The 55,954-nt window shown below is 71.5% G+C and carries 52 protein-coding genes and 4 tRNA genes (2 of these 56 only partly in view); 23 read left to right on the top strand and 33 right to left on the bottom strand.

Annotated features, from left to right (window positions below):
- Positions 1-752, top strand: the 3' portion of a protein-coding gene (locus ACFSL2_RS16055; RefSeq protein WP_377198792.1) for an aminotransferase class V-fold PLP-dependent enzyme. 667 nt of this gene lie to the left of the window's left edge; the window shows 752 of its 1,419 coding nt (coding positions 668-1,419); the start codon falls outside the window, past its left edge; the stop codon is at positions 750-752.
- 1 nt (position 753) lies between these two features.
- On the opposite strand, the gene ACFSL2_RS16050 is transcribed toward ACFSL2_RS16055, so the two are convergent.
- Positions 754-2,262 carry an amidase gene (locus tag ACFSL2_RS16050; RefSeq protein WP_377198791.1) on the bottom strand — a complete coding sequence of 503 codons (1,509 nt, stop codon included), beginning with the start codon at positions 2,260-2,262 and terminating at the stop codon, positions 754-756.
- Positions 2,263-2,569: 307 nt separating this feature from the next.
- On the opposite strand from ACFSL2_RS16050, the gene ACFSL2_RS16045 reads away from it, so the two are divergent.
- Positions 2,570-3,343: a mechanosensitive ion channel family protein gene (locus ACFSL2_RS16045; RefSeq protein WP_377198790.1), complete on the top strand. Its 774-nt coding sequence runs from the start codon at positions 2,570-2,572 to the stop codon at positions 3,341-3,343.
- A gap of 93 nt (positions 3,344-3,436) precedes the next feature.
- Here ACFSL2_RS16045 and ACFSL2_RS16040 read toward each other — a convergent pair whose 3' ends face one another.
- The 4 genes from ACFSL2_RS16040 to ACFSL2_RS16025 all read right to left on the bottom strand — a co-directional run bounded on the left by ACFSL2_RS16040 (position 3,437) and on the right by ACFSL2_RS16025 (position 6,085).
- The gene (locus tag ACFSL2_RS16040) at positions 3,437-4,336 is read right to left on the bottom strand and encodes an LLM class flavin-dependent oxidoreductase (protein WP_377198789.1); all 900 of its coding nucleotides are present in this window, start codon (positions 4,334-4,336) and stop codon (positions 3,437-3,439) included.
- A 27-nt stretch (positions 4,337-4,363) separates the two neighbouring features.
- Positions 4,364-5,365, bottom strand: coding sequence for a helix-turn-helix domain-containing protein (locus ACFSL2_RS16035; protein ID WP_377198788.1), 1,002 nt, complete (start codon positions 5,363-5,365; stop codon positions 4,364-4,366).
- A 121-nt stretch (positions 5,366-5,486) separates the two neighbouring features.
- Positions 5,487-5,810 carry a DUF6506 family protein gene (locus ACFSL2_RS16030; protein WP_377198787.1) on the bottom strand — a complete coding sequence of 108 codons (324 nt, stop codon included), beginning with the start codon at positions 5,808-5,810 and terminating at the stop codon, positions 5,487-5,489.
- The gene (locus ACFSL2_RS16025) at positions 5,807-6,085 is read right to left on the bottom strand and encodes a hypothetical protein (RefSeq protein ID WP_377198786.1); all 279 of its coding nucleotides are present in this window, start codon (positions 6,083-6,085) and stop codon (positions 5,807-5,809) included. Before ACFSL2_RS16025 ends, ACFSL2_RS16030 begins: the two co-directional genes overlap by 4 nt.
- Before the next feature lie 118 nt (positions 6,086-6,203).
- Here ACFSL2_RS16025 and ACFSL2_RS16020 point away from each other — a divergent pair, with 118 nt between their 5' ends.
- Positions 6,204-7,055, top strand: a complete 852-nt coding sequence (locus ACFSL2_RS16020; RefSeq protein WP_377198785.1) for an alpha/beta hydrolase family protein — start codon at positions 6,204-6,206, stop codon at positions 7,053-7,055.
- A gap of 83 nt (positions 7,056-7,138) precedes the next feature.
- Here the strand turns inward: ACFSL2_RS16020 and ACFSL2_RS16015 are convergent, their stop codons facing one another.
- The 3 genes from ACFSL2_RS16015 to ACFSL2_RS16005 are packed head-to-tail and all read right to left on the bottom strand — an operon-like array spanning position 7,139 to position 10,809.
- On the bottom strand, positions 7,139-8,107 hold the full coding sequence (locus ACFSL2_RS16015) for a MaoC/PaaZ C-terminal domain-containing protein (RefSeq protein WP_377198784.1): 969 nt from the start codon (positions 8,105-8,107) through the stop codon (positions 7,139-7,141).
- Positions 8,104-9,453: a 3-oxoacyl-ACP reductase gene (locus tag ACFSL2_RS16010; protein WP_377198783.1), complete on the bottom strand. Its 1,350-nt coding sequence runs from the start codon at positions 9,451-9,453 to the stop codon at positions 8,104-8,106. The genes ACFSL2_RS16015 and ACFSL2_RS16010 overlap by 4 nt, the downstream gene beginning before the upstream one ends.
- A gap of 33 nt (positions 9,454-9,486) precedes the next feature.
- Positions 9,487-10,809, bottom strand: coding sequence for an acetyl-CoA C-acetyltransferase (locus ACFSL2_RS16005; RefSeq protein ID WP_377198782.1), 1,323 nt, complete (start codon positions 10,807-10,809; stop codon positions 9,487-9,489).
- Between the two features lie 184 nt (positions 10,810-10,993).
- Here ACFSL2_RS16005 and ACFSL2_RS16000 point away from each other — a divergent pair, with 184 nt between their 5' ends.
- Positions 10,994-11,734: a TetR/AcrR family transcriptional regulator gene (locus tag ACFSL2_RS16000; protein ID WP_377198781.1), complete on the top strand. Its 741-nt coding sequence runs from the start codon at positions 10,994-10,996 to the stop codon at positions 11,732-11,734.
- 61 nt (positions 11,735-11,795) lie between these two features.
- The gene (locus ACFSL2_RS15995) at positions 11,796-13,910 is read left to right on the top strand and encodes an acyl-CoA dehydrogenase family protein (protein ID WP_377198780.1); all 2,115 of its coding nucleotides are present in this window, start codon (positions 11,796-11,798) and stop codon (positions 13,908-13,910) included.
- A gap of 9 nt (positions 13,911-13,919) precedes the next feature.
- Here ACFSL2_RS15995 and ACFSL2_RS15990 read toward each other — a convergent pair whose 3' ends face one another.
- Positions 13,920-14,219, bottom strand: a complete 300-nt coding sequence (locus ACFSL2_RS15990; RefSeq protein ID WP_377198779.1) for a hypothetical protein — start codon at positions 14,217-14,219, stop codon at positions 13,920-13,922.
- 283 nt (positions 14,220-14,502) lie between these two features.
- Positions 14,503-15,369, bottom strand: a complete 867-nt coding sequence (locus ACFSL2_RS15985) for a DUF2599 domain-containing protein (protein WP_377198778.1) — start codon at positions 15,367-15,369, stop codon at positions 14,503-14,505.
- Positions 15,370-15,446: 77 nt separating this feature from the next.
- On the opposite strand from ACFSL2_RS15985, the gene ACFSL2_RS15980 reads away from it, so the two are divergent.
- On the top strand, positions 15,447-16,103 hold the full coding sequence (locus tag ACFSL2_RS15980) for a hypothetical protein (RefSeq protein ID WP_377198777.1): 657 nt from the start codon (positions 15,447-15,449) through the stop codon (positions 16,101-16,103).
- Here the strand turns inward: ACFSL2_RS15980 and ACFSL2_RS15975 are convergent.
- The 3 genes from ACFSL2_RS15975 to ACFSL2_RS15965 form a co-directional block, all read right to left on the bottom strand.
- Positions 16,069-17,244: a chromosomal replication initiator protein DnaA gene (locus ACFSL2_RS15975; protein WP_377198776.1), complete on the bottom strand. Its 1,176-nt coding sequence runs from the start codon at positions 17,242-17,244 to the stop codon at positions 16,069-16,071. The genes ACFSL2_RS15980 and ACFSL2_RS15975 overlap by 35 nt on opposite strands.
- Positions 17,245-17,329: 85 nt before the next feature.
- Positions 17,330-17,980, bottom strand: a complete 651-nt coding sequence (locus tag ACFSL2_RS15970) for a response regulator (RefSeq protein WP_377198775.1) — start codon at positions 17,978-17,980, stop codon at positions 17,330-17,332.
- Positions 17,977-19,086: a sensor histidine kinase gene (locus ACFSL2_RS15965; protein ID WP_377198774.1), complete on the bottom strand. Its 1,110-nt coding sequence runs from the start codon at positions 19,084-19,086 to the stop codon at positions 17,977-17,979. Before ACFSL2_RS15965 ends, ACFSL2_RS15970 begins: the two co-directional genes overlap by 4 nt.
- Positions 19,087-19,302: 216 nt before the next feature.
- Between ACFSL2_RS15965 and ACFSL2_RS15960 the strand changes: the two genes are divergently transcribed.
- Together ACFSL2_RS15960 and ACFSL2_RS15955 are read left to right on the top strand one after the other, a co-directional pair.
- Complete coding sequence (locus ACFSL2_RS15960; RefSeq protein ID WP_377198773.1) at positions 19,303-19,842, top strand: hypothetical protein; 540 nt, start codon at positions 19,303-19,305, stop codon at positions 19,840-19,842.
- Positions 19,839-20,342: a GNAT family N-acetyltransferase gene (locus ACFSL2_RS15955; RefSeq protein ID WP_377198772.1), complete on the top strand. Its 504-nt coding sequence runs from the start codon at positions 19,839-19,841 to the stop codon at positions 20,340-20,342. Before ACFSL2_RS15960 ends, ACFSL2_RS15955 begins: the two co-directional genes overlap by 4 nt.
- Here ACFSL2_RS15955 and ACFSL2_RS15950 read toward each other — a convergent pair.
- Complete coding sequence (locus ACFSL2_RS15950) at positions 20,324-21,244, bottom strand: EamA family transporter (RefSeq protein WP_377198771.1); 921 nt, start codon at positions 21,242-21,244, stop codon at positions 20,324-20,326. The two genes, ACFSL2_RS15955 and ACFSL2_RS15950, sit on opposite strands and share 19 nt — an antisense overlap.
- A 161-nt stretch (positions 21,245-21,405) precedes the next feature.
- Here ACFSL2_RS15950 and purL point away from each other — a divergent pair, with 161 nt between their 5' ends.
- From purL to purM, 9 genes are all read left to right on the top strand, one after another.
- On the top strand, positions 21,406-23,745 hold the full coding sequence (gene purL, locus ACFSL2_RS15945) for a phosphoribosylformylglycinamidine synthase subunit PurL (RefSeq protein ID WP_377198770.1): 2,340 nt from the start codon (positions 21,406-21,408) through the stop codon (positions 23,743-23,745).
- A gap of 141 nt (positions 23,746-23,886) precedes the next feature.
- Positions 23,887-24,849 carry an endonuclease/exonuclease/phosphatase family protein gene (locus ACFSL2_RS15940; protein WP_377198769.1) on the top strand — a complete coding sequence of 321 codons (963 nt, stop codon included), beginning with the start codon at positions 23,887-23,889 and terminating at the stop codon, positions 24,847-24,849.
- 48 nt (positions 24,850-24,897) lie between these two features.
- Positions 24,898-27,177 carry an RNB domain-containing ribonuclease gene (locus ACFSL2_RS15935; protein WP_377198768.1) on the top strand — a complete coding sequence of 760 codons (2,280 nt, stop codon included), beginning with the start codon at positions 24,898-24,900 and terminating at the stop codon, positions 27,175-27,177.
- A 25-nt stretch (positions 27,178-27,202) separates the two neighbouring features.
- The gene (locus ACFSL2_RS15930; RefSeq protein WP_377198767.1) at positions 27,203-27,646 is read left to right on the top strand and encodes a hypothetical protein; all 444 of its coding nucleotides are present in this window, start codon (positions 27,203-27,205) and stop codon (positions 27,644-27,646) included.
- The gene (locus ACFSL2_RS15925; protein WP_377198766.1) at positions 27,646-28,041 is read left to right on the top strand and encodes a sterol carrier family protein; all 396 of its coding nucleotides are present in this window, start codon (positions 27,646-27,648) and stop codon (positions 28,039-28,041) included. Before ACFSL2_RS15930 ends, ACFSL2_RS15925 begins: the two co-directional genes overlap by 1 nt.
- A 393-nt stretch (positions 28,042-28,434) precedes the next feature.
- Positions 28,435-32,994 carry an ExeM/NucH family extracellular endonuclease gene (locus ACFSL2_RS15920; protein ID WP_377200836.1) on the top strand — a complete coding sequence of 1,520 codons (4,560 nt, stop codon included), beginning with the start codon at positions 28,435-28,437 and terminating at the stop codon, positions 32,992-32,994.
- Between the two features lie 120 nt (positions 32,995-33,114).
- Entirely contained in the window at positions 33,115-33,414 is a 300-nt protein-coding gene (locus tag ACFSL2_RS15915) for a hypothetical protein (protein ID WP_377198765.1), read from the top strand.
- 58 nt (positions 33,415-33,472) lie between these two features.
- Positions 33,473-35,020, top strand: a complete 1,548-nt coding sequence (gene purF, locus ACFSL2_RS15910; protein ID WP_377198764.1) for an amidophosphoribosyltransferase — start codon at positions 33,473-33,475, stop codon at positions 35,018-35,020.
- 43 nt (positions 35,021-35,063) lie between these two features.
- Positions 35,064-36,173 (top strand): phosphoribosylformylglycinamidine cyclo-ligase, encoded by a 1,110-nt coding sequence (gene purM / locus ACFSL2_RS15905; RefSeq protein WP_377198763.1) that lies wholly within the window; start codon positions 35,064-35,066, stop codon positions 36,171-36,173.
- A gap of 60 nt (positions 36,174-36,233) precedes the next feature.
- Here the strand turns inward: purM and ACFSL2_RS15900 are convergent, their stop codons facing one another.
- On the bottom strand, positions 36,234-36,446 hold the full coding sequence (locus ACFSL2_RS15900) for a DUF3073 domain-containing protein (RefSeq protein ID WP_377200835.1): 213 nt from the start codon (positions 36,444-36,446) through the stop codon (positions 36,234-36,236).
- Positions 36,447-37,040: 594 nt separating this feature from the next.
- Here ACFSL2_RS15900 and ACFSL2_RS15895 point away from each other — a divergent pair.
- Complete coding sequence (locus ACFSL2_RS15895) at positions 37,041-37,250, top strand: BldC family transcriptional regulator (protein ID WP_108495333.1); 210 nt, start codon at positions 37,041-37,043, stop codon at positions 37,248-37,250.
- 65 nt (positions 37,251-37,315) lie between these two features.
- Here the strand turns inward: ACFSL2_RS15895 and ACFSL2_RS15890 are convergent, their stop codons facing one another.
- The 6 genes from ACFSL2_RS15890 to ACFSL2_RS15865 form a co-directional block, all read right to left on the bottom strand.
- A complete protein-coding gene (locus ACFSL2_RS15890) occupies positions 37,316-37,639 on the bottom strand; it encodes a DUF3618 domain-containing protein (protein WP_377198762.1) in 324 nt (107 codons plus the stop codon).
- Entirely contained in the window at positions 37,636-38,088 is a 453-nt protein-coding gene (locus tag ACFSL2_RS15885; protein ID WP_377198761.1) for a phage holin family protein, read from the bottom strand. Before ACFSL2_RS15885 ends, ACFSL2_RS15890 begins: the two co-directional genes overlap by 4 nt.
- A gap of 286 nt (positions 38,089-38,374) precedes the next feature.
- Entirely contained in the window at positions 38,375-38,746 is a 372-nt protein-coding gene (locus ACFSL2_RS15880; RefSeq protein WP_377198760.1) for a hypothetical protein, read from the bottom strand.
- A gap of 117 nt (positions 38,747-38,863) precedes the next feature.
- A tRNA-Phe gene (locus ACFSL2_RS15875) sits at positions 38,864-38,936 on the bottom strand.
- A gap of 51 nt (positions 38,937-38,987) precedes the next feature.
- A tRNA-Asp gene (locus tag ACFSL2_RS15870) sits at positions 38,988-39,061 on the bottom strand.
- A gap of 144 nt (positions 39,062-39,205) precedes the next feature.
- A tRNA-Glu gene (locus tag ACFSL2_RS15865) sits at positions 39,206-39,278 on the bottom strand.
- A gap of 114 nt (positions 39,279-39,392) precedes the next feature.
- Here ACFSL2_RS15865 and ACFSL2_RS15860 point away from each other — a divergent pair.
- Complete coding sequence (locus ACFSL2_RS15860) at positions 39,393-39,737, top strand: metallopeptidase family protein (protein WP_377200834.1); 345 nt, start codon at positions 39,393-39,395, stop codon at positions 39,735-39,737.
- A 52-nt stretch (positions 39,738-39,789) separates the two neighbouring features.
- Here the strand turns inward: ACFSL2_RS15860 and ACFSL2_RS15855 are convergent, their stop codons facing one another.
- Positions 39,790-41,151: a M15 family metallopeptidase gene (locus ACFSL2_RS15855; RefSeq protein ID WP_377198759.1), complete on the bottom strand. Its 1,362-nt coding sequence runs from the start codon at positions 41,149-41,151 to the stop codon at positions 39,790-39,792.
- Positions 41,152-41,662: 511 nt separating this feature from the next.
- Between ACFSL2_RS15855 and ACFSL2_RS15850 the strand changes: the two genes are divergently transcribed.
- Positions 41,663-42,274 carry an antibiotic biosynthesis monooxygenase gene (locus tag ACFSL2_RS15850; protein ID WP_377198758.1) on the top strand — a complete coding sequence of 204 codons (612 nt, stop codon included), beginning with the start codon at positions 41,663-41,665 and terminating at the stop codon, positions 42,272-42,274.
- Positions 42,275-42,325: 51 nt separating this feature from the next.
- Here the strand turns inward: ACFSL2_RS15850 and ACFSL2_RS15845 are convergent, their stop codons facing one another.
- From ACFSL2_RS15845 to ACFSL2_RS15835, 3 genes are all read right to left on the bottom strand, one after another.
- Positions 42,326-43,180, bottom strand: coding sequence for a glycerophosphodiester phosphodiesterase (locus ACFSL2_RS15845; protein ID WP_377198757.1), 855 nt, complete (start codon positions 43,178-43,180; stop codon positions 42,326-42,328).
- Positions 43,181-43,516: 336 nt separating this feature from the next.
- The gene (locus ACFSL2_RS15840) at positions 43,517-44,965 is read right to left on the bottom strand and encodes an FAD-binding protein (RefSeq protein WP_377198756.1); all 1,449 of its coding nucleotides are present in this window, start codon (positions 44,963-44,965) and stop codon (positions 43,517-43,519) included.
- A gap of 199 nt (positions 44,966-45,164) precedes the next feature.
- Positions 45,165-45,237, bottom strand: a tRNA-Lys gene (locus ACFSL2_RS15835).
- Between the two features lie 222 nt (positions 45,238-45,459).
- Here ACFSL2_RS15835 and ACFSL2_RS15830 point away from each other — a divergent pair.
- Entirely contained in the window at positions 45,460-45,744 is a 285-nt protein-coding gene (locus tag ACFSL2_RS15830) for an iron-sulfur cluster biosynthesis family protein (RefSeq protein ID WP_129782914.1), read from the top strand.
- A 157-nt stretch (positions 45,745-45,901) separates the two neighbouring features.
- Here ACFSL2_RS15830 and ACFSL2_RS15825 read toward each other — a convergent pair whose 3' ends face one another.
- Entirely contained in the window at positions 45,902-46,669 is a 768-nt protein-coding gene (locus ACFSL2_RS15825; protein WP_377198755.1) for a M50 family metallopeptidase, read from the bottom strand.
- A 187-nt stretch (positions 46,670-46,856) separates the two neighbouring features.
- On the opposite strand from ACFSL2_RS15825, the gene ACFSL2_RS15820 reads away from it, so the two are divergent.
- Both ACFSL2_RS15820 and msrB read left to right on the top strand, forming a co-directional pair.
- Positions 46,857-48,359, top strand: coding sequence for a DEAD/DEAH box helicase (locus tag ACFSL2_RS15820; protein WP_377198754.1), 1,503 nt, complete (start codon positions 46,857-46,859; stop codon positions 48,357-48,359).
- 107 nt (positions 48,360-48,466) lie between these two features.
- Complete coding sequence (gene msrB, locus ACFSL2_RS15815; RefSeq protein WP_377198753.1) at positions 48,467-48,865, top strand: peptide-methionine (R)-S-oxide reductase MsrB; 399 nt, start codon at positions 48,467-48,469, stop codon at positions 48,863-48,865.
- A 16-nt stretch (positions 48,866-48,881) separates the two neighbouring features.
- Here the strand turns inward: msrB and ACFSL2_RS15810 are convergent, their stop codons facing one another.
- The 7 genes from ACFSL2_RS15810 to ACFSL2_RS15780 form a co-directional block, all read right to left on the bottom strand.
- Entirely contained in the window at positions 48,882-49,427 is a 546-nt protein-coding gene (locus ACFSL2_RS15810; protein ID WP_377198752.1) for a MarR family winged helix-turn-helix transcriptional regulator, read from the bottom strand.
- Between the two features lie 153 nt (positions 49,428-49,580).
- Positions 49,581-51,197, bottom strand: a complete 1,617-nt coding sequence (locus ACFSL2_RS15805) for a DHA2 family efflux MFS transporter permease subunit (RefSeq protein WP_377198751.1) — start codon at positions 51,195-51,197, stop codon at positions 49,581-49,583.
- Complete coding sequence (locus ACFSL2_RS15800) at positions 51,194-51,700, bottom strand: MarR family winged helix-turn-helix transcriptional regulator (RefSeq protein ID WP_377198750.1); 507 nt, start codon at positions 51,698-51,700, stop codon at positions 51,194-51,196. The genes ACFSL2_RS15805 and ACFSL2_RS15800 overlap by 4 nt, the downstream gene beginning before the upstream one ends.
- A 189-nt stretch (positions 51,701-51,889) precedes the next feature.
- The gene (locus ACFSL2_RS15795) at positions 51,890-53,332 is read right to left on the bottom strand and encodes a sugar porter family MFS transporter (protein WP_377198749.1); all 1,443 of its coding nucleotides are present in this window, start codon (positions 53,330-53,332) and stop codon (positions 51,890-51,892) included.
- Positions 53,333-53,431: 99 nt separating this feature from the next.
- Entirely contained in the window at positions 53,432-54,436 is a 1,005-nt protein-coding gene (locus tag ACFSL2_RS15790; protein ID WP_377198748.1) for an inorganic phosphate transporter, read from the bottom strand.
- A 1-nt stretch (position 54,437) separates the two neighbouring features.
- Complete coding sequence (locus tag ACFSL2_RS15785; RefSeq protein WP_377198747.1) at positions 54,438-55,055, bottom strand: DUF47 domain-containing protein; 618 nt, start codon at positions 55,053-55,055, stop codon at positions 54,438-54,440.
- A 338-nt stretch (positions 55,056-55,393) separates the two neighbouring features.
- A protein-coding gene (locus ACFSL2_RS15780) for a hypothetical protein (RefSeq protein ID WP_377200833.1) crosses the window boundary here: on the bottom strand, positions 55,394-55,954 show its 3' portion. The gene runs 39 nt beyond the window's last position; only the last 561 of its 600 coding nucleotides appear in the window; its start codon lies off the right edge, out of view; it ends in the stop codon at positions 55,394-55,396.

Here is a 55,954-nt window from a genome sequence, read left to right as displayed (position 1 = left end):
TCTCCCTGGAATCCACGGGCGTCGACTACCTCGCCTTCTCCGGGCACAAGACGTACGCGCCGTTCGGTGCGGGTGTGCTCGTGGGCCGCCGGGACTGGCTCGACACCGGCACGCCGTACCTCGCGGGTGGCGGCGCCGTGCGACGAGTGCGCGTCGCCGGCACCGACTGGCACGACGGTCCCGCCCGGCACGAGGCCGGTTCGCCCAACGTGATCGGCGCCGTGGCGCTCGCCGCGGCGTGCGAGGAGCTCGCGGCGCTCGCGCCGGAAGATGTCGTGGCGCACGAGAACGCGCTGCGCCACCGGCTCGTGTCCGGGCTCGAGGCGATCGACCGCGTCGAGGTGGTGCGCGTGTGGGCGGACGCCGTCGACCCCGTGGGCGTCGTGACCTTCACGGTGGCCGGCTACGACCCGGGCCTCGTCGCCGCGTACCTGTCCGCGGAGCACGGCATCGGCGTGCGCGACGGGCGCTTCTGCGCGCACCCGCTGCTCGGCCGCCTCGGGTTCGACGCCGGGGCGGTGCGCGCCTCGGTCGGTGTCGGCACCGCGGGCGAGGAGGTCGAACGGCTCGTCGCCGCCGTCGGCCGGCTGGTGGCGGAGGGCCCGCAGGCCGGCTACGACGTCGTCGACGGCCTGTGGGTGGTGACCGACGACCCCCGTCCGGTGCCCGAGGGCTCGGGCCTCGCGGGGCTCCTGGCCACCGCGGCCGCGGGCTTCCAGGACGAGTTCGGCTGCCTCCCCGACCCGGAGTAGGTCAGAGCGGGAATGCTGCCGGACGCGGCAGGGCCGCCTCCACCTGTGCCGCCAGCGCCAGCAGGGTGAGCTCGCCGCCCGGCCGGCCGATGATCTGGACCCCCATCGGCAGTCCTGCGGGCGCCTCGGCGGTCGGCGCGGTCCAGTGCGTCGGCACGGTGATCGCGGGCAGCCCCGCGACGTTGAGCATCGACGTGAACGGCGTGTACTGGCACTGCTGCTCGAAGTTCCGCTCGGGGTCCTGGGCGTCGTACCACCCGATGGGGCGCGGTGTGAGCGCGAGGGCGGGCGTCACCACCGCGTCGTACACGCTGATCTGCGCCACCAGCGAGCGCTCGTAGCCGTTGAGCGTGCGCACCGCCTCGGCGAGCTGCCGCGCCGGCACCTCGCGCCCCGACCGGATCAGCCACTGCGTCAGCGGCTCCAGCCGGCCGAGCGTCTCCGGGTCGTCGATCGGCACCGCCGACGCGCCGCCCATCCACAGGGTCCGGAACGCCGGTGCGTACTCGGGCGCCTCGGCCAGGACCATCTCGTCCAGCGTGTGCCCGAACCCCGTCAGGGCTCCCACGCCCGCGTCCAGGGCCGCCCTGGCCTCGGGTGACACGGTGATCGCATAGAACTCGTCCCACGCCGACGTGGTGGTCACGCCGATCCGTGCGGTTCCGGATTCCGGCCCGCTCCACCCGGTCCGCGGGTCAAGCAGCGTGGCGCGCTGCGCGGCCGCCAGATAGGCGCCCGCCTCGTACGACGGCGCACGCAGCGAGAACGGATGCGCGACGCCGCCCCCGGCGAGCCGCGGGAGCATCGCCTCGAGCAGCAGGGCGGTGTCCGCGACGGTGCGCGCGATCGGGCCGTTCACCACCAGCCCGCCCAGCGAGTCGACGCCGCTGCCCGCCGGCAGCAGGCCCCGCGTCGGCTTGAGGCCGACCACGCCGCACGCGGCGGCGGGGATGCGGACCGAGCCGCCGCCGTCGGAGCCGGGAGCGAACGGCAGCATGCCCGCCGCCACCGCCGCGGCCGCACCACCGCTGGATCCGCCCGCGCCGCGCGTCAGGTCCCACGGTGTGCGCGCCGGCGGGGCGTCGACCGGTTCGGTGTAGGCGGGGAAGCCGAGCTCGGGCGCCGCCGTCTTGCCCAGGCTGACCACACCCGCGGCGTCGAGGATCCGGACGATCTCGTCGCTCTCCGCGGCCGGCGGCAGGCCCGCGAACGCGCGTGAACCGAATCCCGTCGGCACGCCCGCGCGGTTCCACAGGTCCTTGTCCCCCGTGGGCAGGCCCCACAGCCCGCCCGACGCCGACCGTGCGCCGCCGGTGCCGTCACCGTCCCGCCCGAGGGCCGCTGCGCGCTCCCTGGCGAGCTCGGGGGTGACGGTGGCGAAGGCTCCGACGGTCGGGTCGAGCCGTTCCACCCGGTCGAGAAAATGCTCGGTGACCTCCGCGGGCGTGAGGTCACCGGCGGCGAGGAGGTCACGGAGCTCGACGGCGGTCCGCTCATGCAGGGCATCCATCCGGCCAGGCTACGGCGCTCGGCACCGACCCGCGGAAATGCCGTATATGTCTCACCCGCTCTACAGCGGACCTGGCTCAATTCATGAACGCGACAACTCGCTCTCGACCGTCTGACCTGCGCATATGCGCCTTCTTTGCCGAAAGGTGCGCCCAAGAAGCAATGCCACGCCGCGCAGAATGCGCTTCTCCGGCATATGTTCGTGGAGTGTCGGCACCTTTGTGCTGCGCCACCGTGGCGTAGCAGAGGTGACGAGAAAAGTCTCGAAGGGGGAGAGAACTATGCCATTCCTCAGTGCAGGTCTTGTTGTGCCGACCCAGGTCGACTGGCTGGAGCCGCTCACGAACGCGCTGGGCGCGGTCGCAAGCTTCATCCCGAAGCTCCTCGTGTTCCTGATCGTATTCCTCATCGGGTACTTCATCGCCAAGGCGATCGCCCGGTTCGTAGGGATGATCCTGACGCGGATCGGCTTCAACAAGGTGCTGGAGAAGGCGGGTGCCAACCGGCTCCTCGCCGGGTCGGGCATCGAGCCGATCTCGCTGCTCACCAAGATCATCTACTACTTCATCCTGCTCATCGCGCTGCAGCTCGCGCTGAGCGCTTTCGGGCCCACCAACCCGGTGAGCGCAATCGTCAACGACATCGTGGCGTGGCTCCCGAAGCTGGTCGTCGCGATCGTCATCGTCGTGATCGCGGGCGCCATCGCGAATGCCGTGAAGGACCTTATCCTCAACTCCATGGGTGGGGTTTCCTACGGCCCGCTGGTTGCTAAGTCGGTCTCGTTCTTCATCATCGCGCTGGGCATTATCGCCGCGGTGAACCAGATCGGCATCGGCACCACCGTGACAATGCCCGTCCTCGTGGCATTCCTGGCCACCCTGGCCGGAATTCTGATCGTCGGTGTCGGCGGTGCCCTCATCGGCCCCATGCGGCCGCGGGTCGAGAGCCTCCTCGGCAACCTCTCGTCGGGTGGTGGCGCCGCTGCCACGCCCGCCGCAGAGCCCGGCACCACCCCCGGGACCGCGCCGCGCACGGACCCGGGCGCCTCGGGTTCGTTCCCACCGCCGCCGCGCGACATCTGAGCGCCTGACCGGCCGGTCACGACGACGCCGGGGCCGCACCGTCACCTGACGATGCGGCCCCGGCGTCGCACTGTGCGCCCGAGGATGCGGCGGCTACGACGCGCCGAGGAGCTCCTGAGCGGCCCCGACCACACTGATGAGCTGTTCCAGGTCCGGGTCGTCCTCCGTCGGCTGGAGCGCCACGGTGTCCACGCCCGCCTCGCCGTACCGGCGCACGCCGTCGGCGAGCGCCTGAGCGTCGCCCCACACGGCGTACGCCGCGAGGCCGGCGTCGTCGGCCACGTCCGCGCCCATGTCCATGGCGGTGAACTCCGCCCGCAGGCGGGCGACGGCGGTGGGCCCGGTGCCGCCCGAGACGAACTGGATCACGGGAAGGTCGACGCCGTCCCGGCCGGCGGCTGCCTTCCCCTCGGCGACCCGGGCGAGCGCCGCGGGCAGCCTGGGCAGGCCGACGGAGCCCTCGAGCACCACACCGTCACCGGCCTCACCCGCCAAGCGCAGCGACCTCGGTCCCGTCGCCGCGACCGGGATCGCCACCGGCCGGGCGGGTGGCCAGTCGAGCGCGACGTCGTCCAGGGACACGTAGCGGCCCGACGTCGTCACACGCTCCCCGGCGAGCAGCGCGCGCAGCGCCGTCGAGTACTCCCGCATGAGGGTCAGCGGGGACGCCGCCTTGGCTCCCACCTGAGCCATCCAGGGCTGCACGCCGTGCCCGATCCCGGGGACGAGCCGGCCCGGGAACATCCCGTCGACCGTCGCGATCTCCATGGCGGTGAGCGCGACGTTGCGCAGCGGCGTCGGGAGCACACCGATCCCGACCCGGAGGCGATCGGTGGCGGACAGGACCGCGCTCGCGGTGGCGATGCCGCCCGTCTGGAAGCAGTCCTCCCAGAACCAGAGCTCGTCGATCCCCGCGGACTCGACGGCACGGGCGAGCGGGATGATGCGGGTCGGTGGGGTCGACGGCCGGATGATGTACGCCAGTCTGGTCATGGCCCCACGCTGCCACGGCTCAGGGCGTCACAGCCACCCCTTACGGGCGGCGTACCAGCCCAGCTGGATGCGGGTCGAGACGCCCGCGATGCCCATGAGCACCTTGACGCGACGCTGCACGGTGCGCAGGGAGAGCCCCAGCTGGTTCGCCACCGACTGGTCGGTGAGGCCGGCCAGCATGAGCGCGAGGATGCGGCTGTCCTCCTGCTCGAGGTCGGACGCGTCCGAGCGTTCGCCCGGCCGGGCGAACGGGGTGGCATCGCGCCACACGCTCTCGAAGAGGGCGATCAGGGCGTCCAGCAGCCCGGACGGGTGGATGATCAGCGCGCCCACGAGGTCGGGTGCCAGGTCGGAGCCCTCAGTGCCCGCCTCGACGACGGTCTGGATCGGCACGAAGGCGAGGCGGTGGTCGATGATGAACAGCTTGATCGGCACCCGCTCCGAGAATCGCACGTCCTCGCCGTTCTCGATCGCCGCGGCGACGTCGTCCACCCGCAGCACACCGGTGTCCAGGAACACGCGATCCACCACTACCCGGTAGTGCACGCCCCGCGCGACGGCCTGGTCCTCCGCGGTGTTCTCGTCGGCGGGCATCACGAACACGGGCGGCTTGGTGAACGACTCGACGGTCTCGCGCGCGCCGAGCTGGAGCTGCATGATGCGGTGCTTCACGGCGTCGGCTCCGTGCACCACGTCGACGACGTCGGTGGCCGGCCGCAGTGCGGACGACCGCCGGAACTCCTCCTCGAGCTCGATCAGCTCGACCTGTGCGGCGCGGATCTCGTCCTTGCGGCGGGCGAGCAGCGCGCCCAGCGCTATCTCGGGGGGAGCCGCCTGGAAGCGGGAGTCGTCCGCGCTCTGCCGGGCGGCGAGCCCGTGGCTCTCCAGCGCACGGAGCACGTCCAGCGCGTCTCCGGGGTCGCATCCGAGCCGCCGGCCCAGCTCCGTCGCGTCGAGGGACGGAGACGCCACCAGGTCGCGGTACGCGAGGGACTGCGGCTTCGTCAGGCCGAGCACGTCACCGAGCATGGCATCCTCCCGCCGGATGAAGTTCGCCGCCGTGGTGAGGATACGGGATTGATAGCCTCCGGCACGTGATCACCGAGGACGTGCGGGTCTCCGCCGCCGGCGTCCGTCCCCCACGGTGGCGCTAGTCGCCCGTGTGCTCTGCCTCGAACCGCGCCTTGTACGACGCGGCCCCGGTGACCGACTCGAGGCCGAAGGTCACGTGCCCGACCGGGACCCGACCGTCCACCGCGTCGATCACCCGTGCCGCGTCCTGGACGGTGAACCCGCCGCACAGCTCGATGAGCTCGACGCCTTCGTCGACCAGCCCGACGGCGACCTCCGCGACCGCGGACTCGTCCGGTACGGGGACGAGCGTCGTGCGCTGCCCCTCGCGCTCGATCACCACCCGGTCGGCCACGGGATCCGCTCCCGGCTGGCCGAAGATGTAGGCCCAGCTCGCGCTCATGTCAGCCCCAGACCTTCTCGATCGACACCGGGTTGAGCTCCGACTCCAGGGGCAGACGCTCCGGGCCGCTCCACTCGCGCCCGGCCTGGGCGTCGGTCGGCCCAGAGGAAGTCGAACTCCACACCCTTGCGGAAGCGGAGGTAGGCCAGACCGAGCCTGGATCCCTCGTCCTCGTCGGCGATGTAACCGACGTACGCCTGGTGGTCACCGACCTGGAACCAGTCGGGCACATCCCGGACGCTGAACTTCTGGACGGCGGTGGGGTCGAAGATCATGACGGTGCCTCGTCTCGTCTCGGTGTGTGACGCAGGACCACGGTGGCAGGGCCAGGGTGCGGGGCGCAATCGCTGGGCGGCAGAGGCGCCAGGGCACGGGATTGGTAGCCTCCGGCACGTGATCACCGAGGACGTGAGCTTCTCCGCCGACGACGGCGCGCAGGTCGCCGGCCGCTGGTTCCTGCCGGACGGCGCTCCGGTCGGTGTCGTGGTCATCGCGCCGGCGATGGCGATGCCGATGCGGTTCTACCGGCACACGGCAGCCTGGCTCGCGGACCGTGGCCTCGCGGTGCTCACCTTCTCGTACCGCGGTTCGGAGCCCGAGCTCTACGGGCCCCTGCGGGACTCCACGGCGACCGCCCTGGACTGGTACCAGGACGCGGTGGCGGCGGCGGGCCACGCCCGCACCCGGGTCGACGCCGCCGGGGTCCCGCTCTCCTGGGTAGGCCATTCGTTCGGGGGCCAGAGCCTCGGTTTCCTCGCCGACGCGGGTGTGGACAGGTGCGTGATGGTGGCCTCGGGGACCGGCTGGCGCGGCAAGGCCGCACCGACCATCAAGACGTGGTCCCCGCTGCTGTGGCGCGTCATCGCGCCCGCCGCGATCGCCGCGGTGGGCTACTACCCGGGACGCCGGCTCCACATCCTGGACGATCTGCCGGGCGGCGTCATGCGGCAGTGGGGGCGCTGGTGCCTGCACCCGGACTACCTGTTCAGCGAGCATCCTGAGCTCCGGGACGGCTTCGCGAAGGTCCAGACGCCGGTGACCGCGCTCTGGACCGCCGACGACGAGCTGATCTCCCCCGACTCGATCAGGTACTGGAGCCGTGAGTTCCCGAACGCGGACGTCGAGCTCGTCGAGATGCGGGCCGCCGACCACGGCCTGACCCGCATCGGCCACTCGGGCTTCTTCCGCCCGAAGCGCGCGATCCTCTGGGAGGAGCTGCTGCTGCCCCGCCTGGCTCGGAGCTAGGGGCCAGGTCCGCTACCCAGTGATCGCGCCCGAAACCAGCGGTGGTTCGGGCGCAATCACTGGGTAGCGGGAGGGGACCCGGTTTAGAGCCCGGTGACCTTGCCGACGAAGTGGCGGGTGTTCTTGCCCGACCGCCAGCCGTCGTACACGAAGTCGCGTGCACCGGCCGCGTCCCGGCTGACCGGCTCCGTCGAGGACACATCATCCGCGTAGCGGATCGCCACGTCGACGGTGCCCGGCAGCAGCACCGGCTTGAAGAACTCGACGGTCCACTCGTACCGCTCCCCCCGGCGGGCCGGCCCCACCTCGGCCAGCGCACGCGCCGCGGTGTACATGCCGTGGGCGATCGCCCGCGGGAACCCGAACGCCTTGGCGCCGAGGCTCGACGTGTGGATCGGGTTCTGGTCGCCCGACACCGCGCCGTAGGCCCGCCCGGTCCCGCCGCCGAGCTTCCACCGAGCGGTCGGCAGGGGCGCCGTCCACTCCTCGCGCGGCGACTCGGCGGCCGGTGCGGCCCCGTCGGGCGCGGTGAAGCCCTTGGCGAGGTACGTCGACACGCCCTGGTAGGCGAGCTCGCCGTCGACCAGCACCTCCGCGACGAGGTCGACCTGGACACCGCGGCGGTGCGCGCGGGCGTCCTGCGCCCAGGCCCGCACCAGCAGGGTCTCGCCCACGCGCACCGGACGGAGCACGCGAGCGCTGTTCCTCAGGTGCACCATGCCCAGCAACGGCAGCGGGAAGTCACCGCGCACCATCACCGCCGTGGCCAGCGGGAACGCCAGGACGTGCAGGAACCCCGCCGGCAGCACCTCGGATGCCGGCTCACCCACCAGGCGGAGGTAAGCCGCCAGATGCTCCGCCTCGTCCGCGGTGTCGACGTCCGCCACCTGGTAGGCCACCTGGGGGAGCCGGACCGCGCCGCCCCGCGGCCGTTTGGCGACGGATCCACCCGCGCCCTTGGCGAAGAGCCCGGCGAGCTTCGGCAGCCGGGCCAGCTCCGTCACGCCGTACGACGCCGGCACTCCCGCCCTGGTCAGTGCGCTTCCCGTCACTTGCCCACCATCGACTGACCGCAGACCCGCAGGACCTGCCCGTTCACGCCCTTGGCCACGGGCGACGCGAGGAACGCGATCGCTTCGGCGACATCGAGCGGCAGCCCGCCCTGCTGGAGCGACGGGATGACCCGGCGCGCCACCTCGCGCGTGGCGAACGGGATGGACCTGGTCATCTCGGTCTCGATGAACCCCGGCGCGACGGCGTTCGCCGTGCCGCCCAGCTCCGCGACGAGCGGCGCGGTAGCGGCCGTGTGGCCGATCACGCCGGACTTGGAGTACGCGTAGTTTGTCTGGCCCTTGTTGCCGGCGATGCCGGACGTCGAGGCCAGCGACACGATGCGCAGCCCTTCGACGCCGGCGGCCAGCAGCTGCTCGTTGATGCGCAGCTGGGAGGCGAGGTTCACCGCGATGACGGAGTCCCACTGGCCGGGCTTCATGTTGGCGAGCAGCTTGTCGCGCAGGATGCCCGCGTTGTGCACCAGGATGTCGATCCCGCCGACGTGCCTCGCGGCGTCGAGGATCTTGGTCCCCGCATCCGCGGCGGTCACGTCCAGCTGTACGGCAGTGCCCTTGATCTCGTTCGCGACGCCGGCGAGCGACTCGCCGGCAGCGGGCACGTCCACCACCACGACCTTGGCGCCGTCCCGGGCCAGGGTGCGCGCGATCGCGGCGCCGATACCACGCGCGGCACCGGTGACGACGGCGACCTTGCCCGCCAGCGGCTGCTCCCAGTCGACGTCGTCCAGCGCGTCCGCCGGTCCGACGGGCAACACCTGGCCGTCGACGTACGCCGACTTCGCGGACAGGAAGAAGCGGAGCGTGCCCAGCGCGGAGGTCGAGTCGACGGCCGCACCGCCGGTCAGCTGCACACCGTTCGCCGTGGCCCCGCCCCGCAGCTCTTTGCCGATCGAACGCGTGAAGCCCTCGAAGCCGGCCCGGGTCGCGGCGAGCGCCGGCGGGTCGCTCGTTTCCGCAGCACGGGACAGGACGACGACGCGGCCGTTGCCCGCGAGCCGGCGCAGCGTGCCGCCCAGGGCGAGCACCGACTCGGAGACCGCCTCGGGGGACTCGGCGGACGTACCGACGAGCACGACGCCGCCCCAGCGGACGTCGTCGGCGCCCTCGGTGGACCGGCGCACGTCGACGTCCCAGGCGAGCAACGCCTTGGCGAGCGCATCGGCGTCGGCGGTCGAGGCGTCGTCGGACACGATGAGGACGGGGCCCACGGTCAGCGGAGCGTCCGGGGTGTAGCGGCGCAGGACCGCCGGACGGGGGAGGTTCAGCTGCTTCGCGAGTTTCTTGCCCAGCTCGCCGTTCACGAACCTGGTGTAGTTGTCAGCCACGAATTTCCTTCCGATCTGGGGGAGGGGAGGGCCTCAGGGGGACTCGACGATGGCGACGGCACCCAGGCCGCCGGCGGCGCAGACCGAGATGAGCGCCCGTGCCGGGCGGCCGGTCTCGGCGGCCTTCGCCGCCACCAGCTTCGCCGCGGTGGCGATGATGCGCCCGCCGGTCGCGGCGAACGGGTGGCCCGCGGCGAGCGAGGAGCCGTTCACGTTGAGCTTGCTGCGGTCGACCTTGCCGAACGCGCCGTCGAGGCCGAGCTCGGTGCGGCAGTACTCCTCGTCCTCCCAGGCGGCGAGCGTGGTCAGCACGGTGGAGGCGAACGCCTCGTGGATCTCGAAGAAGTCGATGTCGTCGAGGGTGAGGCCGTTGCGCGCGAGCATCCGCGGCACGGCGGCGGCCGGCGCCATGAGCAGCCCCTCGTGGCCGTGCACGAAGTCGACGGCGGCCGTCTCGGCGTCCACGAACTTCGCGAGGATCGGCAGGTCGCGCTCCTCGGCCCACTCCCGCGATGAGAACAGGACGGTGGACGCACCGTCGGTCAGCGGCGTGGAGTTGCCGGCCGTCATCGTGGCCGAGCCGCCGAGCTTGGTGCCGAAGACGGGCTTGAGCTTCGCCAGCTTCTCGAGCGACGTGTCGGGGCGCAGGTTGTCGTCCCGGGTCAGGCCCTTGAACGGGGTGACCAGGTCGTCGAAGAAGCCCGACTCCCAGGCGCGGGCGAGGTTCTGGTGCGAGTTGTACGCGACCTCGTCCTGGGCCTCGCGCGAGATGCCCCACCGTGCCGTCGTGATGGCCTGGTGCTCGCCCATGGAGAGGTGCGTGCGCGGTTCGCCCGTGCCGGGGGTGGCGGGGGCCAGGTCCTTGGGGCGGATCGCGGCCAGTGCCTTGAGCTTCGCACCGGTGGTCTTGGCGTGGTTGGCGTCCAGGAGGGCGGCGCGCAGGCGGTCGCTGACGACGATCGGCGCGTCGGACACGGTGTCCGTGCCGCCGGCGACCGCGGACTCGATCTGGCCCAGCTTGATCTTGTTGGTCACCGCGATGGCGGCCTCGAGGCCGGTGGCGCAGGCCTGCTGGACGTCGTAGGCCGGGGTGGCCGGCGACAGGGAGGAGCCCAGCACCGACTCGCGGATCAGGTTGAAGTTCTTGCTGTGCTTGAGCACGGCGCCGCCGGCGACCTCGCCCAGGCGCTCGCCCTGCAGGCCGAACCGGGCGACGAGCCCCTCCAACGCTGCGGTGAACATGTCCTGGTTGCTGGTCCGGACGTACTTCTTGCCGGCGCGGGAGAACGGGATGCGGTTGCCGCCGATGATCACGGCCTCGCGCGTGGACGGGACGGGGGAGGGGGTTGTGGACACGTCGCTGTTCCTTCTCACTTCGTCGTCGGGCAGGTGGCTTCGTTGGTCGAGCCTTGTCGAGACCGTGGTGGGCCGCGACCCGGTTCTTGCCGGGGTGGTGCCCAGGACTCACAGTACCTGATACTCTCAGTCTCGTGAGACGAATCACAAGACCTCTAGTGAGTCTCGGTGAGGAGGCGGACCGATGAGCATCGGAGTCGACGGTCGTTCGACCCGCTGGGACGACCACCGCACGGCCCGTCGGGCAGAGCTCGTCCGCGCTGCGCGCAAGGCGGTGCACCGCCTCGGACCGGCGGTCTCGATGGACGAGATCGCCGCGGCGGCAGGGACGTCGAAGTCCATCGTCTACCGGTACTTCGACGACAAGGCGGGCCTGCGGCTCGCCGTCGCCGAGACCGTGGTGATGCAGATGCACGACGCGCTCCGCGCCGCCGCGCAGCGCGCCGACGACCCCGAGATGGCGTTGCGCGAGATGGTGCGCGTCTACCTCGAGATGATCGAGAGCTCGCCCAACGTCTACTGGTTCGTCACCCGGACCGCTATCGGTGGCAACGAGCCGGCTCCGGTCGAGAGCGGGCGCCGTGGCCGGCGCGCCACCGCCGCCGAGGACACCACCGACGCCGCCGTGCCGACCACGCCTGTCGACCTGCACCCGCTCGGCGCCTATCTCGACTCGGTGATCGAGCTCGTCGCCGAGCCCTTCGCGCGGGCCACCGACGTCCCCCAGGCCGACGCCGCCGCCTGGGCGGCCGGTGCTGTCGGCTTCGTGCGCGGTTCCGGCGAGTGGTGGCTCGGCCACCGCAACGTCGAGTCCAGCCCGCTGACCCGGGAAGAGCTGACCGAGCGCGTGACGCTCTGGCTCTGGACCGGACCCGTGGGCGTGCTGCACCACGACCGCCCCGGCTCCGCACCCGTGACCGCCTGACCTGACCCACCCTCCCGAGACCCCAGTACCTGGCCCACCGGCCGAACACCGAGGAGAACCGATGACGACCACCTCCGAGCCCGTGACCACCCCCACGGCCACCGAGGCCGCCGCGCCCCAGACCGAGGCGCCTCGTCCGACGTCGGGCGGCCGTGTGGACGTGCCCGCTCTGCAGCAGATGCTGCTCGGCCGCTGGCCCGAGGAGCGTTCCGAGGCTCGCCGCATGGTGGCCGAGCACCCCGAGCTCTGGAAGCAGGAGGGCATCACCAAGGAGGAGCACCGGGAGATCGCCCTCGCGCAGATGAAGCAGATGGTGCCGTACGGCCAGGTCCTGCGGGCCTTCCCGGAGCGGCTCGGCGGGCGTGGCCAGGCCGGCGCGAACCTGGTGGGCTTCGAGGAGCTCGTCGCCGCCGACCCGTCGCTGCAGATCAAGGCCGGCGTGCAGTGGGGCCTGTTCGGTTCGGCGATCCTCCACCTCGGCACCGAGGAGCAGCAGGACCGGCTCCTCCCCGGCGCGATGGACCTGAGCGTCCCCGGTGCGTTCGCGATGACCGAGACGGGTCACGGTTCGGACGTCGCCTCGATCGGCACGACCGCCACGTACGACCCCGACACCGAGGAGTTCGTGCTCAACACCCCGTTCCGCGGGGCGTGGAAGCAGTACCTCGGCAACGCGGCGAAGCACGGTGTCGCAGCGACGGTGTTCGCCCAGCTGATCACCAACGGCGTCGACCACGGTGTGCACTGCTTCTACGTGCCCATCCGCGACCCGCAGACCATGGAGTTCCTGCCGGGCGTCGGTGGTGAGGACGACGGTCAGAAGGGCGGCCTCAACGGCATCGACAACGGCAAGCTGCACTTCACCGACGTGCGTGTGCCGCGTGCGGACCTCCTCGCCCGCTACGGCCAGGTGGCGGCGGACGGTACCTACACCTCCTCGATCGACAGCCCGGGCCGACGCTTCTTCACCATGCTGGGCGCCCTCGTCCAGGGACGCGTGTCGCTCGACGGCGCCGCGATCACCGCGGCGAAGATCGGCCTCGCGATCGCCACGAAGTACGCCGACCAGCGCCGGCAGTTCTCGCCCGCCACCGGTGCGGACGAGCTGACGCTGCTCGACTACTCCACGCACCGCCGCCGGCTCTTCCCCCGCATCGCGGAGGCGTACGCGATGCACTTCGCGCACGACGAGCTGCTCGACCTGTTCGACGCGGTCTTCTCCGGCCGGGAGGACACGCCCGCCATGCGGGAGGACCTCGAGACCACGGCGGCGGCGCTCAAGGCGACCTCCACCTGGTACTCGCTCGACACCCTCCAGGAGTGCCGTGAGGCGTGCGGCGGTGCCGGCTTCCTCTCCGAGAACCGCTTCACCGGTCTGCGCGCGGACCTCGACGTCTACGCGACGTTCGAGGGCGACAACCACGTGCTGCTGCAGCTCGCGGCCAAGCGCCTCGTGGGTGACTACGGCAAGAAGATGGCGCACGCGGCCAAGTCACCCGCGGGCGTCGCGGGAATCGTGGCCGGACAGGCCAAGGACGCCCTGCTGCACAGGCTTCCGCTGAAGCGCCTGGGCCAGACCGTGTCCGACGGTGGCGCGGCGCGCACCGCGGGCCGCCTGCTGGATGCCGACGTGCAGCGCGAGCTGATCGCCGGCCGCTTCGAGGGCATGGTCGCGGCCACCGCCACGGGTATGCGCCCGGCTCTCAAGGCCGACTCGATCCGCGCGCAGGAGATCTTCGACGACAACCAGGTGAGCCTCATCGGCTCCGCGGCGGCGTGGGCCGAGCTGGTGCGGTGGGACGCGTTCACGAAGGCCATCGGCACGGTGTCCCACGCGGGTACGCGCAAGGTGCTGACCCTGCTCCGCGACATCTACGGACTCACCACCATCGAGCGGCACCTCGACTGGCACCTGACCAACGGCCGCCTCTCGGCCGGGCGCGCCCGGGCCGTGACGACGACGGTCGACCGCCTGCTCAAGGAACTTCGTCCGCACGTGCTCGACGTCATCGACGCCTGGGGCTTCACGCAAGGGCACCTGCGCGCCCCCATCGCGGACGGCTCCGAGAAGGCGCGGCAGGACGAGGCGCGTGCCTACTACCGCGAGCTCCGCGCGAGCGGAACGGCGCCGATCAGCGAGAAGGAGCTGCGCAAGCAGCAGGCGAAGACTGCCTGACGGCGCCGCTCACGCGGCGTCGGGCACCACGGCCACGACGGGGACGGGGAGCTGCTGCACGGGAGCCGGTACGGGCTCGTCGGTGGTCTCCTCGTCTCCGACGGGGCGGGCGAGCGACCCGCCGAGCGTGACCGGGGCGCTCGGCTCCGTCGTCGGTTCGGGGGTCGCCCGGACGACAAAAAAAGTGCCCGACAGTCCGAGAAGGACGGCGAGCACGGTGAGTGGTACGAGCTGGTAAGCGATGGTGAATCCGAGCAGTGCGCCGCCGCCGACGGCGATGATCGATCCAAGGACGAGTACACGAGTCATCAGGAGCCTCCCTGCCAAGGTATCTCCGAGGAGCTATGCCTGACCCCAGGGGGGAACTCCCGTGGATCGCTGGGCGCCTGCCGATGACGGCCGCGCGTCCGGGCGCACGCGACGCCATGAGCTGAGGTCCGGCTGAGCTGGGGCTCATCAGATTATGTGGCGAGCCTGCCTCGCCGTCGTCTCCAGGAAACCCCAACGGGCGTAGCTTCGCACCTCGAATCGCACCGCGGATGGTCACGACTCGGTCACGGCTCGGATTGCTCCGGTGTGCGGACGTGCCGGCTCACACCGGGTTGCAGTGTGCGGCGGCGGTGAGGATCAGCCCGATGTCGGGCCGCCAGGGCTCCAGGTTCCACGTGTTCTTGTCCGGTGCACCGACTGCGTGGCAGACGAGCTGGTCGTCCATGGTGGAGCTCCCCGCATCCGGCTCCGCCGCCACGAGCTGGGTGCGGATCAGGTCGATCCCCGCCTCGCCCGCGTGCCGCGCCCAGTCCGACGGGTCGACCGCGAGTGACCGTCCACCCTCGTTCTCGCCCCACGTCGCGCTCTCGATCGCCTGTGTGCCCACGTCGAACGTGATCTCCAGCCGGCCGGTCGGAGCAGCCCGGCCTCCGGACCCCTGAGCCGTCCGGACCCGGTCGTCCACCTCCACGCGGGCACCGGTCGCGCCGACGTCGGTGACGTCGATGCCGGGCGCGTCCTCGATCTCCGACGGCGGTGCGGGCGGCCCGACCGCCGCGACGGGTGTGCCGTCGTCGTCGAGCACGGTGATGCTGCCGTCCGGGTCGACGTCGAGCGTGCCCGGCGACGTGAGGTCGAGGCGGGCGGCCTCGCCGGGGGCGAGGGCCAGGGCGACCGTCCGTGCTCCTGGCGCATCGCCGTCCCGCACCGTGGCGCGCTTCGGCGAGCCGATGCGCAGCACGACGTCGCCGAGGGTGAGCGTGCTCGTGTGCGGCTCGGGCCGGTCGTCGCCGGCCGAACCGGGCTGGTCCTGCCGGTCCGGCGTCCCTCCTTCGGCAGACCCGGACCCCTGGTCCGGGTCGTCCCCCCGCGCGGCCCGGTCCGCCGGGTCGCAGCCGTTCGCGCTCAGGAGGACCGCCAGCGCGGCGCACACGGCGAGGGGCACCACAACGGCACGTCGAGTCGGCACGGCTCCATTGTGCGGCGCGGTGGCTCCGGTCGAGGTCTTGGGTGGCGCGTGTCGGCGACACCCCCTATGTTTAGAACATGCGTTCGAACAAGGGGTTGGTGACACAGGGTCCCGCCAACGTGCCGGGCCAGTCCGCGCGTGGTGCAGCCGCACCGCGCGAGTCCGGGTTCGCGAGCGGTTTCGCGAACCTCACGGAGGCGGTCGACGCCGTGGCGGCGGTCGATGCGCTCCTTGCCTCCCTCGCGGCCTCGCGTGCCGTACTCATGGAGTCGGTCCGGGAGTGGGTGGTCGACCGGCCCGAGCTGTTCGACGCCCCCGAGATCGAGGTGGAGGACGTCCCGGGGCTGGCTCCCGAGCTCGTCGAGCAGCTGGCCAAGGCGCTGCGCGTACCGGAGGGTTCGGCGGTCGCGCTGATCGAGGAGTCCCGGGCCCTGGTGCACGAACATCCGCGCACGCTCGCGGCTCTGCGTGGCGGGCACATCACTCACGCGCACGCCCAGACGATCCTCGGCTATACCGACGGGCTGCGCCGTAGCAACCGGGTGGCGCTGGAGACCCGCCTGCTCAAGCGTGCGCGCACCACGACCCCGGGCGAACTGAGCATGGCTGCGCGGGTCGAGCGCGAGCGCCGTCTGCGTCCGGAACGGCCGGCGGCCGCGCCCGCGGGCCGGCAGGCGTCGACCGCGCGGCGTCAGCGGCTCAGCGCTTCCGCCACAGGTCGTCCCACGCGGTGAACGGGTCGTCGGTGCGAGGGCTCTGCGAGCTCCCACCGGCGGCGACCGCGGGCGTCTGGTCGCCCCAGGTAGTGCCGGTCCAGGTGGAGCCGCCCCTGGTGGAACTGCCCCAGGCCGGGTTGCCCCAGGCCGGTCCGGCCTGGTCCTCGTGTCCTCGGCCGGTGGCGCCCGGGGCGGTGCCGTACGGGAGCCAGTCCTGCTGGGCGTACGTGGCGGGTGTCTGCTGGTCGGGCACACCGGTCCCGTACTGCTCGGCGGCCGCGGAGTAGGGCGGGTCGAACGAGGTGTCCAGGCTCTCGGGCGGCGTCGGGGCCTGGGTCGCATGGCTCGATGCGGGCCACTGCTGTGCTGCCTCGGTCTGCCCGGACCAGGGCGGCGTCGATGAGTCCGGTCCTGGCCAGGGCGGCGCCGGGACGGGCCGGTCCGGCGCCGCGAGCACGTCGTGGCTCGGCATGCCGTGCCGGGGGGCGCGGTAGGCGTGTGCGGCCCGCGGCACCGGCGCCGGCTCGCTCGGCTCCTCGTGCGGCGGCGCGAACCGTGGGTGGTCGTCGCCCGGGTTCGGTGTGGAGACCGCTGCGAAGGTGGTGGTGGCCAGGTACTGCTCGAACGGCACGTCGAAGGTCTCGTCGGCCGACCACGCGGCGTCCCAGGCGGCGGTGACCTGACGGGTCGAGGTCCGGCGCCCGTCGTCGGGCATCGGGGGCAGGTCGATCTCGCCGGAGCCGTGCAGCACCTGGTCGTGCATCTGGCCCACCCAGTTGACCGCGAGCTCGAAGCGCATGGTGCCGATGCCCTCCACGCCCAGCTCACCGCCCAGCGCGGGGTGCGGGTTGAAGACGTACACGTCCGCCTCGCCGAGGTGGATGCCGCGGCTACGGGCGTCCCGGACCACGTCGTCCATGAGGTAGGTGGCGCGGCCCTCGGGCGACTCCAGCTCGGTGTACATGGTGACCGCCGAGGTCCAGCGAAGCTCGAGCGTGCCTTCGACCGTGTCGAGGAACCACCATCCGTCCAGCGACTCGAGGAAGATGTCGCCGAAACAGGTAGCGAAGCGCGGGGTCTGCTCGCTGAGCCCCAACCACTGCCATGAGGCGAGCCCGAACTCGAAGGAAACCTTCGGAAAAGTTCGAAGCAGCTTCATGTCCGAATGAAACCACTATCGGGTAAACGCCGGAACCCCCGGTGACATCTTTGTTACGTGACGGCTCAGTAGTGGGAGACCGGGCTCAGGCGAGGCCCGACTGGTACGCGAACACCACCAGCTGGGCGCGGTCACGGGCGGAGAGCTTGATCATCGCCCGCGACACGTGCGTCCGGGCGGTGGCAGGGCTCAGCACGAGGTGCTCGGCGATCTCGTGGTTGCTCATGCCCTGCGCCACGAGGCGGACCACCTCGTGCTCACGTTCGGTCAGGTCCCCGATCCGCGGGTGCGGCCGCAGCGTCCGTGGTGCCGCGGCGGTGAACTCCCGGATCAGCGTGCGCGTGGCCGACGGCGCGAGCAGCGCACCACCGTCGTGCACCGTGCGGATCGCGGCGACGAGGTCCGCCGGCGGGGTGTTCTTGAGGAGAAAGCCGCTCGCGCCGGCGCGCAGCCCGTCCACGACGTACTGGTCGTGCTCGAACGTCGTGAGCACCACGACGCGGGTGGCGGTGAGGTCCGGGGCCTCGGCGATGCGGCGGGTCGCCTCGATGCCGTCGATGCCCGGCATCCGGATGTCCATCAGCACGACATCGGGCCGGAGGCGGTGGGCCTCGGCGACGGCGGCGATACCGTCGGCGGCCTCACCGGCCACCCGGGTGTCCTCCTCCCCGGAGAGCAGGGCGCGCAGGCCCATCCGCACCAGGTCCTGGTCGTCCACGAGCAGCACCGAGATCATGCGACACCTCCAGCGGGCAGTACCGCCCGCACCTCGAAAGACTCGTCGACGGGTCCGGCGTCCAGCTGTCCGCCCAGTGACTCGACACGGCGCCGCATCCCGGCGATACCGAAGCCGGCGACGAAGCGGCCGTCCGGGCCGCGCGGGTTGCGGACGCACAGCCGTACGTCGTGTCCCGCGTAGTGGACCTCGACGTACGCCCCGGAGCCGGTCCCGTGCTTGACGACATTGGTCAGCGACTCCTGGAGCACACGGTAGGCGGCGAGGTCCACGGCAGCGGGCAGCGGCGTGGGCGTGCCGGTGACCCGGAGATCGACCGACACCCCCGCCGAGCGCACGCGTTCGACCAGGACCTCCAGGTTGGCCAGCCCCGCCGTCGGCGCCCGGTCGGGGGCGCCGCCCGAGGCCGCACCGGGCCGGATCTGCGCGAGCGTGGTGCGCAGCTCGGTCAGGGCCTCGTTCGCGGCCCTCGAGATCGTCTCGAGGGCGGTCGCCGCGTCGTCCGGCCTGCCCAGGTGGAGCGCGATGTCGGCCTGCATCTGGATGGCGGCCAGGCCGTGCCCGACCACGTCGTGCACCTCGTGCGCGAGCTGCAGCCGCTCGTCGTCGCGCGCCCGTTGCTCTGCCGCCGCGCGCTCCGCCGACCGTGCCTCGTGCCACATTCGCCGGGCGACGCCGATGCTGAACGGGACCGCCACGAAGGCGCTCACCGGGACGAGCCCCGCGGGGAAGCCGAGGCCGGCCGGGTGCGTGAACACGTGCACCACGAGCAGGGCCAGCGTTCCCGCTGCGTACAGGAGAGCGGGGCGCAGCGCGCGGCGTCGCGCCAGCGAGTAGACGGCGACCGCCAGGCACACCATCACCGGACCGTACGGATAGGCGAGCAGCAGGTAGGCGACGGTGGCAGCGGTGACCACCCCCAGCGTGACCACGGGCCACCCGGTGCGGAACAGGGTCGCCGCCGCGGTGGTGACCGCCAGCGCGTACCCGAGGGCGTCCACGGGGCGGTCCACCCCGGACGTCGCGTCGAGGAACGGCAGGGTCACCAGCACGAGCGCCGTCAGCACGGCGGCCACGCCCACGTCGACCAGACGCAGCTTCCGCATGTTCGCTCACCTCCAGCCCCACTGTGGCCGACGGCGCCTCCGCCGTCACCCCCTGGGCGCCGTACCACCGGCTACGTCACCGGACGTACGGCGGCCCGCCCGCCGACGTCGGGCGACGCAGGGCGAGTGCCGTCCGGCGGCCGATCACGCAGGGCGCCTCGGCCAGGAGGCTGGAACCCGACGGCACCGCCCGGTGCCCCCGAAGGGAGCAGCACCATGAACCTGCCACCACGTGCACGGAAGGCCGTGCTGACCCTGCACATCCTGTCCGCCGCCGCATGGATCGGCATCGACGTGCTGGTCGCCGTGCTCGTCGGCGTGGGCCTGTCCGGGAGCTCCGCCACCACCAGAGGGCTCGCCCTGCGCGCCCTCGCGGAGTTCGTGGTGACCCCCATGCTGGTCTCGGCACTCGCCTGCCTCGCCACCGGCCTCGTGCTCGGCCTCGCCACGAAGTGGGGGCTGGTGCGCTACTGGTGGGTGGCGGTCAAGCTCGTCATGAACCTGGTGCTGTGCACGCTGATCGTCGTGGCTCTGCGCCCCGGCATGCCCGAGGTCGGTACGGCGGGCGCGGCGCTCGAGAACGGGCAGGCACCGGGCACCGACCTGTCCTTCCTGGTGTTCCCGCCGGCCGTGTCGCTCACCACGCTCGCGTTCGCCACCCTGCTGGCCGTGTACAAGCCGTGGGGCCGGGTACGTCGGCGCTCGCGGAAGCGGCCGGGAGGACTGTCGGAGGCGCGGCCTACCGTGGTCGCATGAGCATCGAGGGACGGGCCATCGAGGTGCGCGACGCCGCGCCCGCCGAGTACGAGACGGTCGGCAAGATCGTCGCCGCTGCGTTCTACGCGTCCGGGCAGCTCGACGCCCCGGACGCCGGCTTCTACGCCGACGTCCTGCGCGACGTCGAGAGCCGTGCCGCCGCGGCGGAGATCATCGTCGCGCTGGACGGCGGCGTGGTGGTGGGCGGCGTGACGTTCGTGCCCCGCGGCGGGCCCATGGCCGACATCGCGCAGGACGGCGAGGCGGAGATCCGCATGCTCGGTGTCGCACCGGACGCCCAGGGCAGAGGAGCGGGGACCGCCCTGATGCGGGAGTGCATCGCGCGGGCCGCGGGGGCCCGGCGGATCGTCCTGTCCACCCAGACCGTGGCCACCGGGTCCCACCGGCTCTACGAGCACCTCGGATTCGTCCGCGACCCCGGGCGGGACTGGGCGCCCGTGCCCGGCGTGGACCTGCTCTGCTACGTGCTCGAGCGGTAACGGGGTCCGCCCGGCCGCCGCAGCAGCCCCGACGTGATCGCCACGCCCAGCAGGAGCAGGAGGCCACCGCCGGCCTCCGCCGCGTTGGGCACCTCGTCGAGGACCAGCCAGGCGGCGGTCATGCCGGCCACCGGCACCAGCATGGTGAACGGCACCACGGCGCTCGCCCGGTACCGGGCCAGGAGGGTGTTCCAGACGCCGTAGCCCACCAGACTGGCGAGCCATGCGGTGTAGAGGGTGGAGAGCACCACCGCCCACGTCGGGTGGGTGAGCGAGTACCCGACGGCCGCCGGGCCGTCCAGCGCCACGGCCAGGGCGAACATCGGCACGGGGACCACGAGCGCCGACCAGACGGTCATCGACAGCCCGGCCAGCGGGTTCGACCGCGCCCCCGTCAGCTGTGCCGCTACGCCCAGCCGCCGCACGATCACGTTGCCGGTCGCCCAGGACGCCGCGGCCGCGAGAGTGAGCAGGAAGGCGAACCCCGGGGTCGCCGCCGAACGGCCGAACCCGACGATCACCAGGCCCGCGGCGCCGAGCAGCACGCCGACCAGCTGCGGCGGCGTCGGGCGCTCGCGCAGGGCGACGCTCGCGAAGAGCACGGTGAGGACCACCTGCGCCTGGAGCACGAGCGACGCCAGACCCGGCGGCATGTCGAGCCACAACGCCGTGTACATCAGGGCGAACTGGCCGAGGCTGAGGAAGACACCCACCAGCAGGACGTCCTTCATGGGCGCCGCGGGCCGCGGAACCAGGAAGATCGCCGGGATCAGCACCACGACGAACCGGACCGCGAGGAAGAGCACGGGCGGCATGTCGTCCACGCCGATGTCGATGGCGAGGAAGTTCGTACCCCAGATGACCATGACGAGCACGGCCAGGAGCGAGTGGCGCAGGGGCATGCCCTCATGGTCGATCGGACGACCCCGTACGTCCATCGCGTATCACTGGCTGGCTGTACCCGGCCGGCTGAATCCGGCCGGGACCGCTTCCCCGCGTGACGCGTCGTAGACTGGCCGCGCGCTCCGGCGCTCAGAAACCTACCCCGCACGCGAGGAACTACATGACCGCGCCCGCGTCCCAGGCACCCTCCCGCCCGACTCCCCCCGTCCCGAACCTGGACACGGTGGAGACCGCAGCGGCCACACCTGATGAGGTGCAGCCCTACGGAGAGCTCGGCCTCAAGGAGGACGAGTACCAGCGCATCAAGGACATCCTGGGCCGCCGCCCCACCGCGGCCGAGCTCGCGATGTACTCCGTGATGTGGAGCGAGCACTGCTCCTACAAGTCGTCGAAGGTGCACCTGAGCAAGTTCGGCGAGAAGGTCACCGACGAGATGAAGGAGCACCTCCTCGTCGGTATCGGTGAGAACGCCGGCGTCGTCGACATCGGCGACGGCTGGGCCGTCACCTTCAAGGTCGAGTCGCACAACCACCCCTCGTTCGTCGAGCCCTACCAGGGCGCCGCGACCGGCGTGGGCGGCATCGTCCGCGACATCATCTCGATGGGCGCGCGCCCCGTGGCGGTCATGGACCAGCTGCGCTTCGGCGCCGTCGACCACCCGGACACGGCGCGCGTCGTGCACGGCGTCGTCTCCGGCGTGGGCGGCTACGGAAACTCCCTCGGCCTGCCCAACATCGGCGGCGAGCTCGTCTTCGACGGCTCCTACCAGGGCAACCCGCTCGTCAACGCCCTCTGTCTCGGTGTGCTCCGGCACGAGGACATCCACCTCGCCAACGCCACGGGCCTCGGCAACAAGGTGGTCCTGTTCGGCGCCCGCACCGGCGGTGACGGCATCGGTGGCGCCTCGATCCTGGCCTCGGAGACCTTCGAGGACGGTGTCCCCGCCAAGCGTCCGTCCGTGCAGGTGGGCGACCCGTTCATGGAGAAGGTGCTCATCGAGTGCTGCCTCGAGCTCTTCTCGGCCAAGGTCGTGGAGGGTATCCAGGACCTCGGCGCCGCGGGCATCTCCTGTGCCACCTCGGAGCTCGCCTCCAACGGGGACGGCGGCATGCACGTGGAGCTCGACGACGTGCTGCTGCGCGACCCCACGCTGAACGCGGGCGAGATCCTCATGTCGGAGTCGCAGGAACGCATGATGGCGGTCGTCCGGCCGGACCAGCTCGACGCCTTCCTCGCGATCACCCGCAAGTGGGAGGTCGAGACCGCCGTCATCGGCGAGGTCAACGGCTCCGGCCGCCTCACCATCGACCACCACGGCCAGCGGATCGTGGACGTCGACCCCAAGACGGTCGCGCACGAGGGTCCCGTGTACGAGCGGCCCTACGCGCGTCCGGCGTGGCAGGACGCACTGCAGGCCGACACGACGGTGGCGGCGAGCCTCGCCCGCCCGGCCTCCGGGTCCGAGCTGCGCGAGACCGCGCTGCGGCTGCTGGCCTCGCCCAACCTCGCGTCCAAGGAGTGGGTCACCAACCAGTACGACCGGTTCGTCCAGGGCAACACGGCCCTCGCGCAGCCCGACGACAGCGGCGTGATCCGCGTCGACGAGTCCACCGGGCTCGGCGTCGCGCTCGCGACCGACGCCAACGGCCGCTACGGCAAGCTCGACCCGCGCACGGGTGCGGCGCTGGCGCTCGCGGAGGCGTACCGCAACGTCGCCACGTCGGGTGCGAAGCCGCTCGCCGTGACGGACTGCCTCAACTTCGGCTCCCCGGAGCACCCCGACTCGATGTGGCAGCTCGTCGAGGCGATCGAGGGCCTTGCCGACGCCTGCCAGGAGCTCGGCGTGCCGGTCACGGGCGGCAACGTGTCGCTCTACAACGGCACCGGCGAACCCGGCCAGATCGACTCCTCGATCCACCCCACGCCCGTGGTGGGCGTGCTCGGTGTGCTCGACGACGTCAGCACCGCGCTGCCGTCCGGCTGGCAGACCGAGGGGCTGTCGCTCCTCCTGCTCGGCACCACGCGGGACGAGCTGGACGGTTCGGCCTGGGCCGACGTCGTGCACTCGCACCTCGGCGGCCTGCCGCCGCGCGTGGACCTGGCCGCCGAGAAGGCGCTCGCGTCCGCCCTGGTGGAGGCGCGCACGACGGGGCTCGCCGCCGCGGCGCACGACCTGTCCGAGGGTGGTCTGGTCCAGGCCCTGCTCGAGGCGTCGCTCCGGTTCGGCGTCGGAGCGTCGGTGGCGCTCGAGGGCGTGACCGGCCGCGACAAGGTGGACCCCTTCGTCGCCCTGTTCGCCGAGTCGACCGGGCGCGTGATCGTCGCGGTCGACCCGGAGCACGAGGGCGAGCTCACCCACCTCGCCGAGGACGCCGGCGTGCCGGTGCTGCGCCTCGGCGCTACCGGTGGTGACGCCGTCGTGATCGAGGGTCAGTTCGAGATCCCGCTCTCGGAGGCCCGCGAAACCCACGAGGCCACTCTCCCGAGCATCTTCGGCTGACGGGCGCCGCCCTGGCGGGTGATCGGTAAAAGGTCAGGTGATCGGCAGCTCGGACTGCCGATCACCTGACCTTTTACCGATCACCCGCGGATGGGCCGACAGGCGTCACACCCGGTGCCGCGCAGCCGATATGGTCCGGGAGTGCGATTTGTCCATGGCTTCATCTCGGTAGTGCTCTGGATCATCGCGATCCCCCTGCTCGTCGTGGCGGCGGCCCGGGCCCTGCCGTTCGACGACGTGGTCCCGCTGCCGCACCTCGTGGCCTTCACGCCGTGGGCGACGCTGGTGACGCTCCCGCTGCTGATCGTCGCGCTGTTCTCCCGGCGCTGGCTGCTGAGCCTGCTGCTCACGGCCGCGCTCGCCGGCTACGTGTACTGGACGGCACCCTTCTTCGTACCTCCGGACACGTCCACGGCGGCCGACCCCGCCGACCCCGGCACGGTGCGGGTCATGACCATCAACGCCCTGTACGGGCGCGCCGACGCCGAGAGCGTGGTCCACCTGGTGGAGTCGCAGCACGTCGAGGTCCTCTCGGTCCAGGAGCTGACGCCGGCTTTCACGGAAGCGCTGACGGACGCGGGCCTCGACGAGCTGCTGACCCACAGCCTCACGGTGCCCGTCGCCGACAGTCCCGCCGGGAGCGGCCTCTGGTCGTCCACACCACTCAGGGAGGAGGACCAGCTGGATGGCACGAGCTTCGCGATGCCGTCGGCGCTGGTCGCCGCCGGGGGCACCGACGTGCGCGTCACCGTGGTGCACCCGCACCCCCCGATGCCCACGGACATCACGACCTGGCGTACGGAGCTCGTCGAGCTGACGGAGCAGGTCCATGCGGACGACACGCCGCAGATCCTGGCGGGCGACTTCAACGCCACGTACGACCACGCCGGCTTCCGTGACCTGCTCGGATCGCGCTTCTGGGATGCCACCCGGGAGTGGGGCGCCGGACCAGCCGTGACCTGGCCGGAAGGCAGCCAGGTACCCCCGCTGTTCGCCCTGGACCACGTGGTGGTGGAGCGCGACATGCCGGTCTCCGACGTCGTCACCATGCAGGTCCCCGGCACCGACCACCGTGCGCTGGTGGCCACCGTCGTCGTGGAATAGCACAGCGACACCGCGCGGGGAGAGCGGAACCGGCTTATGTTCGCAGTTGTGCCGACTCGTCAGATGCGCCTCGCGCCCGCCGCCCCCGACGACGTGAGCAGTGCCCTTGCGGCGCTCCGCGCCGAGGTCGGTCTGCCCGCGATGTTCCCGCAAGACGTTCTCGAGGAAGCGCGGGCGGCCGCGGGGCAGGACTTCTCCGCCGGCCGCGCCGACCGCCGTGACATCGAGTTCGTGACCATCGACCCGCCCGGTTCCAAGGATCTGGACCAGGCGGTCCATGTGGAACAGTCCGGCGAGGGCTACGTGGTGCACTACGCGATCGCGGACCTGGGCGCGTTCGTCACGCCCGGTGGCGCCGTCGACGTCGAGGTGCGCAAGCGGGGGATGACCGTCTACGGACCGGACACCCGCACGCCGCTGCACCCGAAGATCCTTTCCGAGGGGGCGGCGAGCCTCCTGCCCGAGGTGGACCGTCCGGCCGTGCTGTGGACGGTCACGCTGGACGCGCGCGGCATCATCACCGGCGCCTCGCTGGAGCGCGTGCTGGTCAGGAGCCGGGAGCGGCTCACGTACGCGGAGGTGCAGTCCGGCCTCGACGCGGGCACGGCGAGCGAGTCCCTGCAGCTCCTGGCCGACGTCGGACGCCTGCGCCAGTCGCTCGAGGCGGCGCGCGGCGGGGTGTCGCTGGAGGTGCCCGAGCAAGAGGTGGAGCGCCACGAGGACGGTACGTACACGCTGTCGTTCCGCCGGAACCTTCCGGTCGAGGAGTGGAACGCGCAGATCTCGCTGCTCACCGGTATCGCGGCGGCGCACCTCATGCGTGAGGCCGGCGTCGGCATCCTGCGCACCCTCCCCGAGGCCGACCCGCGCGACGTGGCCCGCCTGCACCGCACGGCCCGCGCGCTCGGCATCGACTGGCCCGACAGCCTCCCGTACGCGCGCCTCGTCCCGACGCTCGTGTCGCGGATCCCGGAGCATGCGGCATTCCTCAACGAGGCGACGACGTTGTTCCGCGGCGCCGGGTACGTCGCGTTCGGCATGCCCGGGCCCGACGGTGACCCGGTGCCGCCGCCGGAGCACACCCGGCACTCCGCCATCGCCGCCGACTATGCGCACGTCACCGCGCCGCTGCGGCGCCTGGTGGACCGGTACGCGACCGAGACCTGTCTCGCGATCTCCGCGGGCACACCAGTGCCCACGTGGGTGCTGGACGCGCTGGCCGCCTTGCCGGCGGTCATGGCGGAGACGGGTCGTCGGGCCTCGTCGTTCGAGCGCGAGTGCGTCGACATCGTCGAGGCGTCGCTGCTCGCCGACCGCCTGGGCGAGGAGTTCGACGGCGTGGTGGTCGATGTCGACGACGACACCAAGGCGGAGCAGCGCGGCCTGGTGGTGCTGCGCGAACCCGCCGTCCGCGCGCGGGTGACCGGCCCCCGGCTCCCGCTGGGCGACGCCGTCCGGGTCACCCTCGCCGAGGCCGACGTGTCCGAGCGCCGGGTCATGTTCACGCTGCCGGGCGGCCGAGCGGTCGACCAGGGACCACGAGCGGGAGCGGCCTCCGGTCGCGCCGACGCCGATGCCGACGCGGGTGCCGACGCGGGCGGGAGCAGCGCTACCGGCGTCACCGGCGGCAGCGGCCAACGTTCCACGACGGGACCCCGTTCCGCCCCCGGGGTGGCCCGGCGCGCGGCCGTTCCCGCGCCGGTCGCCGCACCCGCGCGGTTCGCCCCGCTCGGTGACGGACCGACCCCCGCGCACGGGGCTGCGCTGCGCTCCACCGGCCCGACGGCGGGCCCGGCGCCGGCCGCTCGGGCGCCGCACCCGATCCGCGAGCCGCGCCCTGAGCAGAGCAGGAGTCCCGAGCAGAGCAGGAGTCCAGGGCAGAGCCGGAGTCCAGCGCCGAGCCGGAGTCCGGAGCCGAGCCCGAGTCCAGGGCCCAGCCCGGTGCCGTCGCCCCGTCCGGCGCCGTCGCCCGCTCCCGCGCCGTCGCCCGCGCCGCAGCCGGCCGACGGTGACGCGGCGGCCACCGTCCTACCCCCGCCGGCCCCGCAGCACCTGCGCCGCCGCGCCGGCTACCCGCCGGTTCCGCGGCCCGTGCGGCCCCAGGTCCGGGACGAGGTGCCGCTGTCGGAGCCGTGGTCGCGGCATGCCGCCCCGGCCGGGTCGCCCCGACGGCTCGCGCCGTCGTCGCAGCCGGTGCCGGTGGTCGGACGGGACGGCTCCGCGGACGTGGCGGAGTACCCCGCGGCGACGTCGCTCGAGCTGCCGATGGTGGTGGCGGCCGACCTGCTCGCGGTCGAGGGGCGCACGTCGGAGGTCTACCGGTACTGAACCGGTGGTCCGTGATACTGGCTCCATGATCGATGCTGTTCCTCCTGTCCTCCGGCGAGTACGAGCGGCCGCGGCCCTCGGCGTCGCCCTGGCCCTGACCGCCTGCACGCCCTCGGACAGGCCGCGCGACCTGGACGTGGTGTTCGACGAAGAGCAGACGACCACGGACGTGCTCCCCGACGAGATGCTCGCCTACCTGGCGGTCGACGGCGGGACCACCCGCCGGCTCGGTGCGGATGACGCCCTGACCTTCTACGCCGCCCGGTCCAACGAGGGCGCGGCCACCTGCCTGGTCCTGGTGGACGGTGCCGGGGACGGTGTCGCGGGCTGCGGCACGGGGCGCAACCCGACTGGTATCGAGGTCGGTAATGGAGAGGACGCTGCCATGCTCGTCATGCCGGGCACCGACTTCACCGACCTCGAGCAGTCCGGCTGGACCCGTCTCGGCGAGTTTCTGGCGGTGCGGTAGTGCCCCCGCGACGCCGGACCGATCCGGCGGCCGGGCGCACCGCCGTCGCCGCGTGGGCGTCGGGGGAGGCGGAGCGTCGAGACGTCACGACCGCCGTCCGGTACACGCTGGAGGAGCTGGCCGACCAGGCGCCGGGGAACTCCGTGGAGGTGCGCGTACCGCCGGCCGGAGCCGTGCAGGCCGTGGCCGGGCCGCGGCACACCCGGGGGACGCCGCCGAACGTGGTCGAGACCGACCCCGACACCTGGCTCGCGCTGGCCACCGGTGTTGTCACCTGGGTAGACGCCGTCGCGGACGGCCGGGTCCGTGCGTCGGGCGAGCGTTCGGACATCTCGGACCTGCTGCCGCTGACAGCCGTGCGCCAGGTGGCGTCCGGGGGCGACGGCGAGCCGTAGCCGCCGGTCGTACCAGGGTGAACCGGGCGCCGACGGCGTGTGCCGGGCAACGGAGGCCCGGGATACCCGCTAGCCTCGGCGTCGATCTCGTGGCTCGGCTGCGGGCAGGTTCACCCGGTGTGGGAGCGTCAGTTCTCCCGGCGGGTGTCCGGCTGTAACCACCGGTTCACGATGCAGTGATTGGTTGGTGCGGCTCGTGCCGGACCGCCTGCGCAACTGATGCGCGCCCGGCCGCGGCGATGCCGCCGAACAAGACGTCCAGCAGCAGTGCACTCCACCCCGGCCCACGGGTCGGCTATTGCAGAAGGAGTCAGCGTGAGACCCAGCACGCTCCGGTCCCCGCGACCGCACCCCCGACCCCATGCCCGATCCCAGGGAAGGGCCGCCGTCGCGGTGGCCCTCTCCGCAGCGCTCGCCGTGCCGGCCACGGCGGCTTTCGCAGTGCCCGCGGGCACCGAGGACGGCCCGGACTCCGGGCACGTCGTCATCAGCGAGGCGTATCTCGTAGGCGGCAGCTCCGGCCAGCCGTACCGGAACAAGTTCGTGGAGCTGTACAACCCGACGGCAGAGCCGGTCAGCGTCGACGGCTGGTCGGTGCAGTACAAGTCCGCGACCGGCGCGTCGTTCTCCGGCGTCACCGCACTGAGCGGCACCATCGCCGCCGGTGGCCACTACCTGGTGCAGGGCGGATCGAACGCCACCAACGGCGAGCCGCTCCCCACGCCCGACGCCGTCGGCAGCCTCAACCCGAGCGGCACGGCCGGCGTGGTCGCGCTCGCGTCGCAGACCACTGCCGTCACACCGGCGAAGGGTGCCGTACCGGCCGAGGGCGCCGAGGGCGTCGTCGACCTGCTCGGTTACGGCACCGCCGACACGTTCGAGACCGCTCAGGGTCCGGCCGGCCAGGGCACCCGCGTGGTCGGATCGCTGGAACGCACCGGCGACGCGGGCGACAACTCGGCGGACTTCGTGTTCACCGCAGAGGTGACGCCCACTGGTGGCGCGGGCGCGGAGCCCGAGCCGAGCCCGACCCCGTCGGAGCCGACCCAGCCCGGTGAGGTCGTCCCGATCGCCGAGATCCAGGGCACGGGCGACGCAACACCACTCGCTGGCGAGACGGTGACCACCCGTGGCGTCGTCACCGCCGTCTATGCGACCGGCGGATTCAACGGCCTGTACCTGCAGACCGCAGGCACGGGCGGCGGCGCCGACCCGACACCGGGCGCGTCCGACGGCGTCTTCGTCTACTCGGGGGCGGCCGCGGCGGACCTGTCGGCCGGCGACCACGTGGAGGTGACCGGCGCGGTCTCCGAGTACAACGGGCTGACCGAGCTCACCCCGTCGTCGGGCGGCTGGACCGTCCTGGACGAGCCCGCGACGGTCACGCCCACGGCGACCGCCTGGCCGGCCACCGCGGCGGAGCGCGAGGCGCTCGAGGGCATGCTCCTCGCGCCGCAGGGCGATTTCACGGTGACGGACAACTACGACACCAACTACTACGGCACCGTGGGCCTCGCAGCCGGCGACGGTCCGCTGGTGCAGCCCACCACCGTGGGCCGGCCGCTCTCGGCCGAGTACGACGCGCAGATCGCGGACAACGCGGCCCGCGCCGTGCTGCTCGACGACGGCTCGTCGATGAACTACAACTCGAACGCGAACAAGTCGAACCCGCTGCCCTACCTGACCGGTGGCGAGCCGGTGCGGGTGGGCGCCGCTGCCACGTTCACCACGCCGGTGGTGCTCGACTACCGCTACGGCGCGTGGGGTTTCCAGCCGCTGACGCACCTGACGCCCTCCGTCGCCGAGACGGTCCAGCCGGCCACGTTCGAGAACACCCGCGAGGACGCCCCCGCAGAGGTGGGCGGCGACCTGCAGGTCGCCACGTTCAACGTGCTCAACTACTTCAGCACCACCGGTGACGAGCTCACCGGCTGCAGCTACTACACCGACCGCGCGGGCGACCCCGTGACCGTCCGGGGCGGATGTGACGCGCGCGGTGCGGCTGAGGAGGAGGACCTCCAGCGGCAGCAGGTCAAGATCGTCGCCGCGATCTCGGCGCTCGACGCCGATGTGGTGGCGCTGCTCGAGATCGAGAACACCGCCGCGTTCGGCGGTTCGCGCGACCAGGCGCTGAGTGACCTCGTGGACGCGCTGAACGCCGCCGAGGGCGCCGGTACCTGGGCCTACGCGGCCTCCCCGGCCGAGGTGCCCGACGCCGAGGACGTCATCCGCAACGCGTTCATCTACCGGACCGCCACGGCGGAGCCGGTGGGCGACTCGACGATCCTGGTCGGTGACGAGGCGTTCCAGAACGCCCGCCAGCCGCTGGCCCAGACGTTCCAGCCCGCGGGCGGGACCGCTGACGCCGGTGACGACGTGGTCGTGATCGCGAACCACTTCAAGTCGAAGGGTTCGGCCGGCCCGTGGCCCGGTGACCCGGACCAGGGCGACGGCCAGGGTTCCTCGAACGAGTCCCGCACCCGCCAGGCGACCTCCCTCGTGAGCTTCGCCGAGGCACGGGCGACGGCCGCGGGGACCGACAAGGTCTTGCTGGTCGGCGACTTCAACGCCTACGAGCAGGAGGACCCGATCGTGGTCCTCACCGACGCCGGCTACACCGACCTCGGCCCGGCGACCGGCGAGTACACCTACAACTACGGCGGCATGGTCGGTTCGCTCGACCACGTGCTGGCGTCCCCCGCCGCGGCAGAGCTCGTGACCGGTACCGACATCTGGAACATCAACGCGTACGAGCCGGTGGCGAACGAGTACAGCCGGCACAACTACAACGCGACGATCCTGTACGACGAGACCCCGTTCCGGTCGTCCGACCACGACCCCGTCCTGGTCGGTCTGGACCTCGGCGACACGACCACGGAGCCCGGCTCCGTGGAGCTGGACCTCGTGGCCATCAACGACTTCCACGGCCGCGTCGACGACAAGACGGTCGCCTTCGCCGGCACCGTGGAGGAGCTGCGGGCGCAGAACCCCGAGGGCACGGCCTTCGTCTCGGCCGGCGACAACATCGGCGCCTCCCTGTTCGCGTCCGCGCTGCAGCAGGACCAGCCCACCATCGACGTGCTGAACGCCCTGGACCTGAAGACCTCCGCGGTCGGCAACCACGAGTTCGACCAGGGCATCGATGACCTGACCGGCCGCGTCACCGACGCAGCCGACTGGGACCACCTGGGCGCCAACGTGTACGACGCGGCCACCGGCGCTGCGGCGTTGCCCGAGTACCAGGTGGTGCCGGTGGGTGGTGTCGACGTCGGCTTCGTCGGCGTGGTGACGCAGGAGACGCCCACGCTGGTCACGCCCTCGGGCATCGCGGGGCTCGAGTTCGGCGACCCGGTCGAGGCGGTCAACCGCGTGACCGACGAGCTGCTCGACGGTGAGGCGGCCAACGGCGAGGCGGATCTGGTCGTCGCCCTGGTGCACGACGGCGCCGGTGCCGGCACGCCCGACGGCGCCACGCTGGAGGACGAGGTCGCCGCCGGTGGTCCGTTCGCCGCGCTGGTGCAGGACACCGACCCGCGCGTCGCGGCCATCTTCACGGGCCACACGCACAAGCAGTACGCGTGGGACGCCCCGGTCCCCGGCGCGGAGGGAGAGACCCGGCCGATCGTCCAGACCGGCAACTACGGCGAGTTCCTCGGCCACGTGTCGCTCACGGTGGACGCGGAGTCGTTCGACGTCACCGACTACGCGGTCGAGAACGTGGCGCGCACCAGCACCCCGGCCGACGAGCTGATCAGCACCTACGAGGCGGTCGCCGAGGTCGACACGATCGTCGACGCCGCTCTCGCCGAGGCCGAGGAGATCGGTGCCCAGCCGATCGGCAAGGTGACCGCCGACGTCACGACGGCGTTCTCGGGCGGCGGCTACACGGACGGCGTCTACGCCGGTGGCAACCGCGACGACCGCGGGTCGGAGTCGGCGCTGGGCAACCTCGTGGCGAACTCGCTGCGCGACTCCCTCGCGAGCGACGAGCGGGGCGGGGCCGACATCGGCGTCGTGAACCCCGGCGGCCTGCGCAACGAGCTTTACCACGGCGAGGACGGCGTCATCACCTACGCCGAGGCCAACGCGGTGCTGCCGTTCGTCAACAACCTGTGGACGATCACGCTGACGGGCGCGCAGCTCGACACGCTGCTCGAGGAGCAGTGGCAGACCGACGCCGACGGCAACCGGCCCTCGCGTCCGTACCTGGCGCTGGGCCTGTCCGACAACGTGTCGTACACCGTGGCCACGGCCGACCCGAACGCGACGCCCGGCGACAACGTCTCGTCGATCACGATCAACGGCGTGCCGGTGGACCCGGCCGCCGAGTACCGCATCGCGACGTTCTCGTTCCTGATCTCGGGTGGTGACAACTTCCGGGTCTTCACCGAGGGCACCGACGGGCGCGACTCGGGTCTGGTGGACCGCGAGGCCTGGATCGACTACCTCGAGACCGCGTCGCCGATCACGCCGAGCTTCGCTCGCACCCGCACGGTCGCCGAGACCCTGCCGGGTACGGTCGAGGCGGGCGGCTCGGCCGACGTCGGCCTCTCCGGTCTCGACCTGACCTCGCTCGGCGCACCGCAGAACACCGCGGTCGAGACGTTCCTCGTCCCGACGGGGGGCGCGGCGTCCGAGGGCGTCTCCCTCGGCACCGGCACGGTCGCCGACGGCGCGACGTCGGCCTCGGTCACCGTGCCGGCCGACACCGCACCGGGCGCGTACCAGCTCCTGGTGCAGGCGTCCCCGTCGGGGACGACGGTCCGGCTGCCGCTGACCGTCGAGGAGGGTGCCCCCCAGGAGCCGGAAGCACCCGCGTGGCAGCCGTGGAAGCTGTACTGGTGGGGCGACACCGTGTCGTACCGGGGTGAGGTCTACGTGGCGACCCGGCCGACGATCCTCCAGGTTCCCGGCCTGAGCGGTAAGCGCAGCGCCTGGCGGATGGTCGAATGACCCTCTCGCCGAGGTAGAACCGCAGCGATCCAGAACCGCGGCACATCCTTCACGGGGTGTGCCGCGGTTCTTCCGCCCCCGGGTTCTTTCCCGGCACGAGGCGGCGCGTACCCTGGTTTCGTGAGTGAAACCCAGGCAGCGAGCGACTCCTCCGACGACGTGGAGGTGCGCCACGTGATCGACCCGACGAGCGTGCGCCGGGCTCCGCGGTACAAGGCGTTCTTCTGGACGGGTGCCCTGGTCGGGATCGTGCTCGGGCTGGCGCTGGCGCTCTACCTCGTGAACTCGCCCGCGGGCACGGGAATGATGAAGTCCGGCGTGTACGTGACGGTGGTGACCGCGTTCGTCACGATGGTGACGACCCTCCTGGCCGGCCTGGTCGCGGTGATCGCGGACCGCCGGAGCCTTCGCGGGCGCTGACACAGAGGTCACAGACCGGGCTGGCGTCGTCGATCCGGTCGCATGGGATACTCGGAACATGCCTCTGCGCGGAGATGGCCGCCTCAACCACGACCTCATGCCCGGCGAGAAGGGCCCCCAGGACGCATGTGGCGTCTTCGGGGTCTGGGCACCCGGCGAAGAGGTCGCCAAGCTTGCGTACTTCGGCCTGTACGCCCTACAGCACCGCGGGCAGGAGTCCGCGGGTATCGCCACCAGCAACGGTGAGCAGATCCTCGTCTACAAGGACATGGGACTCGTCTCCCAGGTCTTCGACGAGACGGCCCTGAACGCCCTGACCGGACACATCGCCGTCGGACACTGTCGGTACTCCACCACGGGTGGCGTGACCTGGGAGAACGCTCAGCCCACACTCGGGGCGACGGCGTCGGGCACGGTGGCCCTGGGCCACAACGGCAACCTGACCAACTCCGCCGACCTGGTCAACCTCGTGGCCGAGCGCTACGGCGCACAGCGCCGCGGCGAGCTCGCCCGCGGCAACACGACCGACACCGCTCTCATCACCGCGCTGTTCGCGGGTGACGCGGATCACACGCTGGAGGCCACCGCGATGGAGGTGCTGCCGCGTCTGCGCGGGGCCTTCTCCCTGGTCTTCATGGACGAGAACACCCTGTACGCGGCGCGCGACCCGCAGGGTGTGCGCCCGCTCGTGCTCGGCCGGCTCGACCGCGGCTGGGTGGTGGCGAGCGAGACCCCCGCCCTGGACATCGTGGGCGCCTCCTACGTGCGCGACGTCGAACCGGGCGAGCTCATCTGCATCGACGCCGACGGCATGCGTTCGTCGCGCTTCGCTCCGACGGAGCGGGCCGCCTGCGTCTTCGAGTACGTCTACCTGGCCCGCCCCGACAACACCATCAACGGCCGCTCGGTGCACTCTGCGCGCGTCGAGATGGGGCGCACCCTGGCCCGTGAGCAGCCGGCCGACGCCGACCTGGTGATCCCGACGCCGGAGTCCGGCACGCCGGCCGCCGTCGGGTACGCCGCGGAGTCCGGCATCCCGTTCGGGCAGGGCCTGACGAAGAACGCCTACGTGGGCCGCACGTTCATCCAGCCGTCCGACACCCTGCGGCAGCTCGGCATCCGTCTGAAGCTGAACCCGCTGCGCGAGGTGATCAAGGGCAAGCGCCTGGTGGTCGTCGACGACTCCATCGTGCGTGGCAACACGCAGCGCGCGCTGGTCCGCATGCTGCGGGAGGCCGGCGCAGCCGAGGTGCACGTGCGCATCTCGTCGCCGCCCATCAAGTGGCCCTGCTTCTACGGCATCGACTTCGCGTCGCGCGCGGAGCTCATCGCCAACGGGCTGGGCGTGGAGGAGATCGGCAAGTCGCTCGGGGTCGACAGCCTCGGCTACATCTCGACGGAGGGCATGATCGCCGCGACCGAGCAGCCCAGCTCGCAGCTCTGTGCGGCGTGCTTCACGGGCAAGTACCCGATCGAGCTGCCCCCGGACGATCAGCTGGGCAAGCACCTCCTGGAGCAGGCGGAGCTGCCGCTCGGCCAGCCCGAGGACGGGCTCAAGCAGCTCGCCGTGCGCACCGGCGGTTCGACCGCCCTCGACCATCCGTGACGACGTCACCTCTTACCCGCACCGACCACTTCCTGGAGCACCAGTGACATCCGAAGGCCTGACGTACGCCGCTGCCGGCGTCGACACCGAGGCGGGCGACAAGGCCGTCGAGCTCATGAAGGACGCCGTGCGCCGCACGCAGGGTCCTGCCGTCCTCGGCGGCGTGGGCGGCTTCGCCGGTCTCTACGACCTGTCGGCCTTCCAGGGCTACCGTGCGCCCCTGCTGGCGACGTCGACGGACGGTGTCGGTACCAAGGTCGCGATCGCGCAGGCGATGGACAAGCACGACACGATCGGGTTCGACCTGGTCGGCATGGTCGTTGACGACATCGTCGTCATGGGCGCCAAGCCGCTGTTCATGACTGACTACATCGCCACCGGCAAGGTGGTTCCCGAGCGGATAGCGGACATCGTGCGCGGCATCGCGCAGGCCTGCGAGGTGGCGGACACCGCCCTCGTGGGTGGGGAGACCGCCGAGCACCCCGGGCTGCTGGAGCCTGACGAGTACGACGTCGCCGGGGCTGCCACGGGCATCGTGGAGGCCGACAAGGTGCTGGGCCCGGACCGCGTGCGGCAGGGCGACGTGCTGATCGCGATGGCGTCCAGCGGCCTGCACTCCAACGGGTACTCGTTGGTGCGCGCGGTGATCAAGCAGGCGGGTTGGGCGCTGGACCGGCACGTGGACGACCTGGGCCGCGCGCTGGGCGAGGAGCTGCTCGAGCCCACGCGCGTCTACGCCGCGGACTGCCTGGCCCTGGCCGCCGACGAGGCGGCACAGGTGCACGCGTTCACCCACGTGACCGGGGGTGGTCTCGCCGCCAACCTGGCGCGCGTGCTGCCCGCCGGGCTCGTGGCGACGGTCGACCGTGCGTCCTGGGACGTGCCTGCCGTGTTCCGCATGGTGCGCGACCTGGGCGGGGTGCCCGACCGTGACCTGGAGAACACCCTGAACCTCGGCGTGGGCATGGTGGCGGTCGTCGGCGCCGACGGTGCGGACGCCGCACTGGCACGACTGGCGACGCTGGGCGTGCCCGCGTGGACACTGGGAAGCGTTGGCACCCTGGATCCGGCCGCAGCGCAGGAAGACCTGGTAGCGGGCACGAAGGGCGTGACTGGTGGCGCGGTCAGGCTGGTGAACGACTACCGCGACTGACGCGGAGGCAGGGCCTGACCGAGGAGGGGGCGCGGGGCCGGCGCAAACGCGCCGGCACCCTCAGCGCGTGTTGTCGTCTTGCTCTGCCCAGTCGGAGTACCTGTTGTCGTACTCCTCGTCCTCCGGAGACTCCCACCGCGACTCTGTCGCCACATCAGTGTGGGAACCCCCGTTGAGCTCCTGCTCGAGGGCGTGATAATTGGTGTCCGGGCTGTAGTACTTCAGCGCGCGAGCAACCTTGGTCTGCTTTGCCTTCTGACGGCCGCGGCCCATGGCTCCGACCCCCTCAACGTAGGAGCGGGGCGGCACCGTGCATGGACGTGCGGCCCCGTGGCGTTTCGTCTGTCCAGGTTCCAACGTTACATGCTGGAACGGCGTTTCTTCCAGTCCGTGAGCGTGATTCGTCCCATCCTCTGGTGTGACGTTCGGATCGGACCGAGTTGCCCGCCGCGTGCAGACACGGTCGAGCGCTTGGTTGTAACGTGGCGACCAGTTTGCCATCAGCAGGTTCTTGCCGCTCCCCCGGTCGAGGGTCTGTGTGCCCCCGGAAGGCGGCTGGCTCGACCGGTCCGGACCGTGAGCCACCACGCTTTGCCGACCCCTGCCCGACGCACTGGCGTCTCCTGGACGCGTGCAGGAGATAGTGGCGAGCCGGGCGCTCCCCATGACGGGCAGCGCCGTCGGCGTGTCGCACGTGTCCGAGACTCGCCCGAAACGGGCGCGCGTGGCGAGCGGCGGAGAAAGTGAGGAAATAAACCGCGTCCCCAAGTCGCCTAAATCCCGTTTGCTGCTAACAATGGTGCAAGAGCGGGTGTCGTCAACCGCCTGGTACGGCCAGGCCGGCACCGTTCCGGAGGAGGTGCGGGGATGTCCATCCACGGAGAATCCGAGGTCCTGCTCACGCCTGCCGAGGTAGCGAGCTTGTTCCGTGTTGACCCAAAGACAGTAACGCGTTGGGCAAAAGCGGGAAAGCTCTCGTCGATCCGGACACTTGGCGGTCACCGCCGCTACAAGGAGTCCGAGGTTCGGGCGCTGCTCGGTGCGGCAGCGGACAGCTCGGGCGACTCTGACAACTAGTCGGACGTCGTTAGACGGATTGGTCGGCAAGCAGGACGAAGGCGCGCCGGGTGCTGCCCCCCAGCTCAGCCCCGCGCGCGCCTGAGCACGGCGGTCACGGCAACAGCCGTACCGAGGACGACCAGACCGAGCGTGGCACCTATCAGGACCTTGGCGTTGCGGGCCCGGCGCGGATCTTGCGCCGGGCCGTTCTTGTCGCCGAACTTTCCGGTGGCCATCGCGCCGGCATCACTCGCGGCCTGCTTCGCCTCCTGGGCGAGGCGAGAGGCCTGGTAGCCAGGGCTCAGCCGGGTCGTCAGCTCGTCGACGGCCGCCGCGAGGTCCGCACGGGTGCGGAGCACCTCGGCCTGGAGCTGCTGGCTGCTGGGTGGCGGTGTCGGAGTGCTCATCGGTGCATCCCCTCCTTGATCGACGCGATATCGTCCTTCACGCGCTGCACGCTCTCCGGCTTGGTGGTGCCCTTCTTCAACAGCTGTACACCCACCAGCGCGAGAATGATCGTGACGAGCACCATGAAGCCGCCGATCGCCAGTGCGGACAGCCAGAGCGGCCACACGGTGCCGAGGCCGTACACGGCCGCCAGGAGCAGCACTCCGGCGGCGTAGGCAAGGATCACGAGCGCGACGACGAGCAGTCCGACGCCGATCCCGGACTTCTTCGCCTTCTCGGAGAGCTCGGCCTTGGCGAGCGCGATCTCTGCCCGCACGAGCCGAGACGCCTGCTCGGAGATCTGCTCGACCAGCTTGCCCAGTGAAGCGGGCCTCTCGGGTTCCGGCGTGCCCACCGGGGTGCCGCCTGCTGCCCCCGTGTGGCTGTCGATCTTCACGTCCTCGATCATCTGCCCTCCCGTGCCGCCGTTTTCGGCCTGCGCCGCTGAAGACAACTCAACAGGTCAAGAGCGCATGGGGCAATTCCTGGCGCGGCGTGGCCCGAGGAAAAGAGCTGAAGGAGACCGATCGTGAAAAAGCAAAAACTGGAAGGAATTGCCTTGGCGTCACCAGTGGGCAGCGTTCCCGGACGTTGAGGAGCGTCCCGTTTAGTGGACCGGCGGCGTCGGTCACCAGAAAACGCCGGTGCGGTTATCGGCAAAGCGCACGCCGTGCGTCCGGGTGGATCTGGCCGGCTCAGCCCGGTGGACCACCCCAGGTGACGAACTGGTCGGCGAGCACACCGAGCAGCAGCAGGCCACCGAGCCCCCATGCGGCCGCGAGGCCACGGTGCCGACCGACGGTGAGCAGGACGAACGTCACGGCGCTGTAGCTCAGCGAGATCACGACCGCGGAGACGAACGCCGCGGTGAAGCGGAGCTCGGGTGAACAGCCAGGTGGACCGGGGTAGGTGAGCATGCAGACCGTTCCGGGTGCCGGCGGGTGCGCGAGGGTCCAGACGTTCACGAGCGCCCAGCCGGCGATCACCGCGGCGGCGACGAGCTCGAGCGCGAGCACCGCTGTGCGGAGCGTGGCCCGGTCCTGGACGTTCGCGTCAGCGTCTCCCACGGTCCGAGAGCCTAGCGGGAGGCGGTCCCGATGCGGTGGGCTCGGATGCGACGGGCTCGTCGTGGACTGCTCGCAGAAAGAAAACCCCCGGAACCAAGGGTTCCGGGGGTTTCGCTGTGGCTCCGACCGGCGTCGATCCGGTGACCTTTCGATTTTCAGTCGAACGCTCTACCAACTGAGCTACAGAGCCCTAGCGCGAACGCCCGGATAGTCGAGACCGACCATCCGGGCGCCTCTCGCGCGACCCTGACGGGACTTGAACCCGCGACCTCCGCCGTGACAGGGCGGCGCGCTAACCAGCTGCGCTACAGGGCCTTGGACGCTACCCGCGTCCGGGGGGCTCGTTTCGAACCGTGAGGATCTTAACCCACCGCGGGCCCGAATCTGAAATCAGATCCGGACTCCGCCGAGATGACCTGCCTCACAGCAGTCAAAACGTGGCTCTGACGAGCCCCTTCGTACCCCCAACGGGATTCGAACCCGTGCTACCGCCGTGAAAGGGCGGGGTCCTAGGCCGCTAGACGATGGGGGCGCTGAGACGTGGCAAGTCTACAGACGGTTGGAGGCTCTGCTGGACAGTCCGAGGAGTGGTCTGCGCGACGCTCGTCACCGGGCCCGGGTCAGGGATGATGGGCGCGTGGTGGAGATGACGCGCGAGGACTTCGAGACGGCTGTGAGCGAGGGACTGGACCTCGTTCCGGCTGATCTCGCTGCGCAGATGGACAACGTGGTGGTGCTCGTCGAGGACGACGCCCCCGCGGACGCCCCGGACCTGCTGGGCCTCTACGAGGGCGTTCCGCTCACGGAGCGCGACCACATGTGGGCCGCCGGAGCCCTGCCGGACCGCATCACCATCTACCGCAACCCCACGCTCGCGTTCTGCGAGACCCGCGACGACGTGGTCGAGGAGGTGGCCGTGACCGTGGTCCACGAGATCGCCCACCACTTCGGGATCGACGACGACCGGCTGCACGAGCTCGGCTGGGCATGACGAAGCCGGCTCCGCGAAGCGCTGCTTCGCGGAGCCGGCTCGGTCGTGCGGGTCAGTACGAGGTGCCGTACTCCCAGTGCCAGGCCTCCGGCTTGCTGCCGCCGGCCTGGGCCCAGCCCGGCAGCTTCCAGCCGTACTTCCCGGCGTTGGCGACCATCCAGGAGTGCTCGGCGGTGCCGAACGACTGGATCCCGCCGGACAGGTCGACCGCTTGCCCGAGCCCGTGGTTCGAGGTGCCGGGCACGGCGGCCAGGCCGCCCTTGGCCGCGGCGACCGAGACCTGGTCCCCGTAGGAGCGGTACCCGTCGGTCAGCGCCAGGTTGCGGCCGAACGCCCCACGGAAGGCGTTGTTCAGGTCCTCGAGCGACGCCGCGGCGTCGCACCGCAGCTGCTCGCCCCCCGCCCAGCTCAGGCTGCAGAGCACGTTGGACGGGATCTGACCGTTGCCGTAGTTCTTCGCGGTCCTGGCCATCTCCTTCGCCTCAGCGGCTCGTTCGGCGGCGGCTTCCCGCGCCCTGTCGGCCTTGCGCTCGGCGATCCGGGCCGCTTTGGCCTCGCGGCGTTCCTGAGCGGCCTCCTTCGCGGCGGCGATCTCCGCGGGTGTCGGGCCCGCCTTGACGGACACGACAGCGTCGCCGTCGGCCTTGGTGATGATCCGCTGGAGCGACTTCGTCACCTTCTCGATGTCGGCTGCCGACGGTGCCGCCTTGGCGGCAGCGGCCTTCGCGTCGGCCTTGGTGCCGGCCTTCGCATCGGCCTTCGCATCGGCCTTTGCCTCAGCCTTTGCCTCGGTCTTCGCGTCGGCTGCCTTCGCGTCGGCGGTCGCGTCGACCGAGTCCGCGAGGGGGGTGTCGAGGATCGGCAGGTCGGTGGTGTCCGGCTCATCGATCGCAGGGGCACCGGTGGCAGCGCCGGCCAGGTTGGTCGGCTCGGTGGCGGCTGCCACCGGGGTGCGCTCTGGTGAGCCGTCCTCTGCCGCTCTCTCGGCGCCGGCCGCTGCCCGCTCGCTGAGCGGGGTGCGCCCGGCGTCCCGGGAGGCGGCGGCGGTCGTCGCGCGGGCTGCCGCGACGGTCGTGCCGGCGGCGTCGTGGGCCCGTTCCAGCATGGCCCGCAGGTCCTCGGCGGCTGCCCGGACCCGCTTGCGGTTCTTGTGGTTGAGGTCGCCCTCACGCGTCACGTAGTCGGCGTCGGTCAGCACGGCGTCCGCCTTCTCGGAGGCCGACCGCACCTCCGGGTCGGTGACCACGGCACTGCCCACGACCACGCCACCGGGCTGGGGGGCCCGTTCGGCGGCGGCAGCGGTGCCCGGGGAACCGGCGGCCGTGCCGCCGCTCCCGGTGACACTGACCGCCGCTGTGGTGGTCAGGGCGACTGAGGTGAGCGCCGCGGCGAGCGCGAAGGACGAGCGGCGCACCAGGGGGTGGGGAAGGCGTTCGATGACGGCCGCATGCGCTCCGTGTGTGCCCGGGCGTCGCAGGCGACGCTGAACGAGGGCGTGGCCGCCGCGCGTCAAGGACGCTCCTGACGCTCGGTGGCGGGGACAAAGCGCGCCGTGCGGGGCGCGACGGGGTTCGGCGTCTGGGGCACGCTGAGCTTCCGTTCTGCGGCTGGGCACGGCGGCACCGTGAGGGCTTGTCCCTCGAACGGACGGTGACGAGATGCGCCGGCTGCTGTCAGGCCACGGCGCGCGACGGGTCGCGGGGTCATGGCGATTGCCGCAGAGAACCAGGCGCGAACGCCCAGGGGGTTGGTTCTCTGCGGCAATACTTAATGTTGAACGGTCGTCCAAGAGTTACGGAACCCCCTCCATGGAGGCGTGCCTCACAAATGCTGCGGGCAGACTGTGGGGTAGGAGTGAAGGGGCGACAACCTGGGGTGTGCGCGCTCACATTGATGGCTGCGAGGCCATGCGTGAGACTTCGAGCATGGCCCATCACGACCAGGCCGCGAACGGATCCGTGCCCACCCCCGCCGGACAGTCCGTCACCGTGTCCATCCACCGCATCGTCCATCCCGAGCACGTCCCAGAGGTCACCAGCTGGGTGCAGGCGGGCGTCAACCTCGCCAACCGCTGGCCCGGGTTCCTCGGCTCGGGCTGGATCCGCGCCGCCGAGGGGTCCCGCGACTGGCACATGCTGTACCGCTTCGCCGACGCCGACCGGCTCGCCGCCTGGGAGCAGTCCGCAGAGCGCCGCGAGTGGCTGGCGCAGGGCACCGGGCTGGTCGAGGAGCTGAGGTACCAGCAGCGGACGGGCATCGAGGGCTGGTTCGACGACCCCTCCCGGACCGACGAGCCGGCCGACGTCGCCTCCGCCGTGGTGCCGCCCCGGTGGAAGCAGGCGACGAGCATCTGGCTCGGCTTCTTCCCGGTGAACCTGCTCTTCACCGCCCTGGTCACCTACCTGGTGCCCGGCTGGGGCGACGTGACCCTGGTGCTCAAGGTGCTGGTCTCGACGCTGATCCTGACGCCGGTCATGGCGTACTGGGTGCTTCCCTGGGTGACGCGCCGGCTGCACGGCTGGCTGCATCGGACCTGACCGCTCGTCCGGCGTCCTCCTCACTCGGGGCCGGGCGGGTGGTGGGCGGGCTCAGGCGGGGGCCGCGGCCGCCCTGGGGGCCGGCACGCGCCGCGGGCGCCGCAGGCGGATCCCACCCCGGTCCGGCAGGGGCGCCTGGACCACCGGGCGTTCCGTGCGACCCGTGAGCCAGCCGGCGAGTCGCTCCGGCCGGTCGGTGATGACGGCATCGACGCCCGCGCCGCCGTCGGCCGAGACGAGCGTGGTCCAGGCAGCCGGGTCGTTCGCCGTCCAGGACATGACGCGCAGACCTGCGGCGTGCAGGCGCGACACGAGCCGCGGACTGCCCGCGACCGCGGCGACCGACGGGTTGCACGCGGCGACGCGGAGCCGCTCGCACAGGCGCAGCAGGCCCGGCGGGTCGAACGAGACGAGCAGGCCACCTGGGAGGTGCGGGGCGACGTCGCGCACCGTGGCGACCGTGCCCGGCCGGAAGCTCTGGACCAGCACCCGGCCGTCGAACCCCGCGGCGTCGATCGTGGCGGTCACCCGCTCGACCTGCCCGGTGTCCCACGAGCCCTTGAGCTCGAGCAGCAGGTCCGTGTCCGGGTGGCGGGTGAGCACACCGAGCACCTCGGCGAGCGTGGGCACGTGCTGTCCGGCGAACGCGGGTGCGAACCGTGCGCCGGCATCCAGGCCGAGCACCTCGCCCGCGGTCAGGGCGGAGACCTTTCCGGTGCCGTCGGTGGTGGCGTCGACGGTCTCGTCATGGATCACCGCGCCCACGCCGTCGGCCGTGGGCTGAAGGTCGATCTCGACGGCGTCCGCGCCCGCGCGGCACGCGGCCTCGACCGCGGCGAGAGTGTTCTGCGGGGCTACCGCGGAGTATCCGCGGTGGGCGACGACTGCGGGACGGGCGACGGTCATGCTGACCTCCGGGTCTGCGGTTCTGTCGCCACGCTAGGCCGATCCCCCGTCGCTTCCCAGCGGAGGGCCACGTGTTCCGGGAGTGTTCCGGGACAGTTCACCGGCAGGCCCGGAGCGCGCAGTGTCGGCCACCCGGCCGAAACCCGCGGATACGGCACGTCCGCCGACCAGATGCACGCGATGGCGATGGAGCTCGGGCGGCTCGAGTCGCGGGTGCCGGAGGAGTTCCAGGGGCCGGTCGAGCAGATCCGCGTGCCGTTCCTCCAGCTTCAGGAGGCGCTCGACCGCGCGACCGGGAGGAGGCCGAGCTGGACGTGGCGTCGACCGGCGCGGGCCTCAAGGCGTACCGGAAGCTCTGCTGACGTCCTCGAAGATGCCCTGGCCCGGGGTGAGCACCCGGCGCGGGTCGTACCGGGCCTTGGCGCTGCTCACCGCGGGCCAGCGGTCGGCGTAGTGATCGCGCCAGTCGGCCGGGCTCAGATGCAGTGCATTGACCGGGTAGCTGGTACCGCCGACGGCGCGGACGCGGGCGTACAGGGCGTCGTTCTCGCCGATGAGCCGCTCCGCCTCGGCGTCGTCGGGCGGGCTCACGGCGCGGAGCAGCGCGAGCAGGAAGAACACCTGGCCCTCGGGGACCATCACCTGGGGCCGCGTGATCAGTGACCGGTGGGTCGGGTAGAGCAGGGCGACACCCCCGGCGTCGGCGGGGGTGAGCGTGGTGAGCAGCTCCGTCACGATCTCGTCCGTGGCCGCGTCCGGGACGAAGAGGTTGAGCCACGGGCTGGGCAGCCGCAGTGCCTCGATCTGCTCCACGGTCTCGTAGATGCGGTTCAGCCACTCGAAGTAGGTGACGTCCACGACGTCCGCACCCGACGGGGCGAGACCGGCCAGCAGGACGTCGTCGTCGGGCGGCTCGCCCGTGAACCAGGCCCCGCCCTCGAGGACGAACGCGAAACCGTCGTCGTCCGTCGGGACGAGCTGGCCCTCCAGGTAGTCGAAGCGACCGTCGGCCAGAGCGGTGCGCTGGGCGGCGGTCAGATCGGTGACCCGCGGGTACGTCAGCGTGTAGACGCGCGCCATGGCGGGTGCCTCGACGAGGCGCACCGTGGCCCGCACGATGACGGCGAACTGGCCGAGTCCCCCGAGCACCGCCTCGAACAGATCGCGCTCCTGCTCCGCGGAGCAGGTCACGTGGCGGCCCTCGCCGGTGACCACCTCCAGCTCGAGCGTGTTGTCCACCAGCAGCCCGAAGTGCTGGGAGGCGCCGCCGATGCCGCCGACGCTGAGCGTGCCGCCCACGGACAGGCCGAGGTAGTCCGTACTGACGGGCGGAGCGACGCCCTCGGCCAGGGCGGCGCGCACCAGGTCGAGCCACTGCACTCCTGCGTCGACCACCGCTCGGTCGGCTGCGATCTCGTGGATCGTGGCGAGCGAGCGCGCGTCGATCACGACGCCGCCGTCGGTCTGCGCCTGGCCGAACGTGGAGTGGCCCTGGCCGCGTGCCGCCACCGTGAGGCCGTGCTCGTTCGCGAACCGCACCACGGTGACGACGTCGCGGGCGGAGGCCGGCCGCAGCACCGCTCGTGGGCGCCGATGGGCGAGGTGGCCGTAGTCGGTGGCCGCCTCGGTGAGCGACGCCTCGTCCGTGACGAGCTCGCCGTCGAGATGGGGGATCTCGATCGCCGCGGTGTTCTCCGGGAAGCTGGTCAGCCAGTGCGAGGTCACCGGGTCGAACGCGACGACGGCAGCGCCTGCCAGAAATGTGCGGCGATCGAGCTGTGCCATGTGAGCCCCTCAGCGTCGGGTGGGCGACCACGGTACCGGTAGGGGTGCTCGCGGTGGTGCTCGTTCCGTGGACGTGCTGTCGGGACGGGCTCGCGAGATGATGAGCGGCAAACTGCCTGCTTGCGGCGCGGTCCTGGCTTCTGGGCCTGGTCGCCCTCCGCCGGGGCGGGCGAGCTGCCTGGTGACGGCGCTGTCAGGGTGGGCCCCCCGGGGATCGAACCCGGAACCCGCGGATTAAAAGTCCGCTGCTCTGCCAGTTGAGCTAGAGGCCCGCGTGCCCGGCATCCGGGCGGCGCGAGTAGAAAGCCTACCGGTCAGGTCCGCTGACGTCGTAGGGCGCGTCCAGCGGGGCACCGTACGTCTTCGGTGGACGACTGTCACGCGCTGTCTCACCCATCGGGAGATATTGGGCCAATCCCGTCTCACGCTTGCGGTGAGCGGGTGGGCTTGGTTCGGTGGACGGGACCGCGGAGAACCAATGTGAGGAGCTCAACGTGCTCACCGTGACCGACAATGCCCGTACGGCCGTCCAGGACCTCGCCCAGCAGGCAGGCGTGCCGGTCGAGGGTGGCCTGCGCATCGCGCAGGCGTCCGGCCAGCCGGGCAACTTCGAGCTCGCGCTGGTTCCGGCCCCGCAGCCCGACGACCAGGTCGTCGACGCCTCGGGTGCCACCAACGTGTTCGTCGAGGCGCAGGCTGCCCCTGCTCTGGAGACGCTGACCCTGGACACCGACCCCGGTGCTGAGGGCCCAGGTTTCGTGCTCACGCCCAAGGCGTGACTGCTGGCGTCCTTGACCGGACGCCGACATCGTCGAAGAGCCCCCGGGAAGCTGCCACCAGGCAGCCTCCCGGGGGCTCTCCGTCGTTGGTGCCCTTCTACCCAGCGATCGGGCCCGGAAATCACGTGGATCCGGGCCCGATCGCTGGGTAGACGTCCTAGAGCGCGACGCCGAGGATCCAGGAGCCGCCGAGCGTCAGGGCGCCCAACGTGACCAGCAGGAATATCGCTACCCAGAACAGCCCCGCGACACCCGTCAGCCGGGCGAGCATGTCGGCGTCCGACGTCCGGGCCCGGCCCCGGGAGCGCTGCACCTGGAGCTCGAACACCGGCCGCACCGCGCCGAGGAGCAGGAACCACGTGACGGCGTAGGCGACCGCGCTCTGCACGGTGGGTTCGAGGAACCAGGTGACGAACACGAGCGCGGTGCCGCTGACCAGGATCGACCACAGCCCGAACCAGTTACGGATCTGCAGGAGCAGCAGGGCCAGGAGGACGACGAGCAGCCACAGCAGCCCGACGGCGTAGCCGAGCTGGAGCAGCCACGCGGCCCCGAGACCGATGATGCCGGGCCCCACGTAGCCGGCGAACGCCGTGATGACCATGCCGGGGCCGCGGGGCTTGCCACGCGACACCGTGAGGCCGGACGTGTCGGAGTGCAGCCGGATGCCCTCGAGCTTGCGGCCCGTGAGCAGCGCGCCGAGGCCGTGCGACGCCTCGTGGGCGATGGTGATGACGTGCCGAGTCACGTGCCAGAGCGGCCGGAACAGCACGACGACCAGGGCGATCGCGCACATGGCGAGCACCGTGAGCTGCGACGGCGGTTCGACCGGGGTGACCGCGTTGGTCCAGATGGTGCCGAGCACGTCGCCGATGGCGGCGAACGGTCCGGCGGAGCTGGTCGCTGCGGGAATCATGCGCCACATAGAACCACACCGAACGTGACGTGCGCCGCAGCCACTGCCCGGCGGACGTGAGAGACTGGGCGGTCGTGGGCGGTCTCAGCTGCCCGACGTCGTGGCCCCGGCCCGGGTTAGCACCCCAGCCGCCGGTGTGAGCACGGCGGACCACCGGCGCGATGTGCGCCGCCACCGAGCCCGAGAGGCCCATCCTTTGACTACCTTTGCCGACCTCGGTCTGCCCGCGCCCGTTCTGCGCGTTCTGACAGACCGCGGCATCACCTCGCCGTTCCCTATTCAGACGGCGTCCCTGCCGGACTCCCTCGCCGGTCGCGACGTGCTCGGCCGCGGCCGCACCGGCTCCGGCAAGACCCTCGCGTTCGCGCTGCCGGTCGTGACGCGTCTTGCGACGTCCGGCGCCCGTTCCAGCGCGGCAGGGCAGCCGCGTCGTGCGGCGGGTCGTCCCCGCGCACTGATCCTGGCTCCCACGCGTGAGCTCGCGAACCAGATCGACGACTCGATCGCGCCGCTGGCCCAGGCCCTCGGCCTGAAGACCACCACGATCTTCGGCGGCGTGGCGCAGTCGCGCCAGGTCACGGCGCTGAACGCGGGTGTCGACATCGTCATCGCCTGCCCCGGCCGGCTGGAGGACCTCCTCGGCCAGCGGCACCTCGCGCTCGACGACGTCGAGATCACGGTGCTGGACGAGGCCGACCACATGGCCGACCTCGGGTTCCTGCCCGGCGTGAAGCGCATCCTCGACCGCACGTCCTCGCGGACCCAGCGCCTGCTGTTCTCGGCGACGCTGGACAACGGTGTGGACGTGCTCGTCAAGCGTTACCTGCACCAGCCGGTCACGCACTCGGTGGACGACGCCGCCGCGCCGCCCCCGCTGATGACCCACCACATCCTCGCCGTGGCCGACAAGGACGCCAAGAAGAACGTGGTGCACCAGCTCGCGCAGGGCACCGGCCGCCGCGTGCTGTTCATGCGGACCAAGCACCAGGCGAAGAAGCTCGCCAAGCAGCTCACTGCCGCGGGCGTGCCCGCCGTCGACCTGCACGGCAACCTCGGCCAGGGCGCGCGTGAGCGCAACCTCGCCGCATTCTCGTCGGGCGACGTCCGGGTGCTGGTGGCGACCGACATCGCCGCACGCGGCATCCACGTCGACGACATCGAGCTCGTGGTCCACGTGGACCCGCCCGCCGAGCACAAGGCGTACCTCCACCGCTCCGGGCGGACGGCGCGTGCCGGCTCCGGCGGTGACGTCGTGACGATCATGCTGCCGGAGGAGCGCGGCGACGTGCGTGACCTGACCCGCAAGGCGAAGATCACCGCCCGCCCGCAGGACGTTCGTCCCGGCGACGCGACCGTGACCAGCCTGGTCGGCGAGGTCGCCCCGTACGTCGAGTACGTGCCGCCGGCCCCGCAGCCGCAGGGCCGCCAGGGCCAGCCCCGGAAGCAGGGCGGCCGGTCGCGCACCGGTGGCCAGAGCACGGCCCAGGCGGCCCAGGGCGGTGGCGGCCGGCAGGGCCAGCCGCGCAGCCAGGGCGCAGGACAGCCGACGGGCCAGCGCGGGGGCGGGCGTCCGGCCTCGGGCGGCGGGCGTGCCGCCGACCACTTCCCGAGGCCCGACGCGGCCGGCGCCCCTCGTCGGCGTCGGCGCGGCGGCCGTGGGCGCGGTGCGGGCAGCACGAACGCCTCCGCCGCGAACTAGCAGCAGACGTCTCGGACCCACAGGCCACCTGGCCCGTGGGTCCGAGGCGTTTCCGGAGCGGGAACACCGTGGGCCGGCAGACGGTTGAGATGCGCGGAGGTGTCGACATGACGTACAAGATCTCGAAGTCGGACGACGAGTGGCGTGAGCAGCTCTCGTCCCAGGAATACGCGGTGCTGCGGCAGGCGGGCACCGAACGCGCGTGGACGGGCGAGCTGCTCGACGAGAAGCGCACGGGAATCTACCGCTGTCGGGCCTGCGACGCGGAGCTCTTCCGGTCGGACACCAAGTTCGACTCCCACTGCGGCTGGCCGTCGTTCTACAGCCCGCTCGCCGGTGACTCCGTCGAGCTGCTCGAGGACCGTTCCTTCGGCACGGTGCGCACCGAGGTGCGCTGCGCCACCTGCGGCTCCCACCTGGGACACGTCTTCGACGACGCGCCGCAGACGCCGACCGGTGACCGGTTCTGCATGAACTCGGTGAGCCTCACGTTCGAGGAGAGCTGACGGCCGGCGGACCGGTTCAGCGACCGCTCTGCTTCCACGCCACGATGTCGGCCGAGTAGCGGTTGAGGAGCTGAGCCAGCTGGGCGACGTCCTCCGTCTCCCAGGTGGCGAGAGCACCCTCCAGCATGGCGACCCGGCTGGTGCGCGCCTGGTCGAACCGGGCGGCGCCGTCGGGAGTCAGGGTGATGCGCTGGCCGCGGCTGTCCTCCGGGTCGACGGTGCGCTCGACGAGGCCGAGCTCGGCGAGCCGGCTGAGCTGGCGGGACACGGTGGCCCGTCCCACACCGAAGAAGGTGGCGAGGTCGGAGCCGCGGGTGCCGGGCCGTTCGGCGATGTGCGCCAGGATCGGGTACGCACTGGCGTCGAGCTCGGGGTGGACCCGCCGGGCGATCGACGCGCCGGAGGACTGTGCACGGCGGATGAGCAGCCGGATCTCGCGTTCCAGGCCCTCGAACGGACCGGGGCCCGTGTCGTGGTCGCCGGGCGCCTCGGCGCCGGCACCGTCGCCGGGGACCTGGTCGCCGGACGCGTCCGTGCTGGATGTGCCTGTACTCGAGAGCATGGGCCCATGATGACGGGTCAAGCGCCGTGAACACAGCCCTCGGGTGCGAAATCCCCCGGTTGCTGCCGCCTTGTGCTGGTCGTCCTGCCGCTGGGACGGCGTGGTGCGACCGTGCCCACCCGTCGAGCCGGTCGCACCCACGCCCGTGGCCGGCTACGACCTGACGGGTTCCAGGTCCTTGAGCTGGTCGATGCCCGACCGGTGATCCAGCGGTACCTCCTTGATGAGGGACACGCAGATCAGCGCGATCACGGCGAGCGGGACGGCAGCGAGGAAGATCTCCGCGATGCCGTTCGCGTACGCCTTCTCGATCACCTCGACGAGGATGGGCGGGAGCACCGACAGGTCGGGCAGCGTACCGCCCCCGGACTGCAGTGCCGACGGGTCGATGCCCTGCTTCGCGAGCTGGGGAGCGATCTCGGTGATGCCCTCCTTCATGCTGCCCTGGACGCTGTGCCCCAGGATCGCACCGAGCGCGGAGACGCCGATCGCGCCGCCGAGCGACCGGAAGAAGGTCACCGTCGAGGTGCCGCTGCCCGAGTCCTTGATGTGCAGGGTGTTCTGCGTGGCCAGCACCATGTTCTGCATCAGCAGGCCCACGCCGGCACCCAGCACGAACAGGTAGATCGACACCAGCACGAACGAGGTGCGGTAGTCCAGGGTCGACAGGAGCAGCAGGCCGCCGGTCAGGAGGACACCGCCGGCGACCATGTAGGGCTTGTACCGACCCGTCCGGGAGATGATCTGCCCGCCGATCGTGGACGACAGGAACAGGCCGACGACCATCGGGATCGTGTACAGGCCGGACTCCGTGGGCGTCTTGCCCCGCGAGAGCTGCATGTACTGGCTGAGGAACACCGACGAGCCGAACATGGCGACGCCCACCGCGACCGACCCGATCACCGCCAGGACCAGCGTCCGGTTCTTGAAGAGGTACATCGGGATGAGCGGGGTCTTGACCCGCAGCTCGACGAGTACGGCGACCGCCAGGATGACCAGGGCGCCGCCGGCCAGGACCGCCGTCTGCCAGGAGATCCAGTCGAACTCGGTGCCCGCGAACGTGATCCACACCAGCAGGGACGCGATTCCCGCGGAGATCAGCGTGGCGCCGGCGATGTCGATCCGCCCCGCACCGCGCGGCCGCTTCGGGAGCCGCAGCGTCAGCTGCAGCACGATGATCGAGGCGACCGCGAACGGCAGGCCCACGAAGAAGTTCCAGCGCCAGTTGATCGCGTCCGTGAGGAATCCGCCGAGGACCGGACCGCCGACCATGCCGATGCCCATGATCGAGCCCATCAGGCCCATGTACCGGCCACGCTGCCGGGGGCTGATGATGTCGGCGATGAGGATCGCGGAGAGGGACTGCAGGCCGCCCGCCCCGATGCCCTGGAAGGCACGGAAGGTGATGAGCTGGCCGGCGTCCTGGGCGAAGCCCGCGGCGGCCGCGGACAGCACGGAGATGATCAGGGCGATCTGGATCAGCGTCTTGCGGTTGGTGAGGTCGGCGAGCTTGCCCCAGATCGGGGTGGAGATCGTCGACGTCAGCAGGGTGGCCGTCACGACCCAGGTGAAGGCGGACTGGCCGCCCCCGAGGTCGGTGATGATCTTCGGCAGCGACGACGACACGACCGACATCGCCAGCACCGAGACGAACATGCCGAGGAGGATCCCGGACAGTGCCCGGAGGACCTCCCGGTGCGTCATGGCGGGTGGTTCGCCCTGGAGGTGTTCGGCATCCGCCTCGAGCGGCGCGGTGGTGGGGCTGGTCATGCAAACTCCTGCTGGTTCTGGGGCGATCTCTGGTGCGTGATGTCCGCACTGATGGTGTCGACGAGGCGGTTCAGCGTGCCGATCGCCGTGTCGAGGTCCTCGGGCGACCAGGCGGTGAACGCCCGGTCGATCAGGTTCGTGTATGCCGCGGAGGCTTCGGCGGCGAGCGCACGGCCCGCTGCGGTCAGCTCCACCGTGCGGACGCGGCGGTCCTCGACGTCGACGGTGCGGACGACATATCCGGCGTCGGCCAGCGTGCTCACCTGGCGGCTCGCGACGGAGAGGTCGACGCGCAGGTGCGCGGCGATATCAGTCAGGGAGGCGGGGCCGCACGTGGTGAGCACGTGCAGCACGGCCACACCGGAACGAGGCCAGTCGAGCTCCTGGGCGATGTGCGCCGCCGCCTCCCGCTGGGCGCGCGACAGGCTCTGGAGCGCGGAGACCAGGGCGACGGCGGGAGTCTCGGGGTCGGACGGCGTCCGGCGTGGGTGGGAAGTCATCATGCCTCGCGATTGATTGCTTAGAGCAACTATATCTCGATGGTTGCCCAATGCAAGGGTTTTGCGCGAACCGGTTCCGGATCCGCCCTGTGACCTGTACGACACGACGGGCGGGGCGGGTACGCCGTGCGCACGGCGAACGGCGCCGCCCCCGCGGTACGGGGACGGCGCCGTTCTCGGTGGGTCGGCGGATCAGGGCTTGGTGCGGCTCTTCTCGCTCATGTCCTCGAGCTCCATGCCCTTGGTCTCGGGCACCTTGGTGAGGACGAAGAAGAAGCTCAGCGCCGCGAACCCCGCGTACATGAGGTACGGCACCGTGGCGCCGAAGGCGGAGAGCATGGGCGGGAACGTCATGGTGATCGCGAAGTTGGCGATCCACTGCATCGCCGCGGCGACACCCAGGGCCGCGGCGCGGATGCGGTTGGGGAACATCTCGCCGAGCAGCACCCAGACGAGCGGGCCCCACGAGGCGCCGAAGAAGACGACGAACGCGTTGGCGCAGACCAGTGCCGTCACACCCCAGGGGCCGCTGAGCGAGATGTCGCTGCCCGACCCGGTGGCCTGCGTGAACGCGAGGGCCATGAGCCCGAGCGAGACGGTCATGCCGGCCGAGCCGATGAGCAGGAGCGGGCGGCGGCCGACCTTGTCGATGAGCGCGATGGCGATGAACGTGACGGCGACGTTCGTGACCGCCGTGATCGTGGAGACCAGGAACGCCCGGCTCTCGTCGAACCCGACGGCCTGCCACAGCGTGGTCGAGTAGTAGAAGATCACGTTGATGCCGACGAACTGCTGGAAGACCGACAGCAGGATGCCCACCCAGACGATCGGCTTGAGGCCCAGCGTGCTGCCCCGCAGCGAGGCCTGGGCGGCGTTGGCCTCGTCGATCGCGATGCTGCGGTGGATCTGGACGAGCCGGTCGTCGACGTCCTCGTCGGGCCCGAGCACGCTGGTGAGGACGGCACGCGCATCGTCGTCACGCCCGTTCGCGGCGAGGTAGCGGGGCGACTCCGGGATGCGGAGCGCGAGGATGCCGTAGACGGCGGCCGGGACGACCGCCACCAGGAACATCCAGCGCCACGCCTCCCACCCGAGCCAGAGCACGTTCGAGGCGCCACCGGCCGACTCGGCGAGGAGCTGGTCCGAGAGCAGCGCGGCGAAGATACCGACCGTGATGGCGAGCTGCTGCAGCGAGCCGAGCCGGCCCCGCATCGCGGCGGGCGCGATCTCCGCGATGTACGCCGGGGCGATCACCGACGCGATGCCGATGCCGACGCCGGCCATGAACCGCCAGAGGCCGAGGTCCCAGGCCGAGAACGCGATGGCCGACAGGATGGACGACACGAAGAACAGGATGGCGCCGAGCACCATGACCCGTGTGCGGCCCCACCGGTCGGCCAGGCGCCCGCCGGACCACGCCCCGAGCGCACAGCCGAGGAGCGCGATGGCGACGACGATGCCGGTGACCGACGGGTGCAGGGAGAACTGGCCCTCGATGGCGTTGACGGCGCCGTTGATCACGGAGCTGTCGAAGCCGAACAGGAAGCCGCCCACTGCCGCGGCGATCGCAAGGGCCGTTGCTTTGCGGTGGGCTGATCTCGCGCCGACACTCGGCGCCGATGGGGTGGTGCTCATGCGACCGATGCTAAGCAGCGCTCGGCGCCAGTCGCGCGCCGAGCCGTTCGCTGTGAAAAGCCTCTCGGGCCCGGCGCGCCCCGGAACGGCCGGGTCGGATCAGGCCAGGAACGGCCAGAGTGCCCAGGTGGCGAGTGCCGCCACGAGAGCTGCGGCCGGGATGGTGAGGACCCACGCGACGGCGATGTTCTTGGCGACGCCCCAGCGCACGGCGGACAGCCTGCGGGTGGCACCCACGCCCATGATCGCCGACGTGATCGTGTGCGTCGTGGAGACCGGGGCGTGCAGGGCGAACGCGTTGACGTACAGCACGAGGGCCGAGACCGACTCGGCCACGAAGCCGCGCGCGGGGTCGAGCTCGATGATCTTGCGGCCGAGCGTGCGCATGATGCGCCAGCCGCCCGAGTAGGTGCCGGCGGAGATGGCGGCGGCCGCGGAGAGCTTGACCCAGAGCGGGATGCCCGCCTCCGGGTTGGCCCAGCCGACGGTGAGCAGGGCGAGGTAGATGACGCCCATCGTCTTCTGCGCGTCCTGCAGGCCGTGGCCCAGCGCCATCGCGGCCGCCGACGCGGTCTGCGCGATCCGGAAGCGACGGTTCGTCCTGGCCGGTGCCGCGTAGCGGAAGATCCACATGACGGCGACCATCACCGCGAAGGCGAGGCCGAAGCCCACCAGCGGCGACACGATCATGGGCAGCACCACCTTGTCCACGATCGCGGACCAGTACACGCCCATGCCGCCGGCGACCCCGGCACCCACGAGCCCGCCGATGAGGGCGTGCGTGGACGAGGACGGCAGGCCGAACCACCAGGTGATCAGGTTCCACACGATCGCGCCGAGCAGGGCGCACAGGACGACGGTGAGCTCCGCGTGGGTACCGGCTCCGCCCAGGTTGACGATCGAGGTGGCGATGGTCTCCGCGACCTCGGTGCCCAGCAGCGCGCCGGCGAAGTTCATGGCGGCCGCCATGATGAGCGCGACGCGCGGGGTCAGCGCCCGGGTCGAGACCGAGGTCGCGATCGCGTTGGCGGCGTCGTGGAACCCGTTGGTGAAGTCGAAGCTGAGGGCGAGCGCCACCACGAGGACGACAAGAGCGACCTCCAACTCAGGACTCCTTGAGCGCGATGGTCTCGACCATGTTCGCCACCTTCTCGAAGCTGTCCGCGGCGTTCTCGAGGACCTCCACGATCTCCTTCAGCTTCATGAGCTGGACCGGGTCGCTCGCCAGGTCGTCGAAGAGCTGCGCGATGAGCTTGCGGTGCAGCTTGTCCGCCTGGTTCTCCAGGCGGTTCACCTCGACCCAGTAGTCGGCGAGCTTGTCCATCGAGCGCAGGCGCGGCATGGCGTCGGCGGTCAGCTCCGCGCACCGCTGGAGCACCTGGACCTGGTCCGACACGCGGTCCGGCAGTCCTTCGACCTTGTACAGGACGATCAGGTCGGCGGCCTCGTCCATCTCGTCCATGCAGTCGTCCAGCGCCGAGGCGAGACCGGAGATGTCCTCGCGGTCGAACGGTGTGACGAAGGTCTGGTTGAGGCGGCGCATGATCGAGTGCGTGGCCTCGTCCGCCAGGTGCTCGACCTCGTGCATCTCTTCGGCGAGCTTCTCCCGTCCCGCCCGGTCGGCACCGAGCAGCTCGGCCAACAGGGAGGAACCCCGGACGAGATGCTGGGCCAGTGCGGCGAGAAGATCGAAGTACTTGGTGTCGCGCGGAGTAAGGCGCACGAGTGCTCCCGTTCTGAGGGCTCTGGAACAGGCTCAGCGTAGAGCTGTTGCCGACTATCGCCAATTTGCAAGGTCGCGCTTTGGTAACCCGTGACAAACGGCACAGGCTGCGTGGGCAGAGCTCCTCCGACGGCGGATGCCGGTCAGGAGAGGGAAGTGAGAGCGACGCCGAACCGGGAGCGCCTCTCGGCGCGGGGCCGCTCGTAGCGGCTTGAGGTGGAGCCCGGGGCTACCGCAGCCCGGCGTCGCCTGCACCATCCTAGTGGCGTGTGCGGATCTGCCAAGGGGGTCGGACGTCACAACGCTCCGGCGACCTCTCTGCTTGACAGCGCGCCGCGCTACTCGAGGGAACCGGTTCGCCACAGGCCACCGGCGCGTTCCAGCTCTTCGGCGGTGCGCAGCAGGGAGCTCGCGCTGCGGGTCATCCGGGTGGCGCCGGTGGGGTCCGCGACCTCGCGGGAGTCGGCGTCGAACGCGGCTCCGGTCGACAGGATGCGGCAGAAGGCGCCGGCTCGTTCGAGGGCGACGGCGAGGTCACCGGTGAAGACACCGGACAGCACGGCGTCGGCCAGGATCTGCAGGTCACCGGGCTCGGGAGGGCTGGGAACGCCCGCGACGGCCTCCTGGACCGGTGCGGCCTCCACACCGAGCCGATACCTGAGCATGACGGTAGGCATGTCGCGGCGCACCCATTCGCGCAGCACGTACAGCCGCCAGAGGGAGCCGGGCAGGGAGACGGGGGCGGCGTCCGCCCACAGGCCGGCCACCGTGTCGAGCCCTTCGTTCTCGACCAGGTGGATGAGCCGCTCCACGACCGCCGGGTCCTCGGTGGTGCGTGCACGGTCCACGAGGGCGCGTGCCGTCGCGTGCGCGACCTCGTCGCGCAGGGCAGGGTCCAC

The sequence above is a fragment of the Promicromonospora aerolata genome (genome assembly GCF_042682255.1).
Classification (GTDB): Bacteria; Actinomycetota; Actinomycetes; order Actinomycetales; family Cellulomonadaceae; genus Promicromonospora; species Promicromonospora aerolata.
The sequence above is the reverse complement of the archived record's forward strand: the minus strand, read 5'-3'. Positions and strand labels throughout refer to the sequence as shown.

What these genes read in the sequence shown, in the direction of transcription:
- ACFSL2_RS15895 (WP_108495333.1), top strand. Translation starts at nt 37,041, where the DNA reads ATGTCCATCCACGGAGAATCCGAGGTCCTGCTCACGCCTGCCGAGGTA.
- ACFSL2_RS16040 (WP_377198789.1), bottom strand. Translation starts at nt 4,336, where the DNA reads ATGACCAGACTGGCGTACATCATCCGGCCGTCGACCCCACCGACCCGC.
- ACFSL2_RS15900 (WP_377200835.1), bottom strand. Translation starts at nt 36,446, where the DNA reads ATGGGCCGCGGCCGTCAGAAGGCAAAGCAGACCAAGGTTGCTCGCGCG.
- ACFSL2_RS15840 (WP_377198756.1), bottom strand. Translation starts at nt 44,965, where the DNA reads ATGGCACAGCTCGATCGCCGCACATTTCTGGCAGGCGCTGCCGTCGTC.
- ACFSL2_RS15795 (WP_377198749.1), bottom strand. Translation starts at nt 53,332, where the DNA reads ATGAGCACCACCCCATCGGCGCCGAGTGTCGGCGCGAGATCAGCCCAC.
- purF (WP_377198764.1), top strand. Translation starts at nt 33,473, where the DNA reads ATGCCTCTGCGCGGAGATGGCCGCCTCAACCACGACCTCATGCCCGGC.
- ACFSL2_RS16050 (WP_377198791.1), bottom strand. Translation starts at nt 2,262, where the DNA reads ATGGATGCCCTGCATGAGCGGACCGCCGTCGAGCTCCGTGACCTCCTC.
- ACFSL2_RS15885 (WP_377198761.1), bottom strand. Translation starts at nt 38,088, where the DNA reads ATGATCGAGGACGTGAAGATCGACAGCCACACGGGGGCAGCAGGCGGC.
- ACFSL2_RS16000 (WP_377198781.1), top strand. Translation starts at nt 10,994, where the DNA reads ATGAGCATCGGAGTCGACGGTCGTTCGACCCGCTGGGACGACCACCGC.
- ACFSL2_RS15970 (WP_377198775.1), bottom strand. Translation starts at nt 17,980, where the DNA reads ATGATCTCGGTGCTGCTCGTGGACGACCAGGACCTGGTGCGGATGGGC.
- ACFSL2_RS15955 (WP_377198772.1), top strand. Translation starts at nt 19,839, where the DNA reads ATGAGCATCGAGGGACGGGCCATCGAGGTGCGCGACGCCGCGCCCGCC.
- ACFSL2_RS15800 (WP_377198750.1), bottom strand. Translation starts at nt 51,700, where the DNA reads ATGATGACTTCCCACCCACGCCGGACGCCGTCCGACCCCGAGACTCCC.
- ACFSL2_RS16035 (WP_377198788.1), bottom strand. Translation starts at nt 5,365, where the DNA reads ATGCTCGGTGACGTGCTCGGCCTGACGAAGCCGCAGTCCCTCGCGTAC.
- ACFSL2_RS15860 (WP_377200834.1), top strand. Translation starts at nt 39,393, where the DNA reads ATGACGCGCGAGGACTTCGAGACGGCTGTGAGCGAGGGACTGGACCTC.
- ACFSL2_RS15965 (WP_377198774.1), bottom strand. Translation starts at nt 19,086, where the DNA reads ATGCGGAAGCTGCGTCTGGTCGACGTGGGCGTGGCCGCCGTGCTGACG.
- ACFSL2_RS15890 (WP_377198762.1), bottom strand. Translation starts at nt 37,639, where the DNA reads ATGAGCACTCCGACACCGCCACCCAGCAGCCAGCAGCTCCAGGCCGAG.
- ACFSL2_RS15805 (WP_377198751.1), bottom strand. Translation starts at nt 51,197, where the DNA reads ATGACCAGCCCCACCACCGCGCCGCTCGAGGCGGATGCCGAACACCTC.
- msrB (WP_377198753.1), top strand. Translation starts at nt 48,467, where the DNA reads ATGACGTACAAGATCTCGAAGTCGGACGACGAGTGGCGTGAGCAGCTC.
- ACFSL2_RS15825 (WP_377198755.1), bottom strand. Translation starts at nt 46,669, where the DNA reads ATGTGGCGCATGATTCCCGCAGCGACCAGCTCCGCCGGACCGTTCGCC.
- ACFSL2_RS15930 (WP_377198767.1), top strand. Translation starts at nt 27,203, where the DNA reads ATGATCGATGCTGTTCCTCCTGTCCTCCGGCGAGTACGAGCGGCCGCG.
- ACFSL2_RS15975 (WP_377198776.1), bottom strand. Translation starts at nt 17,244, where the DNA reads ATGAAGCTGCTTCGAACTTTTCCGAAGGTTTCCTTCGAGTTCGGGCTC.
- purL (WP_377198770.1), top strand. Translation starts at nt 21,406, where the DNA reads ATGACCGCGCCCGCGTCCCAGGCACCCTCCCGCCCGACTCCCCCCGTC.
- ACFSL2_RS16025 (WP_377198786.1), bottom strand. Translation starts at nt 6,085, where the DNA reads ATGATCTTCGACCCCACCGCCGTCCAGAAGTTCAGCGTCCGGGATGTG.
- ACFSL2_RS15845 (WP_377198757.1), bottom strand. Translation starts at nt 43,180, where the DNA reads ATGACCGTCGCCCGTCCCGCAGTCGTCGCCCACCGCGGATACTCCGCG.
- ACFSL2_RS15960 (WP_377198773.1), top strand. Translation starts at nt 19,303, where the DNA reads ATGAACCTGCCACCACGTGCACGGAAGGCCGTGCTGACCCTGCACATC.
- ACFSL2_RS15990 (WP_377198779.1), bottom strand. Translation starts at nt 14,219, where the DNA reads ATGACTCGTGTACTCGTCCTTGGATCGATCATCGCCGTCGGCGGCGGC.
- ACFSL2_RS15950 (WP_377198771.1), bottom strand. Translation starts at nt 21,244, where the DNA reads ATGCCCCTGCGCCACTCGCTCCTGGCCGTGCTCGTCATGGTCATCTGG.
- ACFSL2_RS15995 (WP_377198780.1), top strand. Translation starts at nt 11,796, where the DNA reads ATGACGACCACCTCCGAGCCCGTGACCACCCCCACGGCCACCGAGGCC.
- ACFSL2_RS16030 (WP_377198787.1), bottom strand. Translation starts at nt 5,810, where the DNA reads ATGAGCGCGAGCTGGGCCTACATCTTCGGCCAGCCGGGAGCGGATCCC.
- ACFSL2_RS15810 (WP_377198752.1), bottom strand. Translation starts at nt 49,427, where the DNA reads ATGCTCTCGAGTACAGGCACATCCAGCACGGACGCGTCCGGCGACCAG.
- ACFSL2_RS15980 (WP_377198777.1), top strand. Translation starts at nt 15,447, where the DNA reads ATGCGTTCGAACAAGGGGTTGGTGACACAGGGTCCCGCCAACGTGCCG.
- ACFSL2_RS15850 (WP_377198758.1), top strand. Translation starts at nt 41,663, where the DNA reads ATGGCCCATCACGACCAGGCCGCGAACGGATCCGTGCCCACCCCCGCC.